Source organism: Deinococcus radiotolerans (genome assembly GCF_014647435.1).
GTDB lineage: Bacteria > Deinococcota > Deinococci > Deinococcales > Deinococcaceae > Deinococcus > Deinococcus radiotolerans.
This window is the reverse complement of record NZ_BMPE01000028.1, coordinates 1-41,736: the sequence shown is the minus strand read 5'-3', so window position 1 is coordinate 41,736 and position 41,736 is coordinate 1. Positions and strand designations below refer to the sequence as shown.

The following is a 41,736-nucleotide window of genomic DNA, read 5'->3' as shown; positions in this document are numbered from 1 at the left end:
AGGGCCTGCGCTTCGCCATCCGCGAAGGTGGCCGCACTGTCGGCGCCGGCGTCGTCGCCAAGGTCATCGAGTAATCGAAACCTGCTGACGCGAGAGGGGAGGCCTGCGGGTCTCCCCTCTTCTTCATGGCAGGGGCATTCCACGCTTCAACCTACCCGGACACTGCTGGATCGGCGCCGCCCTGACCGGCACCTGAAGCGGAAAAGGCGCCCGTGATCGGCATTTTCCCGATTGCCGGCCGGGTCACAGTGGACACCTGCCCTCCGACTCCCTATAATTCGAATGTTGCCCGCCAGAAGGCGGGCTTTTACCAGCGTGTCCGACCCCGCCACCGCGCGGGCAAGGATCTCCCCGGGACGGCCCGGGGTGGCTGGGAGCAGAATCGCCGCCAGTCCCACCGTGGCCGCGCGGCACCTCTGCGAAGGAGCATCTCATGGCGAAAGACGGCCCCCGCATCATCGTGAAAATGGAAAGCAGCGCCGGCACCGGCTTCTACTACACGACCACCAAGAACCGCCGCAACACCCAGGCGAAGATGGAACTGCGCAAGTACGACCCCGTCGCCAAGAAGCACGTGGTCTTCAAAGAGAAGAAGGTCTGATCCCGCAGCGGCCCACCGGGTTTCCGGGGGCCGCGCGGCCGGATCGTTCCACTCCTCTTCTCTGTCGCAGGTGAATGCATGAACTTGATTCAGTACTTCCGCGAGTCCCGCGCTGAACTCTCGCGCGTGTCGTGGCCGACCCGCCAGCAGGTGCTGGAAGGCACGCAGGCCGTGCTGATCTTCGTCGTGGCCCTCACGCTGATCGTGTACGTGCTCGACCTGGTCTTCAGCAACCTGATCAAGGTGGTGCTGTCATGAGCATCGAATGGTACGCCGTTCACACGTACGTCGGTCAGGAAGACCGCGTGCAGCAGCACCTGATGGAACGCGCCACCAAACTCGGCATGCGCGGCACCAAGATCTTCCAAGTGATCCAGCCGGAAGAGAAGGCCGTCGAACTGCAAGAAGGCGGCAAGAAGGTCGAGGTCACGCGCAAGCTGTTCCCCGGCTACGTCTTCGTGCAGATGGACGTCGAGGATGACGACGCGCCCGGCGAACTGGGCGAGTCCTGGGAAGTCGTGCGCGGCACCAACGGCGTGACCGGCTTCGTCGGCACCGCCACCCGCCCCGTCCCGCTGTCGCACGAGGAAGTCCAGCGCCTCCTCGCCAGTGTCGGCGTCGCCACCCAGCCCGTGCAGGAAGAAGCTCCCAAAGTCAAGGTGGACTTCAAGGCCGGGGACATGGTGCGCGTCACGGGCGGACCGTTCGCGGACTTCAGCGGCGTCATCAGCGAGGTCAATATTCCCCAGGCGAAGGTCAAGGTGCTCGTCAGCATCTTCGGCCGTGAAACCCCGGTGGAACTCGACTTCAGCCAGGTTGCCAAGTAAGACCCCGACCCACTGCCCGCGCCCACTGGCAAAACAGCGGCGCAGGCAGTACACTGAAAAAGTTGCTGTGCGTTCACGGCCAGCCTCCGGCACCCGTGAACGACGCAGAACTTAGCGCCAGCACCCCGCTCCGGCCGTACACGGACCGATCCGGGGGAGCTAAGGAGGCACCACATGAAGAAAGTCGCAGGGCTTGTCAAACTGCAGCTCCCGGCGGGCAAGGCCACCCCGGCCCCCCCCGTGGGTCCCGCGCTCGGTCAGTACGGCGCGAACATCATGGAGTTCACGAAGGCGTTCAACGCGCAGACGGCCGACAAGGGTGACGCGATCATCCCCGTCGAGATCACCATCTACGCCGACCGCTCCTTCACCTTCATCACCAAAACCCCTCCCATGAGCTACCTGATCCGCAAGGCCGCCGGCCTCGCCAAGGGCAGCGCGACCCCCAACAAGGCCAAGGTCGGCAAGCTCAACTGGGAGCAGGTGCTGGAAATCGCCAAGACCAAGATGCCCGACCTGAACGCCGGCAGCATCGAAGCCGCCGCGAACACCGTCGCCGGCACCGCCCGCTCCATGGGCGTGACCATCGAGGGGGCCCCCAATGCCTAAGCACGGCAAGCGTTACAAGGCGCTCACCACCAAGGTGGACCGCAGCAAGCAGTACACCATCGACGAAGCCGCCGCGCTGGTCAAGGACATCGCCACGGCGAAGTTCGACGAGACCGTCGAAGTGCACTTCCGTCTCGGCATCGACCCCCGCAAGAGCGACCAGAACGTGCGTGGCACCGTCGCGCTGCCCCACGGCACCGGTCGCACCGTGCGCGTCGCCGTGATCACCAAGGGTGACAACGTGCAGGCCGCCGAGGCCGCTGGCGCCGACGTGGTCGGCAGCGACGAGCTGATCGAGCGCATCGCCGGTGGGTTCATGGAGTTCGACGCGGTTGTCGCCACCCCCGACATGATGGCCCAGGTCGGCCAGAAGCTCGCGCGTCTGCTCGGGCCCCGCGGCCTGCTGCCCAACCCCAAGAGCGGCACCGTCGGCCCCGACGTTGCAGGCATGGTCAAGGGCCTCAAGGCCGGCCGCATCGAGTTCCGCAACGATAAGACCGGCGTCGTGCACGCCCCCATCGGCAAGGCCAGCTTCGAACCCGGCAACCTCAGCGCCAACTACGGCGCGCTGATCAGCGCCCTCGAAGCCGCCAAGCCCGGCAGCGCCAAGGGCGTGTTCCTGCGCAGCGCGTACCTGACCACCACCATGGGCCCCAGCATCCAGCTGACCCTCAGCGGCGGCGGCCAGGGCTGAACGCCCCCCGGGGAGGAGGGTTCCCTCTTCCCCACCCCACCTTCGGCACCCCGGTGCACCCTCGCACCTTTCCAATCCGTTTCTTCTCAGGCACCAAAGACAGCGGGGACCCTTGCCAGGTTTAAACAGCCCGCCGAGTTGCCAGGGCGCGACCGTGCACCTGGACCTCGTTCCCACCAAGGAGGTACTGCGTGGCGAACGAAAAGAACCAGCAGACCCTCAGCAGCCTGAAAGGCAGCCTCACGGGCGTCGAGACGTTCTACGTCGTTGACTACCAAGGCCTGACCGCCGGCCAGCTGGGCAAACTGCGCAAAGACATCCGCGAGAAGGGCGGGCAGCTCATCGTTGCCAAGAACACCCTGATCAACCTGGCCCTCCAGGACGGCGGCCGCGACTTCGCGGACGCCCTCAAGGGCCCCAGCGCCATCGTCGTGGCTCAGGACGACCCCGCTGGGGTTGCCAAGGCTCTCAGCGACGCGGCCAAGGGCAACGACAAGGGCATCCCCGCCGTGAAGGCCGGCTTCGTCGAAGGCAACCGCGTGGACGTGAAAGTTGTGGAACGTCTCGCCAGCCTCGGCAGCAAGCAGAGCCTGCAGGGCGAACTGGTCGGCGTGCTCAGCGCCCACCTCAGCAACTTCGTGGGCATCCTCGAAGCGTACAAAGAAAAACTCGAAGGCCAGGCCTAAACCCGGCTTTCTGCCCGGGCTGAGCCCAGGCACGCACCACCCACTTCAATTCCGGAGGAATACAACATGGCTTACGACAAACAGGCTCTGATCGACCAGCTCGGCACCCTCACCATCATGGAACTCGCGGACCTCATCGACGGTCTGAAGGAAACCTGGGGCGTCACCGCCGCCGTCGCCGCCGGCCCCGCCGCTGGCCCCGCCGCCGCCGTTGAAGAGAAGACCGAGTTCGACGTCATCCTGGTGGATGCCGGCGCGAGCAAGATCAACGTCATTAAGGAAATCCGCGCCATCACCGGCCTGGGCCTGAAAGAAGCCAAGGACATGAGCGAGAAGGGCGGCGCGCTGAAAGAAGGCATCAGCAAGGACGAAGCCGAGAAGATCAAGGCCCAGCTGGAAGCTGCTGGCGCCCGCGTCGAACTCAAGTAAGTCCCCCCAACCGGGCGTGCAACCCCCACCCACGCGGTGGGGGTTTTTCCATGCCGCTTTGGCTTACGTGCCAGGGCGCTCGACAGCCTGACCCGCCTGCGCCCACGCGCGGATCCCCCCGTCCAGATGCGCGACCCGGCCGTACCCCATCTGCTGGAGGGTGTCGGCCGCCAGTGCCGAGCGGCCCCCGGACGCGCAGTGCAGGATGATGCGCCGGTCCGGGCTGAACTCCTGGCGGTGGTAGGGGCTGCTGGGGTCCGCCCAGAATTCCAGCATGCCGCGCGGGGCGGCAACCGCACCGGGAATCACGCCGTCCTCCTGGGCCTCACCGGGCTCCCGGATGTCGACGAGCAGGGCGTCCCCGGCCTGCACCTCGCGGGCCACCTGATCCACGGTGAGGTTCTCCACGCGTTGCTTGGCGTCCTGAACCAGTTGAGCAGCGGTCTTCCCAGTCATGCGTGCCTCCGGAAGAGAGACAGTGAACGTGGTTCCCGGCAGAATGAACGAGAACCGTGGGCTCCCTTCCCCTCCAGTGTAGGCCTAACCCGGCCGGTCAGCTGAGCGGTGCTTCGGTGCCTGCCCGACCACCTGCCGCACGAACCGGGAAGTGTCCTCGCGCAGCGTCCGCGCCACGTCCTCTGGCAGCGCCGGGCGGGACGCCACGGCCAGCCGCACGCCGTAGTCCGGATCGGCCGCCAGCACGCCGAGCAGTTCCGGGGCGAGGTCCGGCCGGGCGGCGATCCGGGCGCGCACCAGCCACGCGGCGTGCCCCGCCAGCGCCTGTACCTCCGCCCCGGTCAGCGTGGTGTGCTGCGCCAGCGGGATGAGCAGTTCCGTGCGCCCGTGCCGGATCAGGTGCGTCCTCACCCACATGGGGAGGTCCGGCAGGCGCAGCAGCGCGTGAAAAGCACCGTCCGGCCAGCCGCGCAGCAGGTGCGGATCGGCCAGCCGCAGCAGAGGCAGGGCCGGATTCGTCAGCACCTCAACCGGGAACTCGGGGGTTAGGGCGCCCAGCACGGCTGCGGGCGTGTTCGGGTGCCGCGCGACCTGAGCCCGTACCCCGGCCTCCGGGTGGCGGGCCAGAACTGCCAGTTCCGAGGCGGGCGTCCTGGCGTTCAGTACGACGGCTGGGGGGACACGTTCAGCTTCTCCTGCCATAACGAGAGCAACTCCTTCAGGTCGTCCGGCGACACGCGGCCCGCCGCGTCCGGCTTCAGTTCATCCAGCACCTCGAACGTGAACGCGTCCGGGCCGTCCTGAACCCAGTCTCGCTGAAGTCCCGGGTGCCGGTGCGAACCCAGCTGTAACTCGAAGCGGACCCGGTTCAGGTACGCGGGGGCGTCCACGCTGCTGCCCAGCAGGCTGCGGCCCGAGGTGAGGTGCTGCACGCGGTAGATGCCCGGGCGCGGCGTGTGCTTCACGCTTCCTCCAGCGCGGGCGCCGCGAGGTATAGGGCGTGCGTACGGACGTCCGGGGGCCACGCGGCCAGCGCCGCCTCGAACGCGGCGCGCTGCCCGGCGTACAGGGCGCGGGTGGCCGCCTCGAACCCCGGCAGGTCACCGCCCATCGCCCCCAGGAACCGGTCGGCTGCCGCTTGGGCCTGCGCGCGGCGCTCGCCGTCCGGGTCGGCCTTGCGGGCCTCGTCAATCAGGCGGCGCAGCGCCGCGGACGCCCCGCCCCGCTGGCGTTCCAGCCACTCCCAGTGGCGGGGCAGCAGCGAGACCTCGCGCGACACGACGCCCAGCTTCGGACGGCCCGGCCCACTACGGGGTTCCGTCGGCACATGACGGGCCAGCACGTCCTCCAGAGAACCGCTCAGGTCGAAGTCCACGCTGCGCCCGGTCCGGTCGTCGAAGGTCAGTTGGCCAGGATGAGGCTGGCCGTGCAACTGCGCGAGCGTCTCCGCAAGAGGGGCAGTCAGGCGGCGGGTGGATCCGTCGAAGGTGGTGAAGGTCGCTTCCGTGTCCATGCCCAAATATTACCCGGGTGAATTAGCAGGAGCAATAGTGCCCGGGTAATAAGGATGGCTTAAGTCCGCTCCTCCCGTTGACTCTGCCGCAGCATCCGCCGCGCCCCATGCCGAATCCGCTGCGTGCGGCCGTGCATCACCAGAACATTCAGCTCAGGCTGAAACGCGCCTGCTCCCCCCTCACGCTCAATCCAGTCCACCGCACCCTGCTGCCAGAAATCCGAGGGGAAAGTCAGGCCGAGCCGGACACTCAGGTGCGTTGGGAAGCGGTGCGCCAGCGACGGATCGAGCCCTGCGGCAATCAACCTCGCGCACAGATCCGCGTGAAACGCCGTCCCTTCCTGCAAGACCGTCACCAGAAAGATCGGGGCCGCTGCGGTCAGTGATGACCACTCGCCCTCCCGCGCGAGGTACATCCACTCCCCTGTCCCGGTCACACCGACGGGCACGCGGGCTCCACTCAGCTCGGTCACCACGGTCACGCCCTGATCAGATGCCGTCAGGACGCCCCTCCGAACCCTTTCGTCCACAGGCCGCAGCGGTCGCGGACGCTCAGTCGCAGTGTCTCCCCCATCCAGCGTAGGCCGAGCACATCGAAACTGCCGCAGTCCGGGCGGGCGCTGAGTTGGCCGGTCACGCCGCGCACCCCGGTGGCCTGCACAACGGTCGCCTGGAAGGTGAAGACGTCCAGGGCATCGAATGACCGGGAGCGGTCGGTGACCAGCACCACCGCGGCGGCCTGGGCGGTCCACAGTTCGCCCGGCCAGTTGTTCAGCCGCTCTCCGGTCCGCAGGTTGATCTGCCACGTCTCGCAGGCGGACGCGGTGGTGCCACCGCCCGTGGGGCACAGGGTCATCCACAGCTGCCCCAGGCCCAGTTGCGCGGACTGCCGGGTCAGTTCGGCAGGAATGGGCAGCGTCCAGACCGTCTGGGGGCCCTCCACCCGCCGGATCTGGGCGGGTCGCTGCGGACCGGGCTGGTCGTACAGGTAGACCGGCGCGGCGATCACTTCAGCTCTTTACGCAGCCCGGCGGCCATCTGGAACCACTCGCGTTCCTGGCGTTTGTAGAGGTTCGTGGCGCGCGACTCGGTTTTGGCCATCTGGTCGAGCAGGGTGCGGGCGTCCTCTGTTCGGCCCTGGCGGATCAGGTACGCGGCGTAGCGGGCGCGGGGTTCCTCGGTGGTGGCGCCCGTGATGGCGTCGCGGTAGGTCTGGTCGGCGTCGGCTTTGCCCTGGGCGTCCTGGGCCTGCGCGAGGAGGGTCAGGGTGCGGGTGCGGGTGGCGGCGCTGGTGCGCAGGTCCACGCGGTTCAGTTTGCTTTCGGCTGTGCTGAAGTCGTTGCGGGCCAGGTCCAGTTCGGCGCTGGTGAGCAGCACGACCGGATCGTCGGCGTAGATGCCGCTCAGGAGGGGCGCGAGGGTGGCCTGCGCCTCGTCCGGGCGGCCAGCGCGGGCCTGGAGGGCGGCCAGGTCGGCGCGGTGCTGGAGGGTGTCGCTCTCGGTCAGGCGCTCATGCGCCTCGCGGATGCGGGTGTCCAGGGGTTTGAGGGCCTCGACGCCGCGCGCCACGGCCTGCCCGGCCACGCGGCTGCCGCCGCGCGCGGCTGGGATCAGCACCATGAAGGTGTACACGGCAGCGAAGGCCAGGCCGAACAGTCCGCCGAACACGGCGCCGAACAGCAGCATGACGATCCAGTACACCTGTTGCCGCGTGACGACCGCGTGAATCAGGCCGATCAGGGCCAGGCCCCGCAGGATGGTGGAGATCAGCGGCAGGTAGGGGGAAAGGGCGTCCACCTGTCCATGCTACGGGGTGCGGCGCGGGAATCGCGCTGAGTTCGTGAAGTGACCCTCAGGGCGTGGGTGGATTGATTCCGGGGTGGGCGGTGCGGCATACTTCGCGTCATCACCCGCGCCCGGCCCCCTGAAGTGTTGCAGGCCAGGACGCCCGTTGACCGGTCATGCCGGGCGGGCGTATACTGTTCTGTGCTGACCATGATGGGTCGGGCCAGGAGTTCTTTGCGGCGAACGGGTCTGCAAAACTAACTTAATTTTCAGGGAACGCGCCCAGGCAAGGGGCCGCGCTTCCCGCGCGCTTGTTTCTCCACCCCGGAAACGCGCGTGAGTTCAGAAGAGGGCGTGCGAGGTGGACATGAGTTTGACCGGTAAAGGACCCCGCATCGAGCGATTCGGTGACATTGCGGACGTGATTCCGCTTCCCAACCTGACCGAAATTCAGGTGAACTCCTTCCAGGCGTTCCTGCAGGCCGACCGGGCGCCCGACCAGCGCGAGAACGTCGGGTTGCAGAGTGCGTTCAAGGAAGTCTTCCCCATCGACGAGACCGAGAAGGGCCGCAGCACCGGTCTGGTGCTGGACTTCCTCGAGTACCGTCTGGGCGAGCCGCCGTACACCCCCGAGGAGTGCCGCGAGAAGGACGTCACCTACCAGGCGCCCATGTACGCCAAGCTGCAGCTGATCCACAAGGACAGCGGCCTGATCAAGGAAGACCAGGTGTTCCTGGGCGACCTGCCCCTGATGACCGAGGACGGCTCGTTCGTCATCAACGGCGCGGACCGCGTGATCATCTCCCAGATTCACCGCAGCCCCGGCGTGTACTTCACGAGCTCCTACAAGGGCATCAAGAAGATGTATACCGGCGCGATCATCCCCATGCCCAAGCGTGGCCCCTGGATCGAACTGGAGTTCGCGGGCGGCATCCTGGAAATGAAGGTGAATAAGCGCAAGTTCCCCGTGTCGCTGCTGCTGCGCGTGCTGGGGTACGACGACACCAGCCTCAAGGCGCTGTTCACGGAGTTCGAGCCGGACATGGAACTCCCCGAGGACAAGAGCGCGGGCATGGGCGCCGACGAGGCCCTGCTGCGCCTGTTCACGGTCCTGCGCCCCGGCGATCCGCCCAAGCGCGACAAGGCCATCCAGTACCTGTACGGCCTGCTGGCTGACCCGCGCCGCTACGACCTGGGTGAACCCGGCCGCTTCAAGATGAACACCAAGCTGGGCGTGCAGCGTCAGGAACGCACCCTGCTGAACTTCGAGGACGGCAAGTTCACGGACGCCGGCCTGGTCGACACCATCCGCTACCTGATGGCGCTCCAGTACGGCCGCGAGACGGTCGGCATGCAGGGCGCCGACGGCCTGCACGACGTGCCGGTCACAGAAGATGACATCGACCACCTCGGCAACCGCCGCGTGCGCACCGTGGGCGAACTGCTCGCCGACCAGCTGCGCGTGGGCATGGGCCGCATGGCGCGCGGCGTGCGCGAGCGCATGCTGCTGGGCAACCCCGACGCCGCGACCCCCACGAAACTCGTGAACAACCGCCCCATCGTGGCGGCCATGCGCGAATTCTTCGGCCGCAGCCAGCTCAGCCAGTTCAAGGACCAGACCAACCCCCTGTCGGACCTGCGCCACAAGCGCCGTATCTCCGCGCTGGGGCCGGGCGGTCTGACCCGCGAACGCGCCGGCTTCGACGTGCGCGACGTGCACCGGACTCACTACGGCCGCATCTGCCCGATCGAGACGCCCGAAGGTGCGAACATCGGCCTGATCTCCTCGCTGGCCAGCTACGCGAAGGTGAACGACCTGGGCTTCATCGAGGCCCCCTACCGCAAGGTCGAGAATGGCCGCGTCAGCGACGACGTGATCTACATGACGGCCGACATTGAGGACCGCTACACCGTGGCGCAGGCGAACAGCCCGCTGAACGACGACGGCACCTTCAGTGACGAGCGCGTCCTGGCCCGCCGCAAGGGCGACCCCCTGTGGTACACCCCGGAAGAAGTGGACTACATGGACGTGTCCCCGAAGCAGATCGTGTCCATCAACACGTCCCTGATTCCCTTCCTGGAGCACGACGACGCCAACCGCGCGCTCATGGGTTCCAACATGCAGTCGCAGGCCGTGCCGCTCGTGCGTGCCGACAGCCCCGCCGTGGGTACCGGCGTCGAGCGCCGCGTGGTGACCGACAGCGGCACCAGCGTCGTGAGTGACGTGACCGGCCGCGTGACGTACGTGGACGCCCGCAACATCCAGGTCACCCTGACCGAGGACGCGCCCGCCATTGGCTACAGCGCCGGCAACGTCCGCACCTTCGAACTCGTGCGTTTCACCCGCAGCAACCAGGGCACCAACCTCGACCAGCACCCCATCGTGGATATCGGTGACACCGTCACCGCCGGTCAGGTCATCGCCGACGGTCCCGCCAGCGACCTCGGCCGCCTCGCGCTGGGTCAGAACATCACGATTGCGATCATGCCGTTTGACGGCTTCAACTTCGAAGACGCGATCTGCATCAGCGAGGGTCTGGTCCGTAAGGACTTCTACACCAGCGTGCACATCGAGAAGGACGAGATCGAGGCGCGTGACACCAAGCTCGGGCCCGAGAAGATCACCCGCGACATCCCTGGCCTCAGCGAAGCCGCGCTGCGCGACCTCGACGAGGACGGCATCGTCCGCGTGGGCGCCGAAGTCAAACCTGGCGACATCCTGGTCGGCAAGACCAGCTTCAAGGGTGAAAGTGAACCCACCCCCGAAGAGCGCCTGCTGCGCAGCATCTTCGGCGAGAAGGCCCGCGAAGTGAAGGACACCAGTCTGCGCGTGCAGTCCGGTCAGGGCGGCATCGTCGTGAAGACCGTGCGCTTCCGCCGCGGCGACGAGGGCGTGGACCTCAAGCCCGGCGTGCGCGAGATGGTCCGCGTGTACGTGGCCCAGAAACGCCAGCTGCAGGTGGGCGACAAGGTCGCCAACCGCCACGGGAACAAGGGCGTGGTCTCCAAGATCATGGCCCCCGAGGACATGCCCTACCTGGAAGACGGCACCCCCGTCGACCTCGTGTTCAACCCGCTGGGCGTGCCCTCGCGCATGAACCTCGGGCAGATCCTGGAAACCCACCTGGGTGAAGTGGCCCGCCTCACGGGGCAGAAGTTCGAGACCCCGGTCTTCGACTCCGTCACCGAAGCGACCATCAAGGAAATGCTCGAAGTGGCCGCCGCCGAACGCATCCAGCGCAACAAGGACGACGGCTTCGAACTCGACAAGCGCGAGCAGCAGGTGCTTGACCGCGCCGCGAAACTCGGCGTGATCAGCGACACCAGCGGCGACTACGAGAAGTCCCAGATGGAACTCAGCCGCACCGGCAAGAGCGTCCTGTACGACGGCCGCACCGGCGAACCCATCAGTGGCCCCGTCGTGGTCGGCACCATGTACGTCATGAAGCTGTACCACATGGTGGAAGACAAGCTGCACGCCCGTTCCACCGGCCCTTACAGCCTCATCACCCAGCAGCCCCTGGGCGGTAAAGCCCAGTTCGGCGGTCAGCGCTTCGGGGAGATGGAAGTGTGGGCGCTTGAAGCGTACGGCGCCGCGCACACCCTCCAGGAAATGCTCACGATCAAGTCCGACGACATCGATGGCCGCGACGCCGCGTACCAGAGCATCGTCAAGGGCGAGGAAGTCTCGGGCAGCACCATTCCCGAGTCGTTCAAGGTGCTCGTCAAGGAACTCCACTCGCTGGGCCTGGACGTCGAAGTGCTCGACAACGGCGACAAGGCCGTCGACATCTTCGAAGGCATGATGCCCAAGCGCTAAGGCGCGCGTTAGCGCGCCGTCCAGGGGTCACAGCGTCCAGGTCCCGTGCCCAGAACCTCTGACCCCTGGCCCCCCGGTTCAAGCCTCCCAACCCAGGAGTCTCAATGAAAGATTTCAACAAAGTTCGTATCGCCATCGCCAGCCCGGAGAAGATCCGCGAGTGGTCGTTCGGCGAGGTTGAAAAGCCCGAAACCATCAACTACCGCACCCTGAAACCCGAGCGCGAAGGTCTGTTCGACGAGCGCATCTTCGGGCCGCAGAAGGACTACGAGTGCGCCTGCGGGAAGTACAAGCGTCAGCGTTACGAGGGCAAGGTCTGCGAGCGCTGCGGCGTGGAAGTCACCAGCAGCAAGGTCCGCCGCTACCGCATGGGTCACATCGACCTGGCGACGCCCGCCGCGCACATCTGGTACGTGAAGGACACGCCCAGCAAGATCGGCACGCTGCTCGACCTGAGCGCCGGTCAGCTGGAGAAGGTGCTGTACTTCAGCTCCTTCCTGGTCACCGACCCCCGCAACGCCCAGAAGGACGGCCGTCCCCTCAAGCGCGGCGAGCTGCTGAGCGACGACGAGTACCGTGAACTGCGCTTCGGCCGTCAGGAAACGTACTCCATCCCGAACGGCACCGACGCGGAGATCCGCGACGGCGAGTACGTCACGCGCGGCCAGATCCTGGGCGGCAACGTCGTCAGCAAGATGGACGGCCTGGCCCAGTACCGCTTCCCGCGCCGCGCGATCATCGCGTACAGCGAGGAAGTCGAGGCGACCCTGCCCGTGCCCGCCGAGGCCCTGGTGGAGCAGGACACCTTCCGCGCCGGTGAGATCCTCGCCGAGCTGGAAAGCGACGTCACGATCACCGCGCCCGTGGACGGCACCGTCGTCCTGCACGAGATGGGCGAGGACAGCGTCATGGTCGAGCTGCGCGAGGGCGTGGACGAGGAAGGCACACCCAGCGGTGAGGTGTTGAGTCGCGTGTACATCCCGCACGGCATGAACGTGCAGGTCGTGCACGGCGAGATCATCGAGGCCGGCGCTGCCCTGGCTGACGCCGCAAGCGGCACCCGCCTGCGTGTCAGCCGCGACAGCCGCCTGTCGGGCGTCACCTTCCCCAAGAAGAAGGGCGACGTGCAGGTCACGGCGCACTGGACGCGCCGCGCCGAGTACCCCATCAACCCCACCATGCACGTCCTGATCGGTGACGGCAGCGAGGTCAAGCGGGGCCAGAAGGTCGTAGGCGCGATCGACAAGGAAGAGGAGATCGTCGCGGAAGCCGACGGCACCATCACCCTGCACAATCCCGCCAGCATCATCGTCAGCAAGGCGAAGGTCTACGCGTACAGCGACGAGCCCCTCGTCGTGAACGGCGACCGCGTCGAGCCTGGTGATGAACTCGCCGACGGCGGCGACCTGCGCAGCGAGATCAGCGGCCGCATCGAGATTGACCTGGTGCGCAAGCAGGTGCGCGTCATCGAGTCCTACGACTTCGACGCGAAGATGGGCGCCGAGGCCGTCAAGGAACTCCTCGACGACCTCGACCTCGATCAGCTGGAAGTCGAGCTGAACGAGATGATGAAGGACTCCAGCCGCCACAAGCGCGCCAAGGCCCGCAAGCGCCTGGAAGTGACCCGCGCGTTCAAGCGCAGCGGCAACCACCCCAGCTGGATGATCCTGAACACCGTGCCCGTCATGCCTCCGGACCTGCGTCCGATGGTGCAGGTGGACGGCGGCCGCTTCGCGACCTCGGATCTGAACGACCTGTACCGCCGCCTGATCAACCGCAACAACCGCCTGAAGAAGCTCATGAGCCAGGGCGCGCCGGACATGATCATCCGCAACGAGAAGCGCATGCTTCAGGAAGCGGTGGACGCCCTGATCGACAACGGCCGCCGCGGCAGCCCCGTCACGAACCCCGGCAGCGACCGCAGCCTGCGTTCCCTGACCGACCTGCTCGGCGGGAAACAGGGCCGCTTCCGTCAGAACCTGTTGGGTAAGCGCGTGGACTACTCCGGCCGCAGCGTGATCGTGGTCGGCCCGCAGCTGAAACTCCACCAGTGCGGGGTGCCCAAGCGCATGGCGCTGGAACTCTTCAAGCCCTTCCTGTTCAAGGTGCTGGAGGAAAAGGGCGAAGTCACGAACATCAAGCAGGCCCGCAAGATGCTCGAACGCTACCGCGACACCCGCGACAGCGTCTGGGACGCCCTGGAAGAGGTCATTGAGGACAAGGTCGTGCTGCTCAACCGCGCGCCCACCCTGCACCGACTGGGCATCCAGGCCTTCGAGCCGGTTCTGGTGGAAGGTCAGTCCATCCAGCTGCACCCGCTGGTCTGTGAAGCCTTCAACGCCGACTTCGACGGCGACCAGATGGCCATTCACGTCCCCCTGAGCGCCCAGGCGCAGGCCGAAGCGCGCATTCAGATGCTCAGCGCGCACAACCTGCTGTCCCCCGCGAACGGCGAGCCGAACGTTAAGCCCAGCCGCGACATCATCCTGGGGATCTTCACGCTCACCCTGCTGCGCAAGGACAACCTCGGCGCGGGCAGCGAATTCGCTGACGCGCAGGCCGCCCTGGCCGCCCTGAACGGCGGGAAGGTCGCGCTGAACAGCCCCATCGTCGTGGACGGTCAGGAGACCAGCCCCGGCCGCCTGAAGTACGTCTTCTCCAGCCCGGACGAGGCGATCATGGCCGTTGAACGCGGCGAGATCGACCACCAGGATTACGTCCGCATCCGTCTGAACGGCGTCACGTACGACACCAGCGCGGGCCGCGTGATGTTCCGCCGGATCGTGCAGGAAGCCCTGGGCGCGCAGGCGCACCTCGTGGACACCCTCGTGAACCTCGAGACCGCCTACGAGAAGGATCACCTCAAGGACATGGTCATGGCGTGCTTCAAGCACCTCGGCATCGAGGCGACCGCCGGTCTGCTCGACGGCCTGAAGGACGCGGGCTTCAAGCTCTCCACGACCTCCGGCATCACCATCGGCATTGACGACATCGTCATCCCGCCCGCCAAGACCGAGATCCTGGCCGAAGCGGATGCCAAGGTCGCCGAGATCGAGCAGAACTTCGAGTTCGGCTTCATGACCGAAGAAGAGCGTTACAAGCAGGTCGTGCAGCTCTGGAACGACACGAAGGACGAAGTTAAGAACGCCATGTTCGACAACTTCGGCAAGAACTACCCCTTCAACCCCCTGTGGATCATGAGCCTGTCCGGCGCCCGTGGTAACGCGCAGCAGATCACGCAGCTCGCCGGGATGCGCGGCCTGATGGCCCGCCCCGACGGCAGCACCATCGAAGTGCCGATCCGCGCCAGCTTCCGTGAGGGTCTGTCGGTGCTGGAGTACTTCATCTCCACCCACGGCGCCCGTAAGGGTGGCGCGGACACCGCGCTCCGTACCGCCGACTCCGGCTACCTGACCCGCAAACTGGTCGACGTGGCCCACGAAGTCGTCGTGCGCGACGTGGACTGCGGCACCACCGACTACACCGTCATGCCCCTGGGCGCCACCGACGAGCGCACCGGCGAGTGGCGCACCCGCAAGAGCAGCGAGATCGAGACCAGCATCTATGGCCGCACCCTGTCCGACGCGGTCGAGGTCGACGGGCGCACGATTGAAGCGGGCGAGATGCTCAGCCTGGAAGACGTCAAGGCGATCACCAAGAACGCCAAGGCCCTCCAGAGCGTGTTCATCCGCACGCCCCTGAACTGCCGCGTCAAGAGCGGCGTGTGCCAGAAGTGCTACGGCTACGACCTCTCGCAGGCCAAGCCCGTCAGCATGGGCGAAGCGGTCGGCGTGGTCGCCGCCGAATCCATCGGCGAGCCCGGCACGCAGCTCACCATGCGCACCTTCCACACCGGTGGGGTCGCCGGCAGCGGCGGCGGGGACATCACCATGGGTCTGCCCCGCGTGATCGAACTGTTCGAGGCCCGCAAGCCCAAGACCTCGGCGGCCGTGGCCGACCGTGACGGCGTCATCCGCATCGAGGAGGACGAGGAACGCTACCTCGTGCGCATCGAGGCCGACGACGACCAGTACAGCAGCAAGACCGCCATGAAGATCAGCAAGGGCCTGCGCATGATCGTCAAGGACGGCGACCGCGTCGAAGCCGGTCAGCCCCTCACGCGCGGCGCCATCAACCCCCACGACCTCCTGCTGTACAAGGACACCGACGCCGCCCAGCGCTACCTGGTGGAAGAAGTGCAGCGCGTGTACCGCAGCCAGGGCGTGAAGGTGCACGACAAGCACATCGAAGTCATCGTGCGCCAGATGCTCCGCTGGGTTGAGATCACCGACGGCGGCGACACCGAACTGCTCGAAGGGCAGACCGTGGAACGCTGGGAAGTCGACCAGGCCAACGACCTGCTCGAAGATGGCCAGACCCCCAGCTCCTGGAAGCCCGTCCTGCTGGGCATCACCAAGAGCAGCCTGACCACCAAGTCCTGGCTGTCCGCCGCGAGCTTCCAGCACACCACCCACGTGCTGACCGAAGCCAGCATGAAGGGCCAGGTGGACGACCTGATCGGCCTGAAGGAGAACGTCATCCTCGGGAAGCTCATCCCCGCCGGTACGGGCCTCATGACCGTCCGCGAGATGCAGGTCGCCGACGAGCGCACCCTCGAGAAGTACGGCGAGGGCAGCACCAGCACGGACTCCGTGACCGGCAACCGCAGCTACGACGACACCCGCCCCGGCGTCGTCAACGAGAACGTCACCTACACCAACTGATCCGTTAGGCTCACGAACCCCCTGCCCCCTGCGGGCGGGGGTTCTCTTGTGGGCGCCACCCCCTGAGCACGAGGACGCCCGCAGCCTGAGACAGGTCTGCGGGCGTCCTCGGATCAGCTCTGGACTACCGGGTCTGCTCGACCCCGGTGCGTTCCAGCAGGTCGCCGTCCTCGTCCTCCAGCGGCGCGAACAGCCGGTCGAGGTCGGCGGGCGTGAGCTGCGTGGCGTCACTGAGGCCCCCGTCAAGAATGCCGCGCGCCAGGGACGCCTTGCGGGCCTGCAGGTCGAGAATGCGTTCCTCGACGCTGCCGGCGGCGATCAGCTTGTACACGAACACCGGTTTGTCCTGCCCGATGCGGTAGGCGCGGTCGGTGGCCTGCTCCTCGGCGGCCGGGTTCCACCAGGGGTCATAGTGGATGACGGTGTCAGCCGCCGTGAGGTTCAGGCCGACGCCCCCGGCTTTCAGGGTGATCAGGAAGACGTGGGTCTTGCCGTTCTGGAAGGCGTCGATCTGGCCCTGGCGGTCCTGGGTGCTGCCGGTGATCATGGAGTACGGGATGCGCTGTTCGCGCAGCCAGTCCTCAAGGTGACGCAGCAGCGTGGCGAAGCCGCTGAAGATCAGGACGCGGCGGCCTTCCTCGATCATCTGCGGGAGGTGCGCCTGGAGCCAGTCGAACTTGGCGTTGTTCTGCACGCCGCGCGCCGCGTCGAGTTTCACGAGGCGGGGGTCGGTGACCGCCTGCCGCAATTTCAGGAGGGCGTCGAGGATGGCGATGGTGCTGCGGGCCAGTCCGCGCGCGCGAAGTTCCTCGCGGACGCGGGTCTCGGTGGTGACACGCACCGTCTCGTACAGGTCGCGCTGGTCGCCGTCCAGCGTGACACGCACCGGGATCTCGGTCTTGGGGGGCAGTTCGCGCGCCACGTCACGCTTCTCGCGCCGCAGGATGAACGGGCGCACGCGGGCGGCAAGCGCCTGACGGCGGGACGCCTCGCCGCGCTTCTCGATGGGCGTGCGGTACAGCTCGCGGAAGGTCTTCTCGTCGTGCAGGAGGCCCGGCGCGAGGAAGTTAAACTGCGACCACAGCTCGCCCAGGTGGTTTTCCAGCGGCGTGCCGGTCAGGGCGAGGCGGTGACGGGCGCTGAGACTCCCGGCGGCCTTCGCGGCGGCGGTGCGGGTGTTCTTGATGTTCTGCGCCTCGTCGAGGATCACGAGGTGGTACTCGAAGGCGCCGAGTTCCGTGATGTCGCGCGGCAGCAGGGGGTACGTGGTGAGGATCAGGTCATGCCCCGGGATCTGCGCGAACTGCGCGCGGCGGTCCTTGCCGTGCAGGGTCAGCACCCGCAGGTCCGGCGTGAACTTCGCCGCCTCGGCCTGCCAGTTGCCGATCACGCTGGTCGGCGCGATCACCAGACTGGGGCGGTCGGCGCGGCCCGATTCCTTCTCCAGCAGCAGGTGTGACAGGGTCTGCACGGTCTTGCCCAGGCCCATGTCGTCGGCGAGGATTCCGCCCATGCCGTACTCGCGCAGGAATTGCAGCCACGCGACGCCCTGGCGCTGGTAGGGGCGCAGGTCGGCGCGCAGGCCCTGCGGGGGGGTGATGTCCTGCACGCCCCTGAAGTCTCGCAGGCGGCGGCCCAGGTCGAGCAGGCGCTCGGCCCCCAGCCAGCGGGCCTGCACGGCCTCCTCCAGCTGGGCGACGCGGGCGGCGTCGAGGAGCGGGAGGCGCAGCGGCCCGGGGGGCAGGTCGCGGAGGTTGAGTTCCACGAGGACGCCCAGGATGGCCCGGACGCGCCCGGCGGGCAGCGCGACACGGCGGCCGTCGCCGAGGGAGGCGTGCAGCACCTCGTCGTCCTTCAGTTCCGCCAGGGCTTCGGGCGTGAACAGCTGCGGCTGGCGGGCGATCAGGTCGGCCAGGATGGGAATCAGACTGAGGCGCTGGCCGTCCACGACGATGCCGAGGTCGAGGGTGAACCAGCCGCCGTGCGAATCGTCGGTCTCGCCGTACCAGTCGGTGATCTCCGCGAAGTTCAGCGGGAACTCCGGGTGGACGTGGATGGTGAAGCCCTGCGCCTCCAGATCGGCGCGGCCCGCGCGCATGAAATCCATCCAGGCGTCGTCGTCCCCGAGGGTCAGGAGGTGCTCGCCGCCGGGAACGGTGTACTCATGGCCGTAGGCGTCGTCGAGGAGCATGAAGCCGCTCAGGGCGACGGTGTGCGCCGCGTCGCGTTCCGCTTCCGGGTCGCGGGTGACGCGGGTCAGCACGCCGCCCCGGAACACGGCGGGGCCGGTGCCCGCGTGGTCGTCGGGGACGGTGAGGCCCGCGTAGGCGTGCCGGAGTTCCGCCAGGGGTAGCGTCACAGCGTGCCGGGCGCCGCTGAAGGCGTGGTGGGTGGCCTCGCGCGCCAGCAGGTGCAGCTGCGGGGTGTACGGCAGGCGTTCCTCGCGGACCTGCACGGTCTGCGGGATGGGCAGGTTCAGGCCCGACGCGGTGATCGCGTGGGCCAGCGCCACGGCCTGCGCGGGCGGCAGGACCGGACCGGACAGGAAGCGGGCGGTGACTTCCGCCGGGGCGTCGGTCTGCACGCGCGACAGGGTCAGGGCGCCGGGCCGCACCGCCCAGGGGGGCGCGACCGGGAGCAGTTGCGCGTCCGGCGCGTCCGGCAGGTGCACGGCGGGGGTCTGCCCGCCGCGCGGGTCACTGAGCCACGCCAGCTGCCCGCTCAGGTCCGGGCCGCGCGTGAGGGGCTGCTCGGGCCGCTCCCAGCACAGGCGGCCGCTGCCCAGCAGGTGCTCCAGCAGCAGGTCCGCGGCGGGGTGATCGGTCAGGGCGTGCAGTTCCTCCTGCCAGCGGCCGGGCTCGTGCGTGGCGGTGGTGGCCATCTCCAGCAGGCGCAGCAGGTTCGAGTCGCGGCGCACGAACGCGGGCGCGCTGCTGAGGTTGCGGGGCATCGGGTAGCGCTCGGCGCCCTTGACGTCCGGCTGCTCGCCGCGCAGGGGCACGCGCAGGAGTTGCAGCGCCACGCGCCGCCCCCCCGCCGACGAGCCCGGCGGCAGGAAGCGCAGCACGTAGCGCAGTTCAAACTGACGGCCTCGGCTAGGGCTGCGGGTGTCCGTGAACGACGCCAGCCACTGCTGCGTGCGGGCGTCCAGCGGTTCCTCGGCGGGGGCAGGTTTGCCGCCCTCGGCCGCGTCGCGGGGCGCGGGGCGCGGCCCGGCGGGCGGGTCGGTCGCCAGCACGAGCGCAGCCACGTGGCGGCAGCGGTAGCGCCCGCAGGTGCAGGAACTGCCGCGCAGCTGCGGGTCGGGCGGCGGCAGCAGATCCACGGTGGCGTGGTAGGGCACGCCCGCGTCGGTGACGGTCGCCTCGGCGTGCCAGCCGTCGTCCGTCCACTCGCGGCGCACATCGGTGACGGCCTCCTCACGCAGCGCGAGACCCTGGGCGGCCGTGTCGAGCGCGAAGCCGGGCGGCAGGCGGCTGAGTTTCATGCGTGCACCGGGACGCCCGTTTCAGGCGCCCAGCCGTGCGGGCGGGACGGAATGACCTTCACGGCATGAACAAACACGCCCTCCAGTGTACCGCGCCTCGCCTGTTCCTGAATCCGCAGTCCAGTACAGAAAGGCGTGTCAGCTGGACAGCTGTCCGGCCCCCGGCGGTGTGGGCAGCGTCAGGTCCTTCAGGCGGAGGCGACTCGTCGCGATAAATATTTTGGCGGAGCGGAAAGGAGCTCGGATGGGCCGATAACGCTGCGACGCCCGGCACTAAAGAAGCTGCAACATGACCACACTGTGACCGGCGAGGCGGAGGTTTTCCCTTCAGCCCCGCCGACCAACAGGTTTCAGCGGGCCTGGATGCGCCAGACGCGGCCCTCGCCGTCGTCGGTCAGCAGCAGCGAGCCGTCCGCCGCGACCGCCAGGTCCACCGGGCGGCCCACCACGTTCTGCCCGCGCAGGAAGCCGGTCAGGAAATCCGTGACCTTCCCGGTCTGCGGGTCAATGGTGATCACCTTGTACCCGCTCTTCTCGCTGCGGTTCCAGCTGCCATGCAGCGCCACGAACATCTGCCCGCGGTACGCGGCGGGGAAGGTCTTCCCAGTGTAGAACGCCAGCCCCAGCGGCGCGGAGTGCGCGGTCGTCAGGGCGAATGCGGGCGTGGCGGCCTTACAGGTGTCGGCCGACTTGCGCCCAAAGTCCTTGTCCCACACCTGCGCCTGTCCGGGCTGGGTGGTGTAGCAGTACGGCCAGCCGTAGAACCCACCTGACTTGACCTTGTAGAACCCCTCGGGCGGCAGGTCGTCGCCCAGCTGGTCACGGCCGTTGTTCGTGGCGTACAGCTGCCCGCCGAACCACTCCAGCCCCACCGCGTTGCGCAGGCCCGTCGCGTAGGGTTTGCCGTTCTTCCCGTCCGCGTCGTACACCCAGATCGCGGCGCGTTTCGGGTCGCTCTCCTCGCAGACGTTGCAGGTGCTGCCCGCCGACACGTACATCCGCCCGTCCGGACCGAACTCCACCGTGCGGGTCGAGTGCCCGCCCCCGCCCGGCAGGTCCACCAGTTTCGTGGGTGCGGCGCTGGCCTTCGTCTCCCCGGGCTTGTAGGGGAAGCGCACCACGCCGTCCGTGTTCGCCACGTACAGGAACCCGCCCTGGGTGGCCAGGCCGTGTGGCTGGTTCAACCCGCTGGCGAACACCTGCTTGCCGTCGGCCTTGCCGTCGCGGTTGCGGTCCGGCAGGACGTACACGGTCCCGGCCCCCGTATCGCTGAGCAGGACGTCCCCGTTGCTGGCCACCACCATGAAGCGCGGCTTCTTGAACCCGTCCGCGTACAGGTTCACCTGAAATCCGGCGGGCACCTTGAAGCTCTGCGCGGCGCCCGTGCTGCTCTGCGCACAGCTGGTCCCCAGCAGGGCGATGGTCGTGGCAGCCAGCGCCGCCGGGAAGGCCAGTCGAGTTGAGGGCATGCTCCCAGCAGATCAGCCGCTCATGAGCCCGGCATACCGGCCCGCTCAAGTGCGGCTTCACGGGCCGGAGGTCCAGTCACAGCGGTTTCCAGTTCCACCCTGGGGCCAAGAGCACGCCCCAGGGCTCCACTTTCAACCGCTGTCCTTCTCAGATGCTCGCTCTGCGGCGCAGCTCTTCGAGTCCGCTCGATTCAGAGGTCTTGGGACACCCATTCAAGACCTCTGAATGCTGCTGTCCGCCCGTCAGGTGTCGAATTTGCTGAGCACCTGCTCGGTGCGGGCACTCTTGACGCGGTTCACGAGCCGTTCGTGCTCGTGCCGGTCGCGCAGGCTCTTGGAGAGCGTCAGGGTGCTGGCGGTCAGGAACAGGGTGCCCATGTACAGGTATCCCTTCACCCACCAGTCCACGGGGATGAAGTAGATGCCCAGCAGCATCAGGCCCAGCGCGGTCGTGAACGCGATCCAGATGAAACTCAGCCAGGCGGGGGAATCACCGACGATGTCCGGGGAACCTTGCATCATGCTGCGCCTCCTGAAACGGGAAGAGTGAGGAACTGACCCACAGCATAGGAAGGCCGCGTCCCCTCCCCCGCGCATCCTGAACGCGGTGCAAGAAGGGGGCGCGCGGGGCGGTCAGGCGCGCGTGGCTTCCGGGTACTCGAACCTCGCCCCAAGGGATTCGAGGTGGCGGAAGAACATCGGGTAGCTCTTGCGGATGTGATGCGCGCCCGTGATCCGGATGGGAGATTGCGCGCTCAGGCCCAGCACGGTCAGCAGCATGATCATGCGGTGGTCGCCGTGCCCGTCGGCCGTGACACCCCCGGCGAGGCTGGGCGTGCCCGTGATGGTCAGGCTGTCCTGCGTCTCGGTGACGGTCAGGCCGAGGCGCTGAAGTTCGCGGCGCGTGTCGCTGATGCGGTCGCATTCCTTCAGGCGCAGCGTGTACACGTTCTCCCAGGTGGTCGTGCCGTCCGCCAGGGCCGCCGCCGCCGTCAGGGCCTGCACAGCGTCCGTGAATCCGTCCCCGTCGCGCTTGACCGCGTGCAGGGGCCGCCCGCCGCGCACGACCACGGTGTCGCCCTCGCGGGTCAGGTCGGCTCCCATCTCGCGCAGGACGTTCAGCGCCTCGCGTTCGCCCTGCAAGTCGTGCTCGCGGAGGTTCGACAGGCGCAGCTCGCCGGGCCGGGTGGCGGCCGCCGCGAGGATCGCCGCGCTGCCCGGGTAATCCCCCGGCACGAGCACGCGGCCCGCCCGGAACGCCTGCCCACCGGGAATGGTGATGCGGCTCAGGTCCTCGCTGGCGGACGCCTGCACCCCGAACGCCGCCAGGGTGTCCAGCGTCTGCCGCAGCGGCGCGTGACTCTTGATGTCCCCCGTCAGGCGCAGGTCCAGCCCGCCGGGCAGCAGCGGCCCCAGGAACATCAGCGCGCTGGCGTACTGACTGCTACGCTCCGCACTGACCTCCACCACCCCGCCCCGCACCGGCCCCGAGATGGACAGCGGGAACATCCCCTCACGGCTCTGCACGCGCGCGCCCAGGCGCGACAGGGCCTCCAGCAGATCCCCCTGCGGCCGCTTCCCGAGCGAGTCCGGGTAGTCGGTCACGAACGCCGTCCCGGTCGTCAGGGCCGCCACGCCCATCAGGAACCGCGCCACCGCCCCCGCATTCCCCGGATTCAGCGTCACACCCGCACGCGGACTCGCCCCGAACCCCCGGATCACGGCGTCCCCACCCACCAGCTCCACACCCGCGCCCCAGTCCTCCAGGCAGCGCAGCATCGCCTCGGCGTCCTCGCTGGTCGCCACGCCCACCACCCGCGACTCCCCGTCCGCCAGCGCCGCCGCCAGCAGGTACCGCGTCGTGTAGTTCTTGCTCGGCTGCGCCCGCAACTCCCCCCGCAACTCGGCGGCGGGATGCACGATCACGTCAAACTTCTCCGGCAGGCCATCCGCACTCATGGCGCCAGCGTAGCCCGCGCACAGAAACCGAGCGGAGGTGCTGTACAGGAATGGGCTGTGGGCCCGTAGGTCGTGGGGAGGCTGCTCCGCAGCGGGACCCCTCAGTCGCCTGCGGCGGCAGCTCTCCTTGAGGGGAGCCTGAAAAACATGCTTCTGCCGAAGCCCGAAAAGTAGATCAGCGGCCCGAAGCGTCCCGCCCGACAAGTCACCGCTGATGCCACCGGCCGTCGTGCGCGAAGCGCGCGGGCCTGCGACGGGCGCAGCGGATGGCGTCGAGGCCGGACACGTCACCTCACACCACGAACATGCCGCCCCAGTAGCACCTCTTGCCCAGTGCCAACGTATGCTCCCCCTGCCCCTCTGGGGTAGGGGGCTGGGGGGTGGGGCAGCCCGCCGCGAGGCGCTCACCTACAACTCCCAGATCACCCCACCCGCAATGAGTCCCGCGCCCGTGCCGACGAGCAGCGCAGTATTGCCCTCCTTTAACCGCCCGGCCTCCACCGCCTGGTGCAGCGTGAGGGGAAGGCTGGCGGCGATGACGTTGCCCAGGGTGCGCAGCGTGACTTCGACCTGTGCCTCGGGCCAGCTGTAGCGGCGCAGCAGGTCGAGGCCCGCCTGACTGGCCTGGTGGGGGATGACGCGGGTGATGCCGGGCAGGCCGTGACTGAGGCCGGGGCGGAGGCGTTCGAGGAAGGGCGGGACGACGCGGCTGGCGAGTTTGAGGACCTGGAGGCCTTGCATGTCGAAGGTGAAGTCGGTGGGTGTGGTGCCGGGGTGGTTGGGGTGACGGAGGGTGCCGCCGCCGCTGATGCGGGTGTGGTCGGCGCCGGCGGGGTGCGTCTCGATGCGGGTGGCGTGCAGGCCCTGGCCGGGGCGGGTGGGGGGGCCGAGGAGGACGGCGGCGGCGCCGTCGCCGATCAGGAGGGTGCTCTCGGGCTGGTGGGGGTTGAGGCCGACGCTGCCGCCCTCGCTGCTGATGATCAGGATGTGCCGCGCCTGCCGGGTGTGGATGAGGAGGGCGGCGTGCTGGAGGGCCAGCAGGAAGCTGAGGCAGGTGCCGTGCAGCGAGTACGTGGCCGCGCCGTGCAGGCCGAGTTCGCGGGCGTACAGGGCGGCGCCGTCGGGGATGGGTTGCAGCTGGCTGCCGCTGGCGTTGAGGAGGACGTCCACGTCGCCGATCTCCAGTTCGGCGCGGTTCAGGGCTTCGCGGGCGGCCTGCGTGCCGAGGGTCAGGGCGGTTTCCGTGCCGGAGAGCCAGCGGCGTTCGTGGACGCCGCTGCGTTTCAGGGCGATGGCTTCGGGCACGTGGCACAGCCGGGCGACCTCGGCGGTGGGGACGCGGCGTGCGGGCAGGGCCTGCGCGGTGGCGAGGAGGCGCACGCCGAGGACGGTGTCGGTTGGGTTCACGTGGGCCTCCAGCTGCGGGTGACGCGGCGGCGTTTCGTGCCGGGCGGAGGCGGGTCGAGGGGCCGGGTGTCGAGGGTGAGGCGCCCTGGGTCGGCGTGACTGTGGTGCAGGGCGTCCCGGACAGCGCTCAGGGCGTGGGCCCGGGTGTCCGGGGTGTGCGGGTCGAGGTGCAGCGTGAGGGCGGCGGGGCCGGTCTGGTCGGCGCGGTACTCGCGCAGGCCCGGCACGGCAGCGAGGGCGCCGCGCAGGAAGTCCGGCCAGACGGTGACGCTCTCCCCTGCCGCGCCGGGGAGGTGCAGCGCGTCGTCCTGGCGGCCCGCGATGCTGTGCACGCGGCGCGCGGCCTGCCCGCACGGGCACGGGTCGGGGTTCAGGCGCAGGGCGTCGTCGAGGCGGTGGCGGATGAATGGCTGCGCGCGGCGGCGCAGGTCGGTGATGACGGGGCGGTGCAGGCCGTCCCCCAGGGGTTCGAGGTCGAAGTGGACGTGTGCCTCGTTCAGGTGCAGCGAGCCGTGCGGGCACGGGAGGGCGAGGAGGCCCTCGGTGGCCTGATAGACCTGCACGACGTCCCCCCAGTCGCGCAGGGCGGCCTCGTCGTCGGGGTCGAGGACTTCCGCGACGCTGATCACGCGGCCGCGCAGGCGCACGCCGGTGCGGTGCAGGGCGCGCAGCACGCCGGGCGGCCCGACGATCAGGGTGGGCGCGTACGCCTGTACCTCGGCGGCCAGGTCGGGGAGGGGGCGCAGCAGGTCGAAGAAGCGGAACTCCAGCCGCCTGCGGCGGACACTGCGGTACAGGGGGCTGTCGGCCCGCAGGAAGAACGCGACCCGCTGCGGGCGCAGCAGGCCCCACAGCCCGCCCGGCAGGAGGTGGCGCAGCACGGTCCCGGCCCAGCGGGCCTGCTCGGCGCGGCTGACCAGAAAGACGCCCTGGGTGCCGCTCGTGCCGGTGGACAGGCCGACGGTGACGGGTCCGGCAGGCGTGGCGAGGGTGGGCGTGAAGTCGCGGGTGCGTTCTGCCTGCCGCCCGACCGCCAGCGCGTGCTCCAGCGTGACGCCCACGGTGTTCAGCGTGTCGAAGGTGGCGAGCATGGCGGCCTTGTCGGTGGGGGGCAGCTCGCGCCAGCGGCCCAGCGGGAGCCCGGCGGCGCGGAAGCGGGCGGCGACGGCGGGGCTGTGCGCGGCCACCCAGCGCAGGTGCCCGTGCGCGAGGCGGTCCTGGTGACGCTCCAGCGCTTCGCGCGAGCGGAAGGTCAGACGAGCGTCGTCCAGCGCGCCCAGCAGGGTCAGGACGGTGTTTACGGGGCCATCCAAGTTCACGGGACGGTCCAGCCCTCGGGCGCGTCGTGGCTGACGTGCAGCCTCGCAGCGGGATTGGCGTGCAGGAAGGAGCGCAGAGCCGCGCCGCTCGTGGCCTCCTGCGCGGGGTCGTGGAACGCCACGCGGGCCAGCGGGTGAACGGGGCGCTCCTCACGGCCCGCGCGGACACTCCAGGCGGCGTCGGCGGCCAGGACAGTCAGACCCGCCTCCTCCTGCGCCAGCAGGCCCACCATGCCGGGCGCGTGCCCGGGAAGCGGTACGGCGCGCAGCAGGCCGTCCCCGAAGACGTCCGCGACCTCCGCGAAGGGGTGCAGGGCGTCCCCGGCACCCTCGAAGTCCAGCCACGCGCAGCGGTCCTCGAAGTCGTTCGGCAGGAGTTCCGGCAGATACGCGCGGCGCACCGCCCGCACACCCCGCAGCTTGCGTAGGGGCTCCCAGGCGCGGCGGTCGAGGTGGAAGGTCGCGTGCGGGAAGTCCCGCAGGCCGCCCACGTGATCGGCGTGCAGGTGCGAGACGATGACGTGCCGCACCTCCTCCGGGGCGAAGCCCAGCACGCGCAGCTGCTCGCGCGCGGAGTCGTGCGGGCCAAGCTGCACGGGGGTGATCAGGCCGTAGATCAGGCCCGGCCAGCGGCGCATCGCGGCCACCACGTCCGCGCCGTAGCCGGTGTCGAACAGGACGGGGCCGCGGGTGGGGTGCAGGATCAGCGTGAAGCCCGCCGGGTACGCCTGCACCCGCCAGGGCGCGCCGCGTTCGGTGATCGCCGCGAGGTTCAGGCACGACCCGGCCCGCAGCGGAATGACCCGGACGGTCACGCCGCTCCTCCCCGTAGGGCCGCGAACACGTCCGCGAAGCCCCGCTCCGGCGTGACGACCGGCGCGTAGCCCAGCCGCTCACGGGCGCGGGTCAGGTCCAGCGTCATGGGCCGCGTCAGCAGGCGCACGCCGCTGGCGGTCAGGGGCGGCTCGGGCCGGTCGGGGTGCAGGCGCGCGCCGAATTCCAGTGCCGCCGCGATCCCCTCCAGCAGTCGCGCGGGCACGCGCCGGATCGGTCTGGGCACGTCCAGCGTGTCGGCCAGCCGGTCCAGCGTCGCCCACAGCGGGATGGCCTGCCCGTCGGTAATGTTGAACACGCCGGGCGCGGGGCGGGCCAGTGCCAGCGTGATCGCGTGGGCGACGTTGCGCACGTCGGTCAGGTCGGTCCACACCTCCCGGTCGGTCAGGCGAGGCAGGCGACCGGCGCGCAGCGCGGCGGCCAGCCGGGGCACGATGCTCGTGTCCCCCACGCCGTAGAGGCCGCGTGGGCGCAGGATCGTCGCGTCGGGCAGCGCGGCGCGCACCGCCTGTTCCGCCTGCCATTTGCTGCGGGCGTACAGGCTGTCGAAGCGCGGGCCGACCGGAGTGTCCTCCCGCACCTGCTCGGTGACTCCGGTCGCGTTGTACACGCTGGGCGTGCTGACATGCACCAGCCGCACGCCCCGCCGCGCGCACGCCCGGGCCAGCGCGGCGCTGGGGGCCACGTTGTCCGCGTGGAAGTCCGCCGCGTGCCCCCACAGGGTCGAGCGGGCCGCCGCGTGCACCACCCCCTCCACCCCGTTCAGCAGGGCGTCCCAGTCCGCGCCGCGCAGGTCGGCCGCCACGAACCGCACGCCGTCGGCCTCCAGTGCCGCGCTCCTGCGTACGTCCCGGCCCAGGCCCGTCACGGCATGCCCGGCCCGCGCAAGTTCCCGGGCCGTCACCCCGCCCAGGAACCCGGTCGCCCCCGTCACCAGAATGGTCATCGCCCGCGATTATGCCTGCCGCGCGCCAGGGCCGCCCGCGAATCTGAACGGCGTGCAGGCCAGAGGACAGAGCCGCCGCTGCGCCATTCGGGCGAGGCGACCTGCGGACGCCGCCCGGTACGCTGCGTCCCATGACGACTCCTGATGTTCAGATCGACTTTCAGGCCGGGCAGCGCTGGACGTACCGCACCCGCCCTAGCGAGAACACGAGCACGGTGCTGATCCTGCGCCGCGACGACGAACCGAGCGGCGTGGTGCTGCACGTGGCACTGGACGGGCTCCGGCTGGGGAATCCGCACCTGCCGGGTGGCGTGCAGATGGAACTGGGTCACGCGCCGGTCACGGCGGACGCCGTGCGCGCCAGCGTGCTAGAGCTGATCGAGGTGAACGCTCCCCTGCCCGCCGACGAGGGCGGCTACCGTCAGTGGCGCGACGCGGCCGACCGGGGCGAGGCGGGCGTGTTCACCCTGACCCTCGCGGAGATCCTGGACGTGATCGGGCAGGCGGTGGCCCCGGCCCCCGTGGACGGCCTGTTCGGGAAGACGAACCGCCGCTGACCCTCAGCTCCGGGTCAGGGCGGCCATCAGGGTCCGCAGCGCGCCCTGCACGTCCTGCCGCTCCGGACCGGGGGGTGGGGCGGTGCTGGCCCGCACGACGAGTTCCGGGGTGCTGAGGGTCGGGGGGTGCGCCTCGCCGCGCAGCAGGGCGTGCAGGTGCGCGAAGGCGCGGCGGCCCAGCAGCGGGAAGTCCTGCCGGACGGTCGTCAGGGGCGGGATGAGCAGGGCGCTCTCGGCGGTGTCGTCGTACCCGACGACGGACACGTCCGCCGGGACGTTCACGCCGCGTTCCCACAGGGCGCGCAGCGCGCCGACCGCCATCTGGTCGTTCGCGACGAGCAGTGCCGTGAACGGCACGCCGCCCGCCAGGAGGGTCTGGGTGGCGGCGTAGCCGCTGGCGGGACTCCAGTCGCCCGCCGCGCGCGCCACGAGGTTCAGGCCGCGCGCGGCGAGGGTGTCCTCCCAGCCGCGCAGGCGGGCCTGTTCCGCCACGGCGCCCTGGGGCGCGTCGATGCAGGCGATGCGGGTGTGACCCAGGTTCAGCAGGTGGTTCGCGCCGAGGCGCGCCCCGAGCGCCTGATCGAGCAGTGCGCCGGGCACGCCGGCGCTCGGGGGGACATCCATGAACACGCAGGGGAGGTCCGGGAAGCGCGCGGTGATCTCGTGCGCGTCTCCTGGGGACAGGGAGGCGTTGATCAGCGCGCCGTCCACCTGCCGTTCGCGCAGGGCGCGCAGGGCGTGCGTGACGGGCGCGAGGCCGTACCCGGCGACGATCGTGACGATCAGGCTGTACCCGGCCTGCCGCGCGGCGCCCTCGATGGCAGAGGCGAGTTGCGAGGGGGCGTGCAGGGAGATGTCGTTCGTGGCGAACCCGATGGAGAGGCTGCGCTGCCGGGCCAGTCCGCGGGCGAGGCGGTTGGGGACGTAGTTCAGTTCGCCGATGGCGTCCATGACGCGGGCGCGGGTGCGGGCGGCGACGGGGCCCTGGCCGTTCACAACGCGCGAGACGGTCTGCGCGGACACCCCGGCCCGGTCGGCGACGTCCATCAGGGTGGGCACGCGGCGTTCGGGGTGGTCGGTCATATGTTAAGGCTAACATTTTGTGCCAGACCTCTGTTCTGAATCGTTCTGGAATCCGGACGGCCTGGGCTAGAGAGGCAGTTCGGGATTCTTTTACATTGCTTATCTGAGCGAAGAAAAATTGGCACCTCACTACCACGCTCCTCCCAAGATCGTGCACAGATCACAAGTGTGAGCCTGAACACTCCGTACAGTGCGCGGCACATCCTCACCCCAGCGCCTCAGCCTCGAGGCCCCGCTTCCGGCACCTCTTCCGCCGGTGTCCTCCCGTCCACTCGCGCGCCATGGCGCGGCGAGCGCAGGTGTCCCATGTCCCAACCTCAACCCACCGCCCACCTCGCCCTCGGCGTCTGCGACTACCCTGAGCACGTCTCCCCCAGCCGCTGGGCGATGCACGCCCGGCAGCAGCGCGACCTGGGCCTCCGCTACGTCCGCATCGCGGAATTCGCCTGGAGCCGCATCGAGCCCCGCCCGGGGCAGTTCAACTGGGCGTGGCTGGACGAGGCCGTGGGCGTGATCGCCAGTGAGGACCTGCAGGTCATCCTGTGCACGCCCACCGCCGCGCCGCCCGCGTGGCTGATCCGCGACCACCCGGACGTGCTGCCCGTAGGCCGCGACGGGCACGTGAAGACCTTCGGGTCGCGCCGCCACTACGACTTCTCCTCGGGGACGTTCCGGGAGCACTCGCGGCGCATCACGCGCGCCATCGCCGAACGGTACGGGTCGCACCCGGCGGTGGCCGGCTGGCAGACCGACAACGAGTTCGGCTGGGGCGACACCGCCCAGAGTTTCAGTCCGGCCGCGCACGCGGCGTTCCACGCTTGGCTGCGCGAACGCTACCGGGGCCGCGTGGACGACCTGAACGACGCGTGGGGCAACGTGTTCTGGAGCATGGAGTACACCGATTTCAGCGAGGTGCCCCTGCCGAACCACGCGGTGGCCGAGGTGAATCCGTCGCACGCGCTGGACTTCCTGCGCTTCTCCAGCGATCAGGTGGCCGCGTTCCACGCCGAGCAGATCGCGATCCTGCGGGAGTGCTCGCCGGGGCGCTTCGTGACGCACAACTACATGGGCTTCTTCAGCGCGTACGACCACTACCGCGTGTCCGCCGGGTTGGACTTCGCCAGCTGGGACTCGTACCCGACCGGGACGCTGGACGCCGCGCGCGAGTGGCAGCTGCTGACTCCGGAGGACCGCCTCGCGTACGCCCGGACCGGGCACCCGGACCTGACGGCCTTCAACCACGACCTGTACCGGGGCGCGGTGCCGCACAGCGGGCGCTTCTGGGTCATGGAACACCAGTGCGGCCCCGTGAACTGGACCGCCAGCAATCCCCTGCCCGCAGATGGCGCGGTGCGCTTGTGGACCCAGCAGGCCTGGGCGCACGGCGCGGACGCCTGCGTGTACTTCCGCTGGCAGGCGGCGACCATGGCGCAGGAGGTCCTGCACTCGGGCCTGCTGCGCCACGACGGCCGCCCCGACCGGGGCTTCCACGAGGTCGCCGCGCTGCGCCCCCAGGCGTACCCGCTGGGCCCGGTCGGGACGCGGGTGGCGCTGCTGCACGACTACGAGAGCCTGTGGCTGATCAACGCCCAGCCGCACGCGGACGGCATGAACTACTGGGCGCAGACCCTGGCGTACTACCGCGCGCTGCGCACCCTGGGCGTGGACGTGGACGTCATCCACGCCGATCAGGACCTGAGCGAGTACGCGCTGGTGGTCGCGCCCGCCATCACGCTGGTGGGCGCCGAGCGGGCCGCCCGCTGGACTCGCGCCGCCGCGCAGGGCACCGAACTGGTGTTTGGGCCGCGCACCGCGTTCCGCACGCCGGGCGGCCGCACGCACGAGGACGGGCAGTTCGGGCCGCTCTCGGACCTGCTGGGCGCCCGACTGGGCCTGTACGACAGCCTCCCGCACGGCTTGACGCAGGCGCTCAGCGGCGGCCACCACGCGCGCCTGTGGGCGGAAAGCTACGAGGTGCGCGGCGCGCAGGTCCTGCACGCCTACCAGGGCGGCCCGCTGGACGGCCAGGCAGCCGTGATCCGCAGCGGCACGGCCACCGTGATCGGCGCGCACAGCGACACCCTGATCACCGACCTGCTGGAAGAACGCCTGCACGCCCTGGGTCTACAGGCACCGGGTCTACACCCCACCCGCCTGCCCGACGGGCTACGCGTCACCCGCCGCGCCGGGCACCTGCTCGTCCAGAACTGGACCCAGGCACCCCTGACGTGGCAGGGCCACACGGTCCCCGCCTGCGGCAGCCTGCACCTGACCCCCACGCCCACCGGAGGTTCCCGATGATCCACGCACCTGCCCACGCCGCCGTCCCCCCTGCCCCGCTGCGCCGGAGGGCCGACTGACATGCGCCGCCTCCTTCCCATGCTGTTTCCGCTGATGCTGGGCGCGTGCGGTCAGGCGGCCACGCCGGTCACGCCTGCCAGTCTGCTGCGCGGGTACGTGCGCGGCCTCGACCTGTCCGAGGCGCGCGGCGCGGAACTCGCGGGCGTGCAGTTCCGCGACCGGGACGGCGCCGTGAAACCTGCCGCGCAGATCGCCGCCGACCACCACTTCGACTGGGTCCGCATCCGCCTGATGATCGACTCGGGTGGGGACGACGGGAAGAACTACGGGCTGCTGCAGGACCTGCCGTACGTGAAGGCCGCCGTGAAAGACGCGAAGGACCGGGGACTGAAGGTGCTGCTGGACCTGCACTACTCGCACTGGTGGGCGGACCCCGGCAACCAGTGGACGCCCGCCCGCTGGAAGTCCCTGAACACGGCGGACCTGCGGGCCGCGGTGCACGACTACACCGCGGACGTGATCACGCAGTTGCGCGCCGCCGGGGCCGCGCCGGACATGGTGCAGGTCGGCAACGAGATCAACGGCGGGATGCTGTGGGAACCGGGCCGTATCGTGCAAGGCGACATGACGGCCTTCGCGTCCCTGGTGAACGCCGGGGTGCAGGGCGTGCGGGACGCGGGCGGCCCTACCCCGCCGCCCGTGATGATCCACATCGCCAAGATCGGGAACGCCGCCGAGACGACCGCGTGGTACCGCGCGTTCCGAAAGGCCGGCGGGCAGTTCGACGTGATCGGCCTGTCGTACTACCCGATGTGGCACGGGGACTTCCAGAACGTGTCCGGCACCGTGAGGGCCCTGCGCGCCGAGTACCCGCAGACGCCCGTGCTGCTGGCCGAAACGGCGTACTACTGGGACACGAACGAGGTCGGGTACAGCGGCGCGCAGGTGCCGTACCCGCAGACCCCGGCGGGGCAGCTGGCGTACCTGCGGGACCTGAACGCCACGATCCGCGCGGCGGGCGGGCAGGGGATCTTCTACTGGGGCGCCGCCTGGAGCCAGAGTCCACGCTGGCTGACTTCCTCGTGGACGGACGATGACGCCTCGCGCCGCTCGCTGTTCGACGACACCGCCACCGCCACGCCCGCCATCGACGGCCTGAACTGAATCCAATCTCAACTGCCCCCAATGCGGGGCGACGTAAGGAGAACACCATGAACCGACTGACCCGCACCGCGCTGTCCCTCGTCTCGCTGTCCCTGGTGGCCAGCGCTCACGCCGCCACCCTGACCGTCTGGAATCACTTCACGGACGCGAACGAGATCGCGTGGCTGCAGGCCCAGGCCGCCACGTACACGAAAGCCAGCGGGAACAGGGTCGTCGTGGTCAGCGTGCCACTGGGCGAGATTCCCGACAAGCTGATCCAGGCGGCCCCCAAGGGCCAGGGCCCGGACCTGATCGTCACGCTGCCGCAGGACCGCTTCGGACAGCTGGCGGCGGCGGGCGTGATCGAACCCATGGACAAGTACGTGACCAGCCGCAGCGACCTCGATAAGACGGCCCTGAACGCCATGACGTACAAGGGCAAGCTGTTCGGACTGCCGATGTTCGCCGAGAGCGTCGCACTGATCTACAACAGGAAGCTGGTGCCCAGCGCGCCGACCACCTGGAACGAGTTCATCAGCGTGGCGCAGAAGAACACCGGCAATGGCCGCTTCGGGTTCCTGACGGACCTGAACAACGCGTACGCGAACTTCGGGTTCTTCAGCGCGTACGGCGGCTACGTGTTCAAGAACAACGGCGGCACCCTGAACGTGCAGGACATCGGGCTGGGCAACGCGGGCGCCGCGAAGGCGCTTCAGCTCATGAACGACCTGCGCTTCAAGTACAACCTCGTGCCCGAGGGGGTCACGGCGGACGCCGCGAAGGGCGCGTTCCTGGATGGCCGCGCCGCGATGATCGTGACCGGGCCCTGGGACATGGGGGACATCCGCAAGGCCGGGATCGACTTCGGGATCACCACGCTGCCCACCCCTCCCGGCGCGAGCGGCAAGTGGGGGCCGTTCGTGGGCGTGCAGGGCGTCGTCCTGAACGCGTACGGGAAGAACAAGGCCGCCGCGGCGCAGTTCGCGCGGACACTCGTGACGAGCACCGCACAGACGGGCTTCAATCAGGCGGGCGGGCGCATCCCCGTGAGCCTCGCGGCCCGCACGAAACTGAAGGCGGACCCGGTCGTGACAGGCTTTGGGAAGGCCATCTCGGCGGGGACGCCCATGCCGAACGTGCCCGAGATGGGGCAGGTGTGGGCGCCGTGGGGCAGCGCGGTGGCGCTGGGCGTGCAGAAGAGCGGCGTGAACACCGCGGGCATCCTGGGCACCGCCGTGAAGGAAATCCAGAACGCGATCAGGAAGTAATACGGACTCCGGTTGAAAGGTTTGCACAATCTTTCAACCCGAGCGGAGCGAGCAGGAGAGAAGCGGGTTCCGGACGTGGAGTTGGCTACCCGGTGAAGTTCCGGGTTGAGGGCGAAACAAACGGAATCCGTATAAGCCGGGACAGGCACGGGCGGGCCGTGAGGGGGTGCCCCTCTTCCGGCCTGCTGCCGTGTGGGCGGGGGTGGTGCGGACAGGCGCCTTTCGTGAAAGCGGTTTCAGGTGTACGCTGCCGGACATCACTGAACCGTTTCAGCGTCCTGCCCCGCTCTCCCGAGGTGCCTCATGACCCAGACCGCGACCCACCCCGACCCCGACGCCCTGCTGGACCAGCTGACGCTGGAGGAACAGGTGGCCCTGCTGTCCGGCGCGGACGCGTGGCGCACCGCTGCCGTGCCGCGCCTGAGCATCCCGCCTCTGAAGGTGAGTGACGGCCCGGCGGGCGTGCGGGGCGGCGGCCCGCTGATCGGGGGTCGGCGCACGGCGGCGTACCCGGTGGGGATCGCGCTGGGCGCGACGTGGAACCCGGACCTGCTGCGCGAGGTCGGCCTGTCCCTGGCGCGCGAGGCGCGGGACAAGGGCGCGACCGTGCTGCTCGCGCCGACCATCAACGTGTTCCGCTCGGCGCTGAACGGCCGGAACTTCGAGAACTACGCCGAGGACCCCATCCTGACCGGGCGGCTCGCGGCGGCGTACGTGCAGGGCCTCCAGGCGGGCGGGGTGGGGGCCACGCCGAAGCACTTCGCGGGGAACGAGTCGGAATTCCAGCGGGGCACGATTGATTCCGTGATTGACGAGCGGACACTGCGGGAGCTGTACCTGCGGCCCTTCGAGATCGTGGTGAAGGAAGCCCGGCCGTGGGCGATCATGACGGCGTACAACCGCCTGAACGGCCCGTACTGCTCGCAGCACCCCTGGCTGCTGCAGAAGGTGCTGCGGCGCGAGTGGGGGTTCACGGGGCTGGTCATGAGCGACTGGGGCGGCACGCACTCGGCGGCCGAGGGCGTCCTGGCGGGCCTGGACCTGGAGATGCCGGGCCCGGCGGTGGCCAGACAGCCGCTGCTGGCGCAGGCGCAGGCCGACCCGGAGGTGCGCGCGGGTGTGCGTGAGCGGGCGCGGGCGGTGCTGCACCTGCTCGCGCGTGCGGGCACCCTGACCGGGCCGCTGGACGTCGCGGACGAGCACGAGCGCGACACCGAGTACCCGGAGACGCGCGCGCTGATCCGCCGGGCGGGGGCGGAGGGGCTGGTGCTGCTGAAGAACAGCGGCGGCGCGCTGCCGCTGCCTGCCGAGGCGCGGGTGGCGGTCATCGGCCCGAACGCCGAGGCCGCGCAGGTGATGGGGGGCGGCAGCGCGCAGATGCACGCCCACCGCCGCGTCTCCCCCGCCGAGGGGCTGCGTGAGGGGGGCCGCGTGACCGTGATCGGCAGCGCCGAGGGGACCGGGAACGAGCGGTACCTGCCGGTGCCGCAGGTCGAGACGCGCATCGAGTACCGCGATCAGGCGGGCGGCCCGGTGGTCGGGCAGGACACGCGCCCGCAGGCGGAGGTGATGTTCTTCGGCCTCCCGGACGGCGTGAACCCGGACGCGTTCCACGCGACCCTCACCTTAACCGTGGACGCCCCGCAGGACGGCGAGTACGAGGTGAGCCTGGGCAGCGCGGGCCTCAGCCGCCTGTCCGTGGACGGCCAGCTAACCGTGAACAACTGGGAGGACTGGCAGCTTGGGGAGCTGTACTTCTCGTTCGGGTCCGGCGAGCGCCGCGCGCCCGTCCACCTGAGCGCCGGGCGGCACACGCTGACGGTGGAGTACACGCCGCACGTCATGGACATCGGCATCACGCCCTTTGGCGCGGTGCGGGTGGGCTTCCGCGCCCGTCCGGACGGGGACCGGCTGGCCCGCGCCGCAGCCCTGGCCGCGCAGGCGGACTGGGTGGTGCTGTGCGTCGGCACGACCGGCGAGTGGGAGACCGAGGGCGTGGACCGCGCGGGCCTCACGCTGCCCGGCGATCAGGACGCGCTGATTGAGGCCGTGCTGGACGTCAACCCGAACGTCGTGGTGGTCCTCCAGACGGGCGGCCCGGTCGAGATGCCGTGGCTGAGCCGCGTACCCGCCGTGATGCAGGCGTGGTTCGCCGGGCAGGAGGTCGGGCACGCCGTCGCGGACGTCCTGACCGGACTGGCCGAGCCCGGCGGGCGCCTCCCGCAGACGTTCCCGCACTCCCTGGCGGACGATCCCACCCAACCGCTCGCGCCGGACGTGCAGTACCCCGGCGAGGATGGGCGCGTCGAGTACCGCGAGGGCCTGTACACCGGGTACCGCCACGTGGACCGCGCGGGGGTCACGCCGCTGTTCCCGTTCGGCTTCGGCCTGAGCTTCACGACCTTCACGCTGGGCGCCGCGCAGCTGCACGCCCCGGCCTTCCCGCACGACGCAGCGACCGTGACGGTCCCGGTCACGAACGCGGGAGCACGGCCCGGCAGCACCGTCGCGCAGCTGTACGTGCAGCCCCCGCAGGGCCGCGTGGACCGCCCCCTGAAGGAACTGCGCGCCTTCACGAAGGTCCATCTAACCCCCGGCCAGACCGGGGACGCCGTGCTGACCGTCACCCCGCGCGACCTCGCATACTTCGACGTGGCCGCGCAGGCGTGGGTGGCCGACCCCGGCGAGTACGTCCTGCACGTCGGCCAGAGCAGCGCCGACCTGAGCACGCAGGTCACGCTGACCCTGGCGCAGGAATGGCGCGAGGCCCTGCCCGACACCGACTGATACGGACTCCGGTTGAAAGGTTTGCAAAATCTTTCAACCCGAGCGGAGCGAGTAGGAGAGCAACGGGTTCCGGGCGTGGAGTTGACGATCCGGTGTCCTTCCTGGTTGTCAACGAAACAGACGGAATCCGTATGACGGTCATAGCAGGGGGGCGCGGCCTGTGCAGCTGCCGCGCCCCTCCTGCTTATTCCTCGTCGTCCCGTTCGGCCGGTGCAGGGTCGAGGAGGTCCGCGCTGCCCGGCACCATCGCGTAGTCGCACAGCGCCAGGAACGCCGCGTCGCCCGGCAGGGCGCTGACGCCCAGCGTGAACTCGGTGTCCAGCTGCGACAGCAGGTAGTTCACGGCGAGTTCCGGTCGCAGGTCACGCGGCAGCAGCCGCAGCGCGTCCGGGGTGCGTTCCAGCCGCAGGGTGTCCCGCAGCGGACCCTCGGCCAGCCAGTCCTTCAGTTCCCGCTCGGCCTGATCGAGCGGGCGGGGCAGGCCGTACGGGTGGCGCAGTTCCACGCGCAGCAGCCGCCCGTGCCGCTCGGTGCGGGTCAGGTCCAGGTCCAGCTGCGCCAGGGCGCTGACGTGCCCGGCGGCCTGCGCGGCTAGTTCCAGCGCGCCCTGCGCCGCGTCCAGGGTCTCTACGGTCAGGCGGCGCCACGCGGGGTCCTCCGCGCCGTCCGGGTCGAGCAGCACGGCGCCGTGCAGCAGCACCTGCCAGGACGTGAACGCGGCAGGTACGTTCAGCAGCGCCTCCTCGTCCAGCGCCGTCACGGGAATCAGTTCCGCGGCGCGCAGCAGGCTCGACAGGCCCGACGCGACGCGGTCCAGTTCGTCGGACCCCGCGTGCAGCAGGGTCCCCTCGGGATTCAGGAAGGCGGCGATCATGCCCGCCACTGTACGGCCCGGCCGCTGGGGACACTGTCGCCCCGGTCGTCAGCGAAAAAACCCACCCCGGTCAGGGTGGGTCTGGGAGCCTGGGGGGTAGGGGTCAGTCGTCCGCGCCGACGACCAGTTCGCGCGAGGGGGTCTGGTCGCCCCCGGCGGCGTTCGTGTGCGTCTCGGTGAGGATGCCGCTCAGTTCCGGGTGCCCCTCGGCCTTCTTCTGCCCGATGCCGTCCCGGACGTTCCCGGCGAGTTCAGCGGAGACTCGGTCCAGGTGCCCGATGAAGCGGTCGGCGATGAAGGCGGGCACGTCGGCCAGCGCGCCGGCGAAGTTCATGGCGAGGCGCTTGCGCTCGTCGGGCTGCATGACGGCGTACAGTTCGCGCGGCTGGCCGTAGTAGTCGGTGTCGTCCTCGGGCCAGCCGTAGCGGTCGGCGAGGCTGCCCAGCGGCATGGGGGGTTCCTGCGGGGTGCCGTCCGCGACGGCGGGACCGCCGTAAGAGTTGGGTTCGTACACGGGCGTGCCGCCGAAGTTCCCGTCGAAGCGGGTCTGGCCGTCGCGGTGGTAGGTCATGACCGGGCAGGCGGCCTTGTTCACGGGCAGCGCGGCGTAGTTGATCCCGATGCGGTAGCGGTGCGCGTCGGCGTAGCTCATGAGGCGCGCCTGGAGCATCTTGTCGGGGCTGGCGCCCAGGCCGCGCGGGAGGTTGCTGGGCTCGAAGGCGGCCTGCTCGATCTCCGCGAAGTAGTTCTGGGGGTTCTCGTTCAGTTCGAACTCCCCGATCTGCATCAGCGGGTAGTCCTTGTGGGGCCACACCTTGGTGAGGTCGAAGGGGTTGATGTGGTACGTCTCGGCGTCCTTCTCGGGCATCACCTGGATGCTGACCGTCCACTTGGGGTGCTCGCCGCGGTCGATGGCGTCGAATAGGTCCTGGAAGTGGTAGTCGGGGTTCTTCGCGGCGACCTGCGCGGCGACGTCCTCGGTGATGTTCTGCACGCCCTGCTGGCTGTGGAAGTGCCACTTCACGTAGAAGCGCTCGCCCTTGTCGTTCCACAGGCTGTACGTGTGGCTGGAGTAGCCGTTCATGAAGCGGAACGAGCGGGGAATGCCGCGGTCGCCGAACAGGTACATGACCTGGTGTAGGCTCTCGGGGCGCAGGCCCCAGAAGTCGAACTGCATGGCGTTGCTGCGGCGGCCCGTGACGGGGTGGCGTTTCTGGCTGTGGATGAAGTCCTGGAACTTGATGGGGTCGCGCACGAAGAAGATCGGGGTGTTGTTGCCGACCAGGTCCCAGTTGCCGTCCTCGGTGTAGAACTTCAGCGCGAAGCCGCGCGGGTCGCGGACGGTGTCGGCGAAGCCGCGTTCACCGGCGACGGTGCTGAAGCGGGCCAGCATGCGGCACTCGGTGCCTTCCTTCTGGAAGAGTTTCGCGACCGTGAGTTCCGGGATGGCGCGCGTGACGCGGAAGGTCCCGAAGGCGCCGCTGCCCTTGGCGTGCACGACGCGTTCGGGGACGCGTTCGCGGTTGAAGTGCGCCATGCGCTCAAGCAGGTGCCAGTCCTGAAGCAGGACGGGGCCGCGCTCGCCGGCGGTGAGGCTGTTGGTGTTGCTGGGCGCGAGGTTGCCGGAGTGGTTGGTCAGCGGCGCGCCGGGCGCCTGGGGCGCGTCGGTTTTCATGTCGGCGGATTCGGTGGGGGCGAAGGCCTTGTCGGTCTGGTCGGGCATGGCGCACTCCTGTCAGGGTTGGGATGATGGGGGATGGGCTCGGACTCCCCAACCTTATTGGGAAGCCTTCTCATTACAGTGAGGGAAATCCGCCGTTCTGTAAACCCGACCTTGATTCAACACTCATGGCCGCTGGATCACGTACGCCCGCCCGCCCTGAACCTGCACGGTCACGTGCGCCGCGCCGCCCTCCACCCGCACCTCACACGCCTGCGCCTGCGCCGGAAGTGGGCCCGGCACGACCTCCCCGCACGGCCGCGTGAACCCCACATTCGGGGACGGCCGCTCCGCCAGCGCCGCCTGCGCCACCCGCACCGCGTAATCCCGCACCCCCCGCCCCTGCACCGCCAGCGTCGCCACGATCACGCCCACCAGCGCGAAGAACACCACCAGCACCGTCACGAACGTCCGCACGCTGCGCGCCCGCATCTCCGGCGTCACCTCGCGCACCTCACCTGTACCGCCCAGACCCGGCGCACGCGGGCCCACCCGAGGGTTCGGGACGGCAGAAGGCTTGGCGGACTTGCGGGGACGCTGACTCACCCCCCCACCCTAGCGCCGCGGGCGGGCAGGGTACACTGGCCCCCATGAGCAAGGTCATCATCATCGGAGCGGGCGGCGTCGCCAACGTCGTCGCCAAGAAATGCGCCCAGAACGACAGCGTCTTCACCGAAGTGCTGATCGCCACCCGCACCGTCGCCAAGGCCGACAAGATCGTCGCCGAGATCAAAGAGCACATGCCCCACAGCAAGGCCGTGTTCACCACCGCCACCGTCGACGCGGACAACGTCCCCGAACTGGTCAAGTTGATCAATGACTTCGGGCCGAAGATGGTCATCAACGTGGCCCTCCCCTACCAGGACCTGACCATCATGGACGCCTGCCTGGAAACCGGCGTGCACTACCTCGACACCGCCAACTACGAACCCAAGGACGTCGCCAAGTTCGAGTACTCCTGGCAGTGGGCCTACCAGGACCGCTTCAAGGAAAAGGGCCTGATGGCGCTGCTCGGCTGCGGCTTCGACCCCGGCGCCACCCAGGCGTTCACCGCGCACCACGCCAAGCACCACTTCCAGGAAATTCACTACCTGGACATCGTGGACTGCAACAACGGCAACCACGGCAAGGCGTTTGCCACGAACTTCAACCCGGAAATCAACATCCGCGAGATCACCGCCAACGGCCGCTACTGGGACAACGGTCAGTGGGTCGAGACCCAGCCCCTGGAAATCAGCCAGGACATCTACTACCCCAAGGTCGCCACCCGCAAGAGCTTCGTGCTGTACCACGAGGAACTCGAGTCCCTCGTCAAGCACTTCCCCACCATCAAGCGCGCCCGCTTCTGGATGACCTTCGGCGAGGCGTACATCAAGCACCTCAACGTCCTCGAGGGCATCGGCATGACCAGCATCGAACCCATCGACTTCCGCGGCATGAAGGTCGCCCCGATCGAGTTCCTGAAGGCCGTACTGCCTGCTCCCGAAAGCCTCGCGGCCGGGTACAGCGGGCAGACCTGCATCGGCGTGCAGGCCAAGGGCATCGGCAAGGACGGCCAGCCCAAGGTGCACTTCGTGTACAACGTCAAGGACCACGCCGACTGCTACCGCGAAGTGCAGGCGCAGGGCGTCAGCTACACCACCGGCGTGCCCGCCATGATCGGCGCCATGCTCATGCTCCAGGGCGAGTGGATGCAGCCCGGCGTCTGGAACGTCGAGCAGCTCAACCCCGACCCCTTCTTCGCCGCCATGAACCAGTGGGGCCTGCCCATCAGCGAACTCGCCGACATCGAACTCGTCAAGGACTGAACCGCTCGCCTTTTGACCGCAGAGCGCCGCCCGTTGAGTGGGCGGCGCTCTGCGGTCTTGGATGGTGCGAATTTCTACTCGAACTAGTTGACCGTCACTCTGAAGCAGAGACTTCCAATCTTGTCGATCGCCAGCGTCGGGATCGTGCCGCTTACACCGGTTCCGCCGCTAATCACTGCGACGCTTAGGGCACTGCTGTCATATGTGAGCTTGGCACTGCTCGGTACGTACGTGGTGTTGGCTGGAAAATTATCGGTGATGACGTAATTCATCAGATCCATCGAACCACGATTCACTGCAGTGATGCAGTACTCGAGCTGTTCACCCGGTAGGGCAGCGGCGCTGCTCCCAGGAGTAGAGCCAGACTTCGAAACATTCTGTACAGTCTTCGTCATGGTGGGAAAGACCACGTCGGTCCTGGCCGAGCTGGTCGGCGCACTGCCCACTAAGAGCCTGAGGACAGAACACGTCGGACTATGTTCCGATCATGGTCGAGCAGCTCGTACCCGATGACCTGTGGGCGCTGATTCAACCGGTCATTCCTTCACCACCACCGCGTCCACGTGGTGGTCGTCCGCGCCAGTGTGCTCGCCAGACCCTGGCGGGCATCGTCTATCTCCTCCGTTGGGG

Annotated in this window: 37 protein-coding genes; 17 read left to right on the top strand and 20 right to left on the bottom strand. The window is 69.2% G+C overall.

Going from position 1 to position 41,736, the window contains the following annotated elements; translation table 11 throughout:
- The 8 genes from IEY63_RS20950 to rplL form a co-directional block, all read left to right on the top strand.
- Positions 1-74: EF-Tu C-terminal domain-related protein (locus IEY63_RS20950; protein WP_204365949.1), on the top strand; the 74-nt coding region annotated here is incomplete at its 5' end.
- Between the two features lie 359 nt (positions 75-433).
- Positions 434-601 carry a 50S ribosomal protein L33 gene (gene rpmG / locus IEY63_RS20945; RefSeq protein WP_022800165.1) on the top strand — a complete coding sequence of 56 codons (168 nt, stop codon included), beginning with the start codon at positions 434-436 and terminating at the stop codon, positions 599-601.
- A gap of 78 nt (positions 602-679) precedes the next feature.
- A complete protein-coding gene (secE, locus tag IEY63_RS20940; protein WP_189070944.1) occupies positions 680-859 on the top strand; it encodes a preprotein translocase subunit SecE in 180 nt (59 codons plus the stop codon).
- Positions 856-1,428: a transcription termination/antitermination protein NusG gene (gene nusG / locus IEY63_RS20935; RefSeq protein ID WP_062157467.1), complete on the top strand. Its 573-nt coding sequence runs from the start codon at positions 856-858 to the stop codon at positions 1,426-1,428. The genes secE and nusG overlap by 4 nt, the downstream gene beginning before the upstream one ends.
- A 174-nt stretch (positions 1,429-1,602) precedes the next feature.
- Positions 1,603-2,037, top strand: coding sequence for a 50S ribosomal protein L11 (gene rplK, locus IEY63_RS20930; protein WP_189070943.1), 435 nt, complete (start codon positions 1,603-1,605; stop codon positions 2,035-2,037).
- Positions 2,030-2,731, top strand: coding sequence for a 50S ribosomal protein L1 (gene rplA / locus IEY63_RS20925; RefSeq protein WP_189070942.1), 702 nt, complete (start codon positions 2,030-2,032; stop codon positions 2,729-2,731). The genes rplK and rplA overlap by 8 nt, the downstream gene beginning before the upstream one ends.
- 191 nt (positions 2,732-2,922) lie before the next feature.
- The gene (rplJ, locus tag IEY63_RS20920; RefSeq protein ID WP_189070941.1) at positions 2,923-3,417 is read left to right on the top strand and encodes a 50S ribosomal protein L10; all 495 of its coding nucleotides are present in this window, start codon (positions 2,923-2,925) and stop codon (positions 3,415-3,417) included.
- A gap of 66 nt (positions 3,418-3,483) precedes the next feature.
- Entirely contained in the window at positions 3,484-3,846 is a 363-nt protein-coding gene (gene rplL / locus IEY63_RS20915; protein ID WP_189070940.1) for a 50S ribosomal protein L7/L12, read from the top strand.
- A gap of 63 nt (positions 3,847-3,909) precedes the next feature.
- Here the strand turns inward: rplL and IEY63_RS20910 are convergent, their stop codons facing one another.
- The 7 genes from IEY63_RS20910 to IEY63_RS20880 form a co-directional block, all read right to left on the bottom strand.
- Positions 3,910-4,302, bottom strand: a complete 393-nt coding sequence (locus tag IEY63_RS20910; RefSeq protein WP_189070939.1) for a rhodanese-like domain-containing protein — start codon at positions 4,300-4,302, stop codon at positions 3,910-3,912.
- Positions 4,303-4,386: 84 nt separating this feature from the next.
- Positions 4,387-5,004 carry a hypothetical protein gene (locus tag IEY63_RS20905; RefSeq protein WP_189070938.1) on the bottom strand — a complete coding sequence of 206 codons (618 nt, stop codon included), beginning with the start codon at positions 5,002-5,004 and terminating at the stop codon, positions 4,387-4,389.
- Positions 4,962-5,267 carry a GIY-YIG nuclease family protein gene (locus IEY63_RS20900; protein ID WP_229784838.1) on the bottom strand — a complete coding sequence of 102 codons (306 nt, stop codon included), beginning with the start codon at positions 5,265-5,267 and terminating at the stop codon, positions 4,962-4,964. The genes IEY63_RS20905 and IEY63_RS20900 overlap by 43 nt, the downstream gene beginning before the upstream one ends.
- Entirely contained in the window at positions 5,264-5,815 is a 552-nt protein-coding gene (locus IEY63_RS20895; protein WP_189070937.1) for a DUF2239 family protein, read from the bottom strand. The genes IEY63_RS20900 and IEY63_RS20895 overlap by 4 nt, the downstream gene beginning before the upstream one ends.
- A 59-nt stretch (positions 5,816-5,874) precedes the next feature.
- Complete coding sequence (locus IEY63_RS20890; protein ID WP_189070936.1) at positions 5,875-6,297, bottom strand: hypothetical protein; 423 nt, start codon at positions 6,295-6,297, stop codon at positions 5,875-5,877.
- Positions 6,298-6,314: 17 nt separating this feature from the next.
- Entirely contained in the window at positions 6,315-6,824 is a 510-nt protein-coding gene (locus IEY63_RS20885; RefSeq protein ID WP_189070935.1) for a hypothetical protein, read from the bottom strand.
- The gene (locus tag IEY63_RS20880; RefSeq protein WP_229784837.1) at positions 6,821-7,612 is read right to left on the bottom strand and encodes a hypothetical protein; all 792 of its coding nucleotides are present in this window, start codon (positions 7,610-7,612) and stop codon (positions 6,821-6,823) included. Before IEY63_RS20880 ends, IEY63_RS20885 begins: the two co-directional genes overlap by 4 nt.
- A 355-nt stretch (positions 7,613-7,967) precedes the next feature.
- Here IEY63_RS20880 and rpoB point away from each other — a divergent pair, with 355 nt between their 5' ends.
- Entirely contained in the window at positions 7,968-11,420 is a 3,453-nt protein-coding gene (rpoB, locus tag IEY63_RS20875; RefSeq protein WP_189070934.1) for a DNA-directed RNA polymerase subunit beta, read from the top strand.
- Positions 11,421-11,524: 104 nt separating this feature from the next.
- Positions 11,525-16,144: a DNA-directed RNA polymerase subunit beta' gene (gene rpoC / locus IEY63_RS20870; protein WP_189070933.1), complete on the top strand. Its 4,620-nt coding sequence runs from the start codon at positions 11,525-11,527 to the stop codon at positions 16,142-16,144.
- 124 nt (positions 16,145-16,268) lie between these two features.
- On the opposite strand, the gene IEY63_RS20865 is transcribed toward rpoC, so the two are convergent.
- The 8 genes from IEY63_RS20865 to IEY63_RS20830 all read right to left on the bottom strand — a co-directional run bounded on the left by IEY63_RS20865 (position 16,269) and on the right by IEY63_RS20830 (position 27,565).
- A complete protein-coding gene (locus tag IEY63_RS20865; protein ID WP_189070932.1) occupies positions 16,269-19,631 on the bottom strand; it encodes a DEAD/DEAH box helicase in 3,363 nt (1,120 codons plus the stop codon).
- 350 nt (positions 19,632-19,981) lie between these two features.
- Entirely contained in the window at positions 19,982-21,100 is a 1,119-nt protein-coding gene (locus IEY63_RS20860; RefSeq protein WP_189070931.1) for a PQQ-dependent sugar dehydrogenase, read from the bottom strand.
- Positions 21,101-21,343: 243 nt separating this feature from the next.
- A complete protein-coding gene (locus tag IEY63_RS20855; protein WP_062157452.1) occupies positions 21,344-21,622 on the bottom strand; it encodes a YiaA/YiaB family inner membrane protein in 279 nt (92 codons plus the stop codon).
- A gap of 111 nt (positions 21,623-21,733) precedes the next feature.
- Positions 21,734-23,059 (bottom strand): 3-phosphoshikimate 1-carboxyvinyltransferase, encoded by a 1,326-nt coding sequence (gene aroA, locus IEY63_RS20850; RefSeq protein WP_189070930.1) that lies wholly within the window; start codon positions 23,057-23,059, stop codon positions 21,734-21,736.
- Between the two features lie 408 nt (positions 23,060-23,467).
- A complete protein-coding gene (locus IEY63_RS20845) occupies positions 23,468-24,466 on the bottom strand; it encodes a 3-oxoacyl-ACP synthase III family protein (RefSeq protein WP_189070929.1) in 999 nt (332 codons plus the stop codon).
- On the bottom strand, positions 24,463-25,785 hold the full coding sequence (locus IEY63_RS20840) for a F390 synthetase-related protein (RefSeq protein WP_229784836.1): 1,323 nt from the start codon (positions 25,783-25,785) through the stop codon (positions 24,463-24,465). Before IEY63_RS20840 ends, IEY63_RS20845 begins: the two co-directional genes overlap by 4 nt.
- Positions 25,782-26,600, bottom strand: coding sequence for an MBL fold metallo-hydrolase (locus tag IEY63_RS20835; RefSeq protein WP_189070928.1), 819 nt, complete (start codon positions 26,598-26,600; stop codon positions 25,782-25,784). Before IEY63_RS20835 ends, IEY63_RS20840 begins: the two co-directional genes overlap by 4 nt.
- Positions 26,597-27,565, bottom strand: a complete 969-nt coding sequence (locus IEY63_RS20830) for an NAD-dependent epimerase/dehydratase family protein (RefSeq protein WP_189070927.1) — start codon at positions 27,563-27,565, stop codon at positions 26,597-26,599. The genes IEY63_RS20835 and IEY63_RS20830 overlap by 4 nt, the downstream gene beginning before the upstream one ends.
- A gap of 131 nt (positions 27,566-27,696) precedes the next feature.
- Between IEY63_RS20830 and IEY63_RS20825 the strand changes: the two genes are divergently transcribed.
- Complete coding sequence (locus IEY63_RS20825; RefSeq protein ID WP_189070926.1) at positions 27,697-28,122, top strand: hypothetical protein; 426 nt, start codon at positions 27,697-27,699, stop codon at positions 28,120-28,122.
- 3 nt (positions 28,123-28,125) lie between these two features.
- On the opposite strand, the gene IEY63_RS20820 is transcribed toward IEY63_RS20825, so the two are convergent.
- Complete coding sequence (locus IEY63_RS20820) at positions 28,126-29,205, bottom strand: LacI family DNA-binding transcriptional regulator (protein ID WP_189070925.1); 1,080 nt, start codon at positions 29,203-29,205, stop codon at positions 28,126-28,128.
- 306 nt (positions 29,206-29,511) lie between these two features.
- On the opposite strand from IEY63_RS20820, the gene IEY63_RS20815 reads away from it, so the two are divergent.
- From IEY63_RS20815 to IEY63_RS20800, 4 genes are all read left to right on the top strand, one after another.
- Positions 29,512-31,506: a beta-galactosidase gene (locus IEY63_RS20815; protein ID WP_189070924.1), complete on the top strand. Its 1,995-nt coding sequence runs from the start codon at positions 29,512-29,514 to the stop codon at positions 31,504-31,506.
- A gap of 60 nt (positions 31,507-31,566) precedes the next feature.
- Complete coding sequence (locus IEY63_RS20810) at positions 31,567-32,670, top strand: glycoside hydrolase family 53 protein (RefSeq protein WP_189070923.1); 1,104 nt, start codon at positions 31,567-31,569, stop codon at positions 32,668-32,670.
- A gap of 47 nt (positions 32,671-32,717) precedes the next feature.
- On the top strand, positions 32,718-33,917 hold the full coding sequence (locus IEY63_RS20805) for a sugar ABC transporter substrate-binding protein (protein ID WP_189070922.1): 1,200 nt from the start codon (positions 32,718-32,720) through the stop codon (positions 33,915-33,917).
- A gap of 303 nt (positions 33,918-34,220) precedes the next feature.
- Complete coding sequence (locus IEY63_RS20800; RefSeq protein WP_189070921.1) at positions 34,221-36,704, top strand: glycoside hydrolase family 3 C-terminal domain-containing protein; 2,484 nt, start codon at positions 34,221-34,223, stop codon at positions 36,702-36,704.
- Between the two features lie 184 nt (positions 36,705-36,888).
- Here IEY63_RS20800 and IEY63_RS20795 read toward each other — a convergent pair whose 3' ends face one another.
- The 3 genes from IEY63_RS20795 to IEY63_RS20785 form a co-directional block, all read right to left on the bottom strand.
- Positions 36,889-37,578: an HAD family hydrolase gene (locus IEY63_RS20795; RefSeq protein WP_189070920.1), complete on the bottom strand. Its 690-nt coding sequence runs from the start codon at positions 37,576-37,578 to the stop codon at positions 36,889-36,891.
- Between the two features lie 103 nt (positions 37,579-37,681).
- Positions 37,682-39,301: a catalase gene (locus IEY63_RS20790; protein WP_229784835.1), complete on the bottom strand. Its 1,620-nt coding sequence runs from the start codon at positions 39,299-39,301 to the stop codon at positions 37,682-37,684.
- Positions 39,302-39,424: 123 nt separating this feature from the next.
- Positions 39,425-39,844, bottom strand: a complete 420-nt coding sequence (locus IEY63_RS20785; protein WP_189070919.1) for a hypothetical protein — start codon at positions 39,842-39,844, stop codon at positions 39,425-39,427.
- Between the two features lie 44 nt (positions 39,845-39,888).
- Between IEY63_RS20785 and IEY63_RS20780 the strand changes: the two genes are divergently transcribed.
- Positions 39,889-41,106, top strand: a complete 1,218-nt coding sequence (locus tag IEY63_RS20780) for a saccharopine dehydrogenase family protein (protein ID WP_189070918.1) — start codon at positions 39,889-39,891, stop codon at positions 41,104-41,106.
- Between the two features lie 83 nt (positions 41,107-41,189).
- Here the strand turns inward: IEY63_RS20780 and IEY63_RS20775 are convergent, their stop codons facing one another.
- On the bottom strand, positions 41,190-41,501 hold the full coding sequence (locus IEY63_RS20775; RefSeq protein ID WP_189070917.1) for a DUF11 domain-containing protein: 312 nt from the start codon (positions 41,499-41,501) through the stop codon (positions 41,190-41,192).
- Positions 41,502-41,593: 92 nt separating this feature from the next.
- On the opposite strand from IEY63_RS20775, the gene IEY63_RS20770 reads away from it, so the two are divergent.
- A partial coding sequence (locus IEY63_RS20770; RefSeq protein WP_189070372.1) for a transposase occupies positions 41,594-41,736 on the top strand: 143 nt, incomplete at its 3' end.

Bases quoted from the DNA above. Each gene is read 5' to 3' on its own strand.
- rpmG (WP_022800165.1), top strand. From the start codon at position 434: ATGGCGAAAGACGGCCCCCGCATCATCGTGAAAATGGAAAGCAGCGCC.
- secE (WP_189070944.1), top strand. From the start codon at position 680: ATGAACTTGATTCAGTACTTCCGCGAGTCCCGCGCTGAACTCTCGCGC.
- nusG (WP_062157467.1), top strand. From the start codon at position 856: ATGAGCATCGAATGGTACGCCGTTCACACGTACGTCGGTCAGGAAGAC.
- rplK (WP_189070943.1), top strand. From the start codon at position 1,603: ATGAAGAAAGTCGCAGGGCTTGTCAAACTGCAGCTCCCGGCGGGCAAG.
- rplA (WP_189070942.1), top strand. From the start codon at position 2,030: ATGCCTAAGCACGGCAAGCGTTACAAGGCGCTCACCACCAAGGTGGAC.
- rplL (WP_189070940.1), top strand. From the start codon at position 3,484: ATGGCTTACGACAAACAGGCTCTGATCGACCAGCTCGGCACCCTCACC.
- IEY63_RS20910 (WP_189070939.1), bottom strand. From the start codon at position 4,302: ATGACTGGGAAGACCGCTGCTCAACTGGTTCAGGACGCCAAGCAACGC.
- IEY63_RS20905 (WP_189070938.1), bottom strand. From the start codon at position 5,004: ATGGCAGGAGAAGCTGAACGTGTCCCCCCAGCCGTCGTACTGAACGCC.
- IEY63_RS20895 (WP_189070937.1), bottom strand. From the start codon at position 5,815: ATGGACACGGAAGCGACCTTCACCACCTTCGACGGATCCACCCGCCGC.
- rpoB (WP_189070934.1), top strand. From the start codon at position 7,968: ATGAGTTTGACCGGTAAAGGACCCCGCATCGAGCGATTCGGTGACATT.
- rpoC (WP_189070933.1), top strand. From the start codon at position 11,525: ATGAAAGATTTCAACAAAGTTCGTATCGCCATCGCCAGCCCGGAGAAG.
- IEY63_RS20865 (WP_189070932.1), bottom strand. From the start codon at position 19,631: ATGAAACTCAGCCGCCTGCCGCCCGGCTTCGCGCTCGACACGGCCGCC.
- IEY63_RS20860 (WP_189070931.1), bottom strand. From the start codon at position 21,100: ATGCCCTCAACTCGACTGGCCTTCCCGGCGGCGCTGGCTGCCACGACC.
- IEY63_RS20855 (WP_062157452.1), bottom strand. From the start codon at position 21,622: ATGATGCAAGGTTCCCCGGACATCGTCGGTGATTCCCCCGCCTGGCTG.
- aroA (WP_189070930.1), bottom strand. From the start codon at position 23,059: ATGAGTGCGGATGGCCTGCCGGAGAAGTTTGACGTGATCGTGCATCCC.
- IEY63_RS20830 (WP_189070927.1), bottom strand. From the start codon at position 27,565: ATGACCATTCTGGTGACGGGGGCGACCGGGTTCCTGGGCGGGGTGACG.
- IEY63_RS20825 (WP_189070926.1), top strand. From the start codon at position 27,697: ATGACGACTCCTGATGTTCAGATCGACTTTCAGGCCGGGCAGCGCTGG.
- IEY63_RS20820 (WP_189070925.1), bottom strand. From the start codon at position 29,205: ATGACCGACCACCCCGAACGCCGCGTGCCCACCCTGATGGACGTCGCC.
- IEY63_RS20815 (WP_189070924.1), top strand. From the start codon at position 29,512: ATGTCCCAACCTCAACCCACCGCCCACCTCGCCCTCGGCGTCTGCGAC.
- IEY63_RS20810 (WP_189070923.1), top strand. From the start codon at position 31,567: ATGCGCCGCCTCCTTCCCATGCTGTTTCCGCTGATGCTGGGCGCGTGC.
- IEY63_RS20805 (WP_189070922.1), top strand. From the start codon at position 32,718: ATGAACCGACTGACCCGCACCGCGCTGTCCCTCGTCTCGCTGTCCCTG.
- IEY63_RS20800 (WP_189070921.1), top strand. From the start codon at position 34,221: ATGACCCAGACCGCGACCCACCCCGACCCCGACGCCCTGCTGGACCAG.
- IEY63_RS20795 (WP_189070920.1), bottom strand. From the start codon at position 37,578: ATGATCGCCGCCTTCCTGAATCCCGAGGGGACCCTGCTGCACGCGGGG.
- IEY63_RS20790 (WP_229784835.1), bottom strand. From the start codon at position 39,301: ATGCCCGACCAGACCGACAAGGCCTTCGCCCCCACCGAATCCGCCGAC.
- IEY63_RS20780 (WP_189070918.1), top strand. From the start codon at position 39,889: ATGAGCAAGGTCATCATCATCGGAGCGGGCGGCGTCGCCAACGTCGTC.
- IEY63_RS20775 (WP_189070917.1), bottom strand. From the start codon at position 41,501: ATGACGAAGACTGTACAGAATGTTTCGAAGTCTGGCTCTACTCCTGGG.